Origin of the sequence: Lysinibacillus sp. NPDC056232 (assembly GCF_042267565.1) — a bacterium.
GTDB lineage: Bacteria > Bacillota > Bacilli > Bacillales_A > Planococcaceae > Lysinibacillus.
Map to the genome: position 1 here is coordinate 71,233 of NZ_JBHJTF010000012.1, position 43,569 is coordinate 114,801.

The 43,569-nt window shown below is 38.0% G+C and carries 38 protein-coding genes, 2 pseudogenes and 1 riboswitch; of the genes and pseudogenes, 34 read left to right on the top strand and 6 right to left on the bottom strand.

Annotated elements, in window-relative coordinates:
* Window positions 1-432: 432 nt before the first annotated feature.
* The 8 genes from xseA to ACFCYJ_RS11480 all read left to right on the top strand — a co-directional run bounded on the left by xseA (window position 433) and on the right by ACFCYJ_RS11480 (window position 9,135).
* Window positions 433-1,785, top strand: a complete 1,353-nt coding sequence (gene xseA / locus ACFCYJ_RS11445; RefSeq protein WP_376074099.1) for an exodeoxyribonuclease VII large subunit — start codon at window positions 433-435, stop codon at window positions 1,783-1,785.
* Window positions 1,786-1,787: 2 nt separating this feature from the next.
* On the top strand, window positions 1,788-2,021 hold the full coding sequence (xseB, locus tag ACFCYJ_RS11450) for an exodeoxyribonuclease VII small subunit (RefSeq protein ID WP_376074100.1): 234 nt from the start codon (window positions 1,788-1,790) through the stop codon (window positions 2,019-2,021).
* Between the two features lie 3 nt (window positions 2,022-2,024).
* A complete protein-coding gene (locus ACFCYJ_RS11455) occupies window positions 2,025-2,906 on the top strand; it encodes a polyprenyl synthetase family protein (RefSeq protein WP_376074101.1) in 882 nt (293 codons plus the stop codon).
* A 164-nt stretch (window positions 2,907-3,070) separates the two neighbouring features.
* Window positions 3,071-4,972: a 1-deoxy-D-xylulose-5-phosphate synthase gene (gene dxs, locus ACFCYJ_RS11460; RefSeq protein ID WP_376074102.1), complete on the top strand. Its 1,902-nt coding sequence runs from the start codon at window positions 3,071-3,073 to the stop codon at window positions 4,970-4,972.
* Window positions 4,972-5,790 (top strand): TlyA family RNA methyltransferase, encoded by an 819-nt coding sequence (locus ACFCYJ_RS11465; RefSeq protein ID WP_376074103.1) that lies wholly within the window; start codon window positions 4,972-4,974, stop codon window positions 5,788-5,790. The genes dxs and ACFCYJ_RS11465 overlap by 1 nt, the downstream gene beginning before the upstream one ends.
* 100 nt (window positions 5,791-5,890) lie before the next feature.
* Entirely contained in the window at window positions 5,891-6,340 is a 450-nt protein-coding gene (gene ahrC, locus ACFCYJ_RS11470; protein ID WP_053483721.1) for a transcriptional regulator AhrC/ArgR, read from the top strand.
* A gap of 35 nt (window positions 6,341-6,375) precedes the next feature.
* On the top strand, window positions 6,376-8,067 hold the full coding sequence (gene recN, locus ACFCYJ_RS11475) for a DNA repair protein RecN (protein WP_376074104.1): 1,692 nt from the start codon (window positions 6,376-6,378) through the stop codon (window positions 8,065-8,067).
* 120 nt (window positions 8,068-8,187) lie between these two features.
* Window positions 8,188-9,135 (top strand): SpoIVB peptidase S55 domain-containing protein, encoded by a 948-nt coding sequence (locus ACFCYJ_RS11480; protein ID WP_376074105.1) that lies wholly within the window; start codon window positions 8,188-8,190, stop codon window positions 9,133-9,135.
* Window positions 9,136-9,349: 214 nt separating this feature from the next.
* Here ACFCYJ_RS11480 and ACFCYJ_RS11485 read toward each other — a convergent pair.
* Together ACFCYJ_RS11485 and ACFCYJ_RS11490 are read right to left on the bottom strand one after the other, a co-directional pair.
* Window positions 9,350-10,313 (bottom strand): annotated as a pseudogene (locus ACFCYJ_RS11485) (RNA-guided endonuclease InsQ/TnpB family protein).
* 50 nt (window positions 10,314-10,363) lie between these two features.
* Window positions 10,364-10,490 (bottom strand): annotated as a pseudogene (locus ACFCYJ_RS11490) (IS200/IS605 family transposase); the annotation flags it as partial.
* Between the two features lie 432 nt (window positions 10,491-10,922).
* Between ACFCYJ_RS11490 and spo0A the strand changes: the two are divergent.
* Both spo0A and ACFCYJ_RS11500 read left to right on the top strand, forming a co-directional pair.
* Window positions 10,923-11,714: a sporulation transcription factor Spo0A gene (gene spo0A, locus ACFCYJ_RS11495; RefSeq protein WP_376074106.1), complete on the top strand. Its 792-nt coding sequence runs from the start codon at window positions 10,923-10,925 to the stop codon at window positions 11,712-11,714.
* Window positions 11,715-12,632: 918 nt separating this feature from the next.
* Entirely contained in the window at window positions 12,633-12,791 is a 159-nt protein-coding gene (locus ACFCYJ_RS11500; RefSeq protein ID WP_376074107.1) for a hypothetical protein, read from the top strand.
* Window positions 12,792-13,245: 454 nt separating this feature from the next.
* Here the strand turns inward: ACFCYJ_RS11500 and ACFCYJ_RS11505 are convergent, their stop codons facing one another.
* On the bottom strand, window positions 13,246-13,668 hold the full coding sequence (locus tag ACFCYJ_RS11505; protein WP_376074108.1) for a DUF3139 domain-containing protein: 423 nt from the start codon (window positions 13,666-13,668) through the stop codon (window positions 13,246-13,248).
* Between the two features lie 337 nt (window positions 13,669-14,005).
* On the opposite strand from ACFCYJ_RS11505, the gene ACFCYJ_RS11510 reads away from it, so the two are divergent.
* From ACFCYJ_RS11510 to ACFCYJ_RS11525, 4 genes are all read left to right on the top strand, one after another.
* Window positions 14,006-14,386, top strand: coding sequence for a PH domain-containing protein (locus ACFCYJ_RS11510; RefSeq protein ID WP_376074130.1), 381 nt, complete (start codon window positions 14,006-14,008; stop codon window positions 14,384-14,386).
* 57 nt (window positions 14,387-14,443) lie between these two features.
* A complete protein-coding gene (locus tag ACFCYJ_RS11515) occupies window positions 14,444-14,629 on the top strand; it encodes a hypothetical protein (RefSeq protein WP_376074109.1) in 186 nt (61 codons plus the stop codon).
* 382 nt (window positions 14,630-15,011) lie between these two features.
* Window positions 15,012-16,583, top strand: a complete 1,572-nt coding sequence (locus ACFCYJ_RS11520) for a flagellar assembly protein A (RefSeq protein WP_376074110.1) — start codon at window positions 15,012-15,014, stop codon at window positions 16,581-16,583.
* Window positions 16,576-17,301 carry a glycerophosphodiester phosphodiesterase gene (locus tag ACFCYJ_RS11525; RefSeq protein WP_376074111.1) on the top strand — a complete coding sequence of 242 codons (726 nt, stop codon included), beginning with the start codon at window positions 16,576-16,578 and terminating at the stop codon, window positions 17,299-17,301. The genes ACFCYJ_RS11520 and ACFCYJ_RS11525 overlap by 8 nt, the downstream gene beginning before the upstream one ends.
* 131 nt (window positions 17,302-17,432) lie before the next feature.
* Here ACFCYJ_RS11525 and ACFCYJ_RS11530 read toward each other — a convergent pair whose 3' ends face one another.
* On the bottom strand, window positions 17,433-17,669 hold the full coding sequence (locus ACFCYJ_RS11530; protein WP_079561768.1) for a DUF2627 domain-containing protein: 237 nt from the start codon (window positions 17,667-17,669) through the stop codon (window positions 17,433-17,435).
* A 310-nt stretch (window positions 17,670-17,979) separates the two neighbouring features.
* On the opposite strand from ACFCYJ_RS11530, the gene ACFCYJ_RS11535 reads away from it, so the two are divergent.
* From ACFCYJ_RS11535 to ACFCYJ_RS11580, 10 genes are all read left to right on the top strand, one after another.
* Window positions 17,980-19,074, top strand: coding sequence for a Leu/Phe/Val dehydrogenase (locus tag ACFCYJ_RS11535; RefSeq protein ID WP_376074112.1), 1,095 nt, complete (start codon window positions 17,980-17,982; stop codon window positions 19,072-19,074).
* A gap of 108 nt (window positions 19,075-19,182) precedes the next feature.
* Window positions 19,183-20,610, top strand: coding sequence for a dihydrolipoyl dehydrogenase (gene lpdA / locus ACFCYJ_RS11540; protein WP_376074113.1), 1,428 nt, complete (start codon window positions 19,183-19,185; stop codon window positions 20,608-20,610).
* A gap of 223 nt (window positions 20,611-20,833) precedes the next feature.
* On the top strand, window positions 20,834-21,850 hold the full coding sequence (locus ACFCYJ_RS11545) for a thiamine pyrophosphate-dependent dehydrogenase E1 component subunit alpha (protein ID WP_376074114.1): 1,017 nt from the start codon (window positions 20,834-20,836) through the stop codon (window positions 21,848-21,850).
* Entirely contained in the window at window positions 21,850-22,833 is a 984-nt protein-coding gene (locus ACFCYJ_RS11550) for an alpha-ketoacid dehydrogenase subunit beta (RefSeq protein WP_142507157.1), read from the top strand. The genes ACFCYJ_RS11545 and ACFCYJ_RS11550 overlap by 1 nt, the downstream gene beginning before the upstream one ends.
* Window positions 22,834-23,195: 362 nt before the next feature.
* Window positions 23,196-24,539 (top strand): dihydrolipoamide acetyltransferase family protein, encoded by a 1,344-nt coding sequence (locus tag ACFCYJ_RS11555; protein WP_376074131.1) that lies wholly within the window; start codon window positions 23,196-23,198, stop codon window positions 24,537-24,539.
* A gap of 120 nt (window positions 24,540-24,659) precedes the next feature.
* Window positions 24,660-26,369: a methylmalonyl-CoA mutase family protein gene (locus ACFCYJ_RS11560; RefSeq protein WP_376074115.1), complete on the top strand. Its 1,710-nt coding sequence runs from the start codon at window positions 24,660-24,662 to the stop codon at window positions 26,367-26,369.
* The gene (gene scpA, locus ACFCYJ_RS11565; RefSeq protein ID WP_376074116.1) at window positions 26,366-28,519 is read left to right on the top strand and encodes a methylmalonyl-CoA mutase; all 2,154 of its coding nucleotides are present in this window, start codon (window positions 26,366-26,368) and stop codon (window positions 28,517-28,519) included. Before ACFCYJ_RS11560 ends, scpA begins: the two co-directional genes overlap by 4 nt.
* Complete coding sequence (meaB, locus tag ACFCYJ_RS11570; RefSeq protein WP_376074117.1) at window positions 28,519-29,616, top strand: methylmalonyl Co-A mutase-associated GTPase MeaB; 1,098 nt, start codon at window positions 28,519-28,521, stop codon at window positions 29,614-29,616. The genes scpA and meaB overlap by 1 nt, the downstream gene beginning before the upstream one ends.
* 193 nt (window positions 29,617-29,809) lie before the next feature.
* The gene (locus tag ACFCYJ_RS11575; protein ID WP_079561759.1) at window positions 29,810-30,250 is read left to right on the top strand and encodes a BrxA/BrxB family bacilliredoxin; all 441 of its coding nucleotides are present in this window, start codon (window positions 29,810-29,812) and stop codon (window positions 30,248-30,250) included.
* 226 nt (window positions 30,251-30,476) lie between these two features.
* A complete protein-coding gene (locus ACFCYJ_RS11580; RefSeq protein WP_376074118.1) occupies window positions 30,477-31,454 on the top strand; it encodes an aromatic acid exporter family protein in 978 nt (325 codons plus the stop codon).
* A gap of 20 nt (window positions 31,455-31,474) precedes the next feature.
* On the opposite strand, the gene prli42 is transcribed toward ACFCYJ_RS11580, so the two are convergent.
* Entirely contained in the window at window positions 31,475-31,570 is a 96-nt protein-coding gene (prli42, locus tag ACFCYJ_RS11585) for a stressosome-associated protein Prli42 (RefSeq protein ID WP_323647026.1), read from the bottom strand.
* 125 nt (window positions 31,571-31,695) lie between these two features.
* On the opposite strand from prli42, the gene mce reads away from it, so the two are divergent.
* The 3 genes from mce to ACFCYJ_RS11600 all read left to right on the top strand — a co-directional run bounded on the left by mce (window position 31,696) and on the right by ACFCYJ_RS11600 (window position 34,773).
* Window positions 31,696-32,109 (top strand): methylmalonyl-CoA epimerase, encoded by a 414-nt coding sequence (mce, locus tag ACFCYJ_RS11590; RefSeq protein ID WP_283868549.1) that lies wholly within the window; start codon window positions 31,696-31,698, stop codon window positions 32,107-32,109.
* 5 nt (window positions 32,110-32,114) lie between these two features.
* Entirely contained in the window at window positions 32,115-33,662 is a 1,548-nt protein-coding gene (locus ACFCYJ_RS11595; protein ID WP_376074119.1) for an acyl-CoA carboxylase subunit beta, read from the top strand.
* A 151-nt stretch (window positions 33,663-33,813) separates the two neighbouring features.
* Complete coding sequence (locus ACFCYJ_RS11600; protein WP_376074120.1) at window positions 33,814-34,773, top strand: hypothetical protein; 960 nt, start codon at window positions 33,814-33,816, stop codon at window positions 34,771-34,773.
* A gap of 224 nt (window positions 34,774-34,997) precedes the next feature.
* Here ACFCYJ_RS11600 and ACFCYJ_RS11605 read toward each other — a convergent pair whose 3' ends face one another.
* On the bottom strand, window positions 34,998-35,768 hold the full coding sequence (locus ACFCYJ_RS11605) for a YheC/YheD family protein (RefSeq protein WP_376074121.1): 771 nt from the start codon (window positions 35,766-35,768) through the stop codon (window positions 34,998-35,000).
* 321 nt (window positions 35,769-36,089) lie between these two features.
* On the opposite strand from ACFCYJ_RS11605, the gene aepX reads away from it, so the two are divergent.
* The 7 genes from aepX (at window position 36,090) to ACFCYJ_RS11640 (ending at window position 43,409) form a co-directional block, all read left to right on the top strand.
* Window positions 36,090-36,992: a phosphoenolpyruvate mutase gene (gene aepX / locus ACFCYJ_RS11610; RefSeq protein ID WP_376074122.1), complete on the top strand. Its 903-nt coding sequence runs from the start codon at window positions 36,090-36,092 to the stop codon at window positions 36,990-36,992.
* 4 nt (window positions 36,993-36,996) lie between these two features.
* The gene (gene aepY / locus ACFCYJ_RS11615) at window positions 36,997-38,124 is read left to right on the top strand and encodes a phosphonopyruvate decarboxylase (RefSeq protein ID WP_376074123.1); all 1,128 of its coding nucleotides are present in this window, start codon (window positions 36,997-36,999) and stop codon (window positions 38,122-38,124) included.
* 130 nt (window positions 38,125-38,254) lie between these two features.
* A complete protein-coding gene (locus tag ACFCYJ_RS11620; RefSeq protein ID WP_376074124.1) occupies window positions 38,255-39,352 on the top strand; it encodes a 2-aminoethylphosphonate aminotransferase in 1,098 nt (365 codons plus the stop codon).
* A 668-nt stretch (window positions 39,353-40,020) separates the two neighbouring features.
* Entirely contained in the window at window positions 40,021-41,136 is a 1,116-nt protein-coding gene (locus ACFCYJ_RS11625) for a M20/M25/M40 family metallo-hydrolase (RefSeq protein WP_376074125.1), read from the top strand.
* A 26-nt stretch (window positions 41,137-41,162) separates the two neighbouring features.
* Window positions 41,163-41,651 (top strand): chemotaxis protein CheW, encoded by a 489-nt coding sequence (locus ACFCYJ_RS11630; protein WP_376074126.1) that lies wholly within the window; start codon window positions 41,163-41,165, stop codon window positions 41,649-41,651.
* 321 nt (window positions 41,652-41,972) lie between these two features.
* Window positions 41,973-42,179 (top strand): DUF6366 family protein, encoded by a 207-nt coding sequence (locus ACFCYJ_RS11635; protein WP_376074127.1) that lies wholly within the window; start codon window positions 41,973-41,975, stop codon window positions 42,177-42,179.
* Between the two features lie 208 nt (window positions 42,180-42,387).
* A riboswitch (cyclic di-GMP riboswitch) is annotated at window positions 42,388-42,478 on the top strand.
* Between the two features lie 43 nt (window positions 42,479-42,521).
* Window positions 42,522-43,409, top strand: coding sequence for an amidase (locus tag ACFCYJ_RS11640; RefSeq protein WP_376074128.1), 888 nt, complete (start codon window positions 42,522-42,524; stop codon window positions 43,407-43,409).
* The last annotated feature ends 160 nt before the right edge of the window (window positions 43,410-43,569 follow it).

Genomic DNA, 43,569 nt, shown 5'->3' on the forward strand with positions numbered 1-43,569 from the left:
ACTTTGACGGATCTATCCGTCGCTTCGGATTCTTACCGTTGCTTGGGCGGTTCAATCCGTCGTTCCGGCAGTGCTTACCGTCACTTTGACAGATCTATCCGTCGCTTCAGATTCTTACCGTCGCTCGGGCGGTTCAATCCGTCGTTCCGGCAGTACTTACCGTCACTTTGACAGATCTATCCGTCGCTTCGGCGGTTTTATCCGTCCCCAGGAAAGCGCTCAGTCAGAACGGAAATTAACCCCTCGTTTTGCCGAAAAGACATACTTTATCTAATACGAAATCTTAAGATATGTTATAGTAAGGTTTTCAATTCTATACAAGACAGTCGTTTTTTTAACCGAAACTGCATTTTGACACGTCAGGCGCAATAAAAAATGTTATGATAGGTGTAGTTTTGTGAAAAACTTGATTTTAGTAAAGGAGCCGGAAAAATGTCATCTGCTTCTTATTTAACTGTAAAAGCATTAACAAAATATATTAAACGGAAATTTGATGCTGATCCGCATTTACGTGAAGTCTATGTAAAGGGCGAGCTATCCAATGTCAAGATTCATCAATCAGGGCATATTTACTTTACATTAAAGGATGATGGAGCACGAATTGCGGCTACAATGTTTAAATCAGCAGCCGGAAAGTTGGCGTTTGAACCCAAGGAAGGTATGCAAGTATTTATCCGAGGGGATGTAAACGTTTACGAAGGCTACGGTACATATCAATTATATGTACAGGAAATGCAACCAGATGGAATCGGTAGCTTGTTTGTTGCCTTTAACCAGCTGAAAGAGCAGTTACAAAAAGAAGGGCTTTTTAAACCTGAGTGGAAACAATCAATTCCGAGGTTTCCGGAAAAAATCGGTGTTTTAACGTCGACAACAGGTGCCGCCATTCGAGATATCTGTACAACACTAAAGAGACGCTATCCACTTGCTGAAATTTTTATTTATCCTACCCTTGTACAAGGAGCACAAGCAGCGCCAAATATTGTTCACAATATTGAGCGCGCAAATAGCGATGAGAGTTGCGATGTACTGATTGTTGGACGGGGCGGTGGATCGATTGAGGATTTGTGGGCATTTAATGAGGAAGTTGTCGCACGAGCGATTTTTGGAAGTCGTATCCCTATTATTAGTGCGGTAGGTCATGAAACGGATACGACTATAGCAGATTATGTAGCTGATTTGCGTGCGCCGACACCAACGGCAGCGGCTGAAATGGCTGTACCTGATCAACAGGATTTATTTCAGCGGGTACTTACACAAAAATCACAGCTCCATCAAATAGTAAGAGCGCAACTTATGGCAGAACGACAACGTCTAAATAAGCTACAACAATCTTATCCGTTGTCAATGCCAGAACGTCTATATCGACCTTTCACGGAAAGACTAGCACAGCTTGAGTCGGGATTGCAAAAAGCAATGCAGGTCGATTTGATGAAGAAAACAGCGCAGTTTCAACAATTACGTAGTGCGGTAGAGCAGCACTCACCGAAAAAGGCATTAGCTTTCCATCAACGAGAGCTAGAAGCACACGTCCAACAATTAACTCGTGCTACAACGCATTATGTAACGAAGCAAAAACAACAATTTGAGGCAACCGTCAGAACTTTAGAAGCATTGAATCCGCTTGCCATTTTAACAAGGGGCTTTACGGTAGCTTATAAAGATCATCAAATGTTAAAATCAGCAGCTGATGTAAAGCTACAGGATCAATTAACACTTTCCTTCCATGATGGAAAGGTTATTGCTGATGTGGTAAAGATCTTGCCAAAAAATGAGGGGGAATAATTGTGGCAGAGAAACAACAAAATTTCGCAGAAGCTATGACGGCACTTGAGGAAATTGTCCGCCAGCTAGAGCAAGGTGATGTGCCGCTAGAAAATGCGATTGATTTATATAAACAAGGTATGGAGCTATCACAATTTTGCCATAGCAAGCTGCAACATGCTGAAGAGCAGTTAATTTCTATTGTCCAAGAGACAGGTGAAACTACAGCATTTGATCCGCTAAAGGGAGAGAACTAAGAAATGAACGAGCAATTAAAGCATTTTATTGAAAGCAACATACCACAAGTTGAAGCTGAAATGTTTGCACTAGTTGAGAAAATTGATGCGCCAGCCAATTTAAAAGAATCAATGCTTTATTCATTAAAAGCTGGAGGTAAACGTATTCGCCCTCTTTTCGTATTGGCTGTTCTTGAACTCTATAATCAGAATTTAAAGGATGGTTTAACTGTAGGATCAGTCATTGAAATCATCCATACGTATTCGTTAATCCATGATGATTTACCAAGTATGGATAATGACGATTTCCGTCGAGGAAAGCCAACAAACCATAAAGTTTATGGCGAGGCATTAGCGACACTTGCAGGTGATGCGTTGAATACACTTGCGTTTGGCATTTTAGCACGCATGGATGTATCCGCTGAAAAACGTATTGAACTTGTCAATCTGTTAAGTGTAGCAGCTGGTGCAGAAGGTATGGTTGGGGGTCAAGTACTCGATATAGAAGGTGAAAAGCGTCAGTTGAACTTAGCTGAGCTTGAGCATGTCCATATTAATAAAACGGGCGCTTTACTACGATTTAGTATTGAAGCGGGAGCGGTGTTAGCTGATGTAACGCAAAAAGAGCGCGAAACTTTAAAGGAATATGCGCATCATATCGGCCTTGCCTTCCAAATTCAAGACGATATTTTAGATATTGAGGGAACTACAGAAGAACTAGGTAAAACTGCAGGTAAAGATGTAGCAAGTGATAAAAGCACATACCCAGCTCTTTTAACTTTAGATGGGGCAAAAGAAAAGCTTGCTGAGCATTATCAGCATGCTAATAACGCACTAGATAAATTGTCAGTGGATGCCAGCTTATTACGTGATTTTGCAGCCTATATTGTTCATCGTAAAAACTAGGAGAAAAACGAGGCGTTAAAGGCATAGAGTATGCTAGAATAGGTGAGGGCGTTTGCCAATGTGCAAACAATAAAGTGTTCGTACTTTTAGCATATTGATAACACTGTTATAATGGTGGAAACACAATTACGGTGAATAATTTATTGAAAAGGTGTGTGAGAAAGGTGGATTTAAATCAGATAACTAGTCCAGCCTTTTTAAAAAGCTTAGATAAGAAGGGGCTTGAGCGACTTGCACAAGAAATTCGTACCTTCTTAATCGAAAAATGTTCTGTCACAGGTGGTCATATCGGACCGAATCTAGGTGTTGTGGAGCTAACAATTATGCTCCATAAAATGTTTGACAGTCCACAAGATAAGTTTTTATGGGATGTTGGCCACCAAGCTTACGTGCATAAAATTTTGACAGGTCGTGCAAGTCAATTTGATACATTACGTCAGTTCCAAGGGCTTTGTGGTTTTCCAAAGCGTGTGGAGAGTGAACATGATGAGTGGGAGACAGGTCATAGCTCGACATCTTTGTCAGCAGCCATGGGTATGGCAGCAGCACGTGATATCAAAAGTGAAAAGAACTTCGTGATACCAATTATTGGGGATGGAGCTTTAACTGGTGGTATGGCACTAGAGGCATTAAACCATATCGGCCATGCTAAAACCAATATGATTGTCATTTTAAACGATAATGAAATGTCAATCGCTCCAAACGTCGGAGCGTTACACAATGTTCTGGGACGTCTTCGTACAGCCAAGGAATATTCAAAAGCAAAAGAAGAACTGGAATCCCTCATGAATAAGATTCCTGTGCTAGGCGGTAAGCTTGCTTCAACTGCAGAGCGTGTCAAAGATAGCTTAAAATATTTAGTGGTATCAGGTGTGTTCTTTGAGGAGCTAGGCTTTAAATATCTAGGACCAATTGATGGACATGATTTTGAAGCTCTTGAGACAACATTATCACAAGCTAAAAAAGTAAAAGGCCCAGTGCTCGTTCATGTGATTACGAAAAAGGGCAAAGGTTATAAACCTGCTGAAGATGATACAATTGGTAACTGGCACGGGACAGGTCCTTATAAAATTGAAAACGGTGCATTTGTAAAGTCAGAGGCGAAAGGTCCAGCGTGGAGTAGTTTGGTTGCCGAGACTGTTCGTAAAATTGCCCATGAGGATAAACGAATTGTCACAATTACTCCTGCAATGCCAGTAGGCTCAAAACTACAAGGCATCCAAAAGGATTTCCCAGAGCGTTTCTTTGATGTTGGGATTGCCGAACAACATGCAGCCACGATGGCAGCAGGTCTAGCAACGCAAAAAATGAAGCCATTTTTAGCTATTTACTCAACATTCCTTCAACGTGCCTATGACCAAGTACTACATGATATCGCACGTCCAAACCTTAATGTCTTTATTGGAATTGACCGTGCAGGCTTAGTTGGCGCAGACGGTGAAACACATCAGGGTGTATTTGATATTGCATTCCTTCGTCATATCCCAAATATGACAATTATGATGCCAAAAGATGAAAATGAAGGTCAACATATGGTGAAAACAGCCATTGAATATAATGATGGTCCAATTACGTTACGTTATCCACGTGGTAATGGTATAGGCGTTCCGTTAGATGATGAGCTTATGACGTTACCAATTGGTAGCTGGGAAGTATTACGCGAAGGGAAGGATGCTACAATCTTAACCTTTGGTACGACGATTCCTATGGCAATGGAAGCAGCCAATATTTTAGCGCAGCAAGGTGTAGAGATAGAAGTAGTCAATGCTCGTTTCATTAAACCAATGGATGAGGATATGCTTCACCGTATATTAACAAGCCGTAAACCAATATTGACGATTGAAGAGGCAGTTCTACAAGGTGGTTTTGGTAGTGGTGTATTAGAATTTGCCCATGACCATGGCTATTTAACTGCAATAATCGATCGTATGGGAATCCCTGATCATTTTATTGAGCATGGTAATGTAGATCAGCTTCTCGCTGAAATTCATATGACGGCTGAAGATACAGTGGCACGTTTGCATGTGTTACTTCAACAAAAACAGCAAGTAGGTTTGAAAAAATAATGACAAAACATCCAAAAGAACGTGTAGACATTTTACTTGTAGAGCGTGGGCTATGCGAAACGCGAGAAAAAGCAAAGCGCTCTATTATGGCAGGGCTTGTTTTTTCTAAAGAAATTCGCATCGATAAGGCGGGAGAAAAAATCGCTATAGATGCACCACTACAAGTAAAAGGCTCTGATTTAAAATATGTTAGTCGTGGCGGCTTGAAACTTGAGAAGGCGCTACAAATTTTTGATATGTCTGTAGAGGGGAAGCTAATGCTTGATATTGGCTCCTCTACAGGAGGATTTACCGATTGCGCATTACAGAATGGTGCAAGACATTGCTATGCATTAGATGTTGGTTCCAACCAACTAGCATGGAAAATCCGTTCTGATGAGCGTGTAACTGTAATGGAAAAAACAAATTTCCGTTATACGACAGCGGCAGATTTAACAGAGGGCTTGCCAGATTTTGCAACAATTGATGTTAGTTTTATTTCATTATCGCTTATTTTACCTGTCTTAAAAACAGTGTTAATGCCAGGTGGCGATGTAATGGCACTGGTGAAGCCTCAGTTTGAAGCTGGGAAAGAGAATGTCGGTAAAAAAGGCATTGTTCGTGATAAAAAAGTACATTTAGCAGTTTTAGAAAAGACAGCTGCAATGGCGACAGAGGTTGGCTTTGTCGTGAAGGATGCTTCGTTTTCACCAATTACAGGAGGCGAGGGGAATATTGAATTTTTATTCCATTTAGTGAATCCTATTGGTGATGAAGATATCTCTGCATATACAGCTTTTAATGCACTCGTAGAAGAAGCGCATAGTGCACTAAAATAACACGTGCTCGTTTATAGAGCCGTGTTTTTTCTTGTGCTTTTATGTTTAAAATGGTAGTGTAAATATACAAATATTCAACTATTTATAAGAGGTGACCGATATGAACAAAGGACAGCGACATATACGAATTCGGGATATTATTGCCAATCATGAAATCGAAACACAAGATGATTTAGTCGATTTTTTAAAAGATGCAGGCTATAATGTGACACAAGCAACCGTATCACGTGATATTAAAGAACTTCATCTTGTTAAAGTGCCTTTACAGGATGGACGCTATAAATATAGCTTGCCCGCAGACCAACGATTCAATCCTATACAAAAATTACATCGTGCGTTAGCTGATGCTTTTGTCAGCATTGACGGTGCATCACACTTTTTAGTAATGAAGGCTCTTCCTGGTAATGCCAATGCTATTGCATCACTACTTGACCATTTAGATTGGCCTGAAATTTTAGGGACTATTTCTGGAGACGATACTATTTTAATTATTTGTCGTAATGAAGATGAGCGTGAAAATACTAAAAATCGCTTATTAGACATGCTATAAAATAGCAGGGTAATTTGATACAGAGGTGACATTTTGTGTTAAGAGAGCTTAGTATAAGAAACTTTGCCATCATCGAGGATTTAACCGTTAGTTTTTCAGGTGGTTTAACTGTTTTAACAGGTGAAACAGGGGCAGGGAAATCCATTATTATCGATGCAGTGCATTTACTTGCTGGCGGACGAGGAAATACCGAATTTATTCGTCATGGCGCTAAAAAGGCTGAATTAGGTGGTTTATTTCAAATTTCAAGTTCTGAGCATCCTGTTCATAAGAAACTTGAAGATGCAGGCATTGAAATTGAAGAAGATACCATTATTTTACGCCGTGATTTAAATGATTCTGGAAAAAGTGTTTGTCGAGTAAACGGTAAACTTGTGCCATTATCTGTTTTACGTGATATAGGGGCTAGCCTTATCGATATTCATGGTCAACATGAAAATCAAGAGTTAATGGATGAGAAACAGCATATCTATTTACTTGATCACTTTGCCGAGGAACAACTTACACCAATTCAAGAAGCATACAGTTCTCAATATGATGAATATCGTTCACTAAAAAAAGAATTAGCTTCGATTTCGATTGATGAGCAGTTAATGGCGCAACGTATTGATTTGTATCAGTTCCAAATGAAAGAGCTGGAGGATGCCAATTTAAAGCTTGGCGAGGAAGATGAGCTTCTTGATGAACGTCGTCGTCTAATGAATTTCAATAAGATTTTCGAACGCTCCAGTGCAGCTTATGAAGCAATTCAAGGTGAATCAAAAGGCCTTGATTGGATTGGCAATGCAATGGGTGCTTTAGAGGATGCTGCGACTATTGACGAGCAATTTAAAGAGGCATCAGAATCTGTCACGACTGCATTTTATGCGTTACAGGATGCTGCTTACCAGGTCAAAAATGTATTGGATGAATTAGAATTTGATCCTGCTCGTTTAAATGAGGTTGAGCAACGTTTAGCTTTATTACAAAATTTGAAGCGCAAATATGGCTCAACAGTCGAAGAGATTTTAGCGTATTACGATAAAATTAAAACAGAGCTTAATGAGCTTTTAAATCGAGACGAAATTTTGCAAGTGAAAGAACGAAAAGTGCTGGAAATGGAAGCAGTACTTGATGAGCTTGCTGCAGAACTTTCTACTGTACGGAAGGGTGCTGCACATAATTTAAGTGAAGCTATTATGGCCGAACTGCGTGAATTACATATGGAAAAAGCGAAATTTATTGTTAATTTTGATGAATTACCTTTCTTTGATGCGAACGGAAAAGACCAAGTAATTTTTTATATTTCTACGAATGTAGGCGAGCCGCCAAAATCTTTGCCAAAAATTGCTTCTGGTGGGGAATTATCGCGTATGATGCTTGCGTTAAAGACGATTTTCTCATCCTCAAATGGCATTACATCTATTATTTTTGATGAGGTAGATACAGGTGTAAGTGGTCGAGTAGCGCAAGCAATCGCAGAAAAGATTGCAGCAGTATCCATTAACTCTCAAGTTTTATGTATTTCGCATTTACCGCAAGTGGCTGCGATGGCCGATCATCATTATTTTATTAAAAAAGAAGTCGAGCATGATCGAACATTTACGTCATTGCTGGAAATAGATACAAATGCTCGTATCGAAGAAGTCAGTCGCATGATATCTGGAGCGGAAATTACAGATTTAACATTGCAGCATGCAACAGAGCTCTTAAAAATGGCGAATGAACGAAAAAAACAAATGAGATAGCAAAGAATCCAGAAACAGTTCGTTGTTTCTGGGTTTTTTCTTTTTGCACAAATATTTACCGCTTATAAGAATTCCACAACAACACATAGTAAAAAGACAAAAACAAAAAGGAGGTGTCGTATGTATCGTCGTTGGCGTCAATTTGTCATTTTACCTATGCTCATTGTTTTATTATTCATGCCTGTAAAGGTTTTTGCCGCCAAAAAGCTTATTCCGATGGGCGAAGCAATTGGGATTCAACTTCAGTTATCACATGTGTTTGTAGCGCATGATGTGCTATTAGCTTCCAATCAATGGATGAAGGGAGGCGCTGTTATTGAAAAAATAAATGATATTACTGTAAAAACGCTTGCAGATGCCAAAAAAGCTGTTGCTCGACAAGGACAACAGAAATGGACGATAAAAAATGAAGGAAAAGAAGTGACACTTGAGTTACAGGAGCAAGAAGCTGAACATGTTATTTCCTTTCTAAAAGATGAAACAGATGGAGTAGGAACATTGACATACATTGATCCAGAGACAAAAAATTACGGTGCGTTAGGCCACCAAATCGTTGATTCAACCTTACAAGAAGCCCCTATATTCCATGCTGGCTCCATTTTTTTAGCTTCGATTCAACAAATTCGTAAAAGTATACCTGGCCAACCTGGCTATAAAATATCCTCCATTGAAAAACATCAGGATCGATTAGGGAGTATAGATAAAAATACAGTTTATGGAATCTTCGGCCGTTGGGAAGACGGTTATCAAAAAAGTTTACCTAAAGCAATTGAAATTATGCATGAAAAGGATATAAAAGCAGGAAAAGCAGAAATCTCTACGGCGATCGAGGGCAGTAAAGTGGAAACTTTTTCAATTGAAATTATAAAGGTTGAAAATGAACGCCTTGAATTCATAGTCACTGACAAAAAGCTCATTGAAAAAACAGGTGGTATTTTACAGGGAATGAGTGGCAGTCCTATCATTCAAGACGGTCGTTTTGTAGGTGCGGTTACGCATATGTTTGTGGAGGAGCCGAAAAAAGGAGCGGCCATTACTGTAGCGGAAATGTTAAAAAAATCATCTTAAACGAAGGAGCTGCCAAGAGGTGGCTCCATTCTTTCGTGAAAATATATTATTGTTCATCAAGTATTTCGTTTATTTATGAAGTGATTAGCGATAGTGAACTGCCCCCCACTTAAAACCTAACGATTTTGAAGTGCGGGCTTCTCGACTCATCGTTGCTTTTAGTAGCCAACGAAAACTGACCGAGCTATCCCTCTTGTTCCAAAAGTTCTTTTTGCTACGCTAAGGATAATAACCGCAATCCTTCATGTTTAATGTTGATGGCGGCATTCCAGTCCCTGTCTGCTACAAACCCACAATCACAGTGGAACACACGCTCAGAAAGGGATAGAGATTCCTTTATTTGACCACAATAGGAACAAGTTTTGAAGATGGAAACCACTTGTCTATTTTGATCAACTTTTTCCCTTGCTCCTCTAACTTGAACCTAAGAAATGTTGTAAACATGCCCCATGCATTATCTGCATTTTTACCGAAATGGAGGGCTCGTGACATCCCCTTCATGCTGAGGTCTTCGATCACCACGCAATCATAGCGTTTTTTTCCAAGGATTGACGATAGAAATGTGGGTAATTGGCTGTCTTACCTTCTTCGCTATCGACAAATAAGCCATTCATGGAAAAATCTAATCCAACAACATCTTGTACTTCTTTTTGTATAGGTCGATGTTCATATTCGGTAAGAAAGGAAACATAGTAATTTCCCGTTTTAGTTCGAGATACCGTACAAGACTTGATGTGATGATGAGACGGAATTTTTTGATGTTGTTTTATTTTTACAAGTTTCAGTTTCGGTAATTTGATAGAGCCACCAAAAAGCATAATGTTTCCGTTTACCACATTGGTTGTGTAGGATTGTTTTGCCTTACGATTTTTGAACTTCAAAAATTCAACACGACCAGAATAGAAATTGTTATATGCTTGCTGCAAGTTCAGTTGAGCCTTTGCCAAAGCAAGGCTATCAACTTCTTTAAGCAATGCAAACACCTCTTTATATTTAGCGGGAGTCGGGAATTTTTATCTCTTTAACGCTTCCTTGTCGTCCTTGAACTGCTCAGACATTTCTTTTCGCTCCGAAAGCATTTTGTTGTAGACAAAACGAACACAACCGAAAGTTTTCGCAAGAAGTTTCTCTTGCTCTTGCGTTCGATACAGACGAAACTTATAGGCTTTGTTTGCCATATCGAATCACCTCACTTCATGCCTTATTTTCTTATATAAGCATTGATGACCATATCGTGATTCCATTCGACCAAGAAGATATTGTAATCTTCATTCCAGTCGAACAGACATAACTTTCGCATAATCAGAAATGACATCATCCTTCACTTTTCTACGGTATTTTACGACTAGAACAAGAACACTGAATGATTATGATTATTATTGTACAATTTTTTTGATATAACAATCTTTCATCTATCTAAAGCTAATTATATCATGGCAAAAAAAGAGACAACTGCTACACCTAATCGAAATTCATCTCTCACTTTCACTGATGCTGTCACATCACGTTTAGAGGTGGGAAACTTATTTCGGAGGGAATTTTAAAAAAACTGTAGTTTTATCTCCATTTTTTCACTAAAATAAATTGTATAAGCATTTGACGCTTTGCAAATATTTATCATAACTTGTCGATATTAAAAGAAAGTATCGGACTACATACTCATTTTTGGAAATAGAAAAGGTTTTTAAAACAAAAATGTCGAAAATTCCACAGTGTGCAAAAAAAGCATTGGGGTAGGTAACGCTTTGAGGTGATATTCGAAGCACAGTTCAGAAGGAGGAATTTAAATGACAAAGGTTAAAGTAGCGATTGCAGATGATAATCGTGAGTTATTAAAAACGATGGAGCAGTATTTTCAAGGACATCCTGAAATTGAAATCATTGCAACTGCTTCAAATGGAAAAGTTTGTTTACAAATGCTAGAGGAATTCACACCGGATATTTTATTGCTAGATATTATAATGCCACATCTTGATGGGTTAGCTGTTTTAGAGTCGATTTATCAAAATGAACGAATGTCATCAGTTCAAGTTATAATGTTAACTGCTTTTGGTCAAGAAGATGTGATGAAACAGGCTGTAGACTTAGGTGCATCTTATTTCATGCTAAAGCCATTTGAATTTGATCAATTGGTTCAAAAAATCTTACATTGTGCTGGACAGAAGGCAACACTTCCTAAAAAGTCAAGCGTTTTACAACCGGCGGCACCTCAAAAATTAAATCAACATCAATTAGATAGCACGATTACAGCCATTATTAAAGAAATCGGCGTTCCTGCACATATTAAAGGCTATTCTTATTTGCGAGAAGCTATTCAGATGGTATTCGAAGATATCGAGTTATTAGGCTCTGTGACGAAAATTTTATATCCAGAAATTGCTAAAAAATTCAATACAACGCCATCACGAGTTGAACGTGCGATTCGTCATGCTATTGAAGTCGCATGGAATCGTGGCAATTATGAATCGATTTCGTCGATGTTTGGGTATACAGTACATCATTTAAAATCGAAGCCGACAAATAGCGAATTTATTGCCATGATCGCTGACAAGATTCGTATTGATATGATGGCGAGCTAATCGTTATAGGTTTGGCTTAGCGGAGAATGACCATAAAATTATTATTTATAGCAATTATACTGCATATTTTATAACGCCTTTTTAGACAGTTTACGCCACTGTTTGAGGGGGCGTATTTTTTATGTTTGTTGGATTTTTCTGCAAAAGGTCTTTCGCCTAAAACACAAAATCGTATGAACAAACACTTAGACTAAAGGTATCTCTTAGATAAAGTCGGAATAGATGACGTTAAAAGCGACAAGATAGAGCATATACACGCTTATATTCGTTCTATCGAAGAAAGAGGCAGGTTCGAGATAAGTGCTGCAGAAACGCCTGTAAACTACCCAGAACGACGAGGCGATTTTGGCAAGCTGGTAAGTAAAACGACAATAGCGAATTATATACGTAACATAAATGCATTCTATTCGCAGCAATCATTTGAAGGATTTGAAGAATGTTAAACCGAAGCGAAAAATCAAAGTTATGCTCGAAGATAATGAATGAAAACAGTATATCCGTTCTTTCGACGTTACGAAATTCGATCAGTACTGCGATTGGGTAATAGCTCGATTAATCATTGATACTGTAGCTAGGATAGGTGAATTGTTGGAAGTTGTAGCATCTGATATAGATTTGCGGGGTAATGCGTTGTTATTACGTAAAACAAAGTCGGGAAAACAGCGCTTTGTTTATTATTCGCAGAAAATCAGAATCAACTTAAATCGTGGTTGCTGTTAAAAACGTAGCTAATGATGAAAGAGGAAGATAGTGAAATTAATAATTTGTGATTTGATAGGGCGATCCTTAATGGAGATGTCACAAATTAACAGTATTTGCACCTTTTGTGAAGCGTGTTTTTTGGATGTGTTATAATCAAATTTGTGAAGAAATGTACACTAACGGTGCGGTATCGTTAAATGAGATAGGGGGCGGATTATGGATAACCAATATTTCGTAGGTTGGGGTACATTGGCGTTGATAAATGCTGCCCTTGCACAAGGGAAAAATAGAACGGGGTTAAATTGGTTTTTACTTTCTCTTGTATTAGGCCCATTTGCAACACTAATTTTGTTATTTGTTGAAAAGAGACAGTAACACTACATATGCACAATAATTGATATAAGTTAATAAAGTGAGAAACGTGGTAATGTAGATTCTCGCTTATTCAGCAATTGGGGTGTTAAATAAACGTATATAGATCAGCTTATTTTTTCTTCAATAATGTCATAACTTATAATTAACTAAATACGAACATGTGAATTTGACACGCCTACATTTATTGGTTTCCTTGAAAATCAAAAAGTGAAAGGGTGTCTTTTTTGCGAAATTACTTAAAGCAGGAACTCAGTATCACTGATGCCTAATCGTTATTGAATAGCTATGTGGTGGGGATAGAGGTAGCGTGAAAAAGGACTTGTGTGTAATTTTACGCACAAGTCCTAGTGGTTATTGATTCTATTGTTGAAAAGGAGATAATAGTCCTTGTTAACGTATTAATTTTTTGTCAGCTTATCCCTTTAGGGGTGGGAGTCTCAACTTGGACTTATCATTATAAATCTCTATTATCTAAAGAATTTTTACATTCTTTCTCACTATATTTTGTCTCACCCTCAAATATTTCAGTAACACCATCTAATGAAAGTCTGTCTTTTTCACAAAATTGCTGAACTTGTTTTCCTTTTTTAGTTATTCCATAATAATAGGTTGTATTCGGCTCATCTTTAAAAATAACCATATAATGTCCATGAAAAAAATCTTTATTTATTAAGTACTTTGGCTGAACATAATGTGATTCTTCAATTTTTTCGTCTGTATATCCCTTCTCTTCCAAATATTCTGGAACATACTTATTAGCGATGTATTTTGTATATGGATTACCATTGTTTAGCACATAAATAAAACCCATTGGAATAGCAATGACAATAACAGCAATTAGGATACTAATTGTAATATATATCTTTTTTTTATTCATTTTACGTCACCCTTCTTTATTGTTGCTTCCTTCTTAACAATAATCATTTTTTACGCACAAGTCCTTGATTGATGTGTGATAGGCTTTGTTTTGCTTATTGAAAAATGGAATACTCCCTATTATTCCGAGTAAAATTGAAGCTACAAACCATTTGCTCAAATTTATCCACTAAAACATCTCTTGTAGTGTAATTTTACACTATTTTAGTATTTAGTCAATTGGAAATTGCTGCTTATTCGAAGTTATAAATAGGATCGTTTAACGGAGTTGTGTTGAATTTATGGAAAAAACATCTCATATTTTAAATGGAGGATGGACATTTGGAGGGGGAGTTAAGATGGGATTATTTGATGGTATAATAGGTAATGCTAGTGAAGTTAATCTAGAAAAATTACGGGAAGAAGTTAAAGATTTATTAACACCTAATGAAATAATTAAGAATGCCTATAAAATTATAAGAGACACGTTTATTTTTACGGATAAAAGACTTATCTTAATCGATAAACAAGGAGTCACTGGAAAGAAAACACAATATCATTCAATTCCGTATAAGAGTATTCTTCATTTTTCAGTTGAAACGGCGGGAACATTTGATCTTGATGCAGAGTTAAAAATTTGGGTTTCCGGTAGTGAATTACCGATACAAAAAAATTTTAATAAATCAACTAACATATATAAAATTCAAAGTGTGTTAGCGGAACATGTATTAGGAAAGTAATAAATTAAACGATCAACAATGCTGTTGATCGTTTATAACTTAATGGGGTGATAACATATGAAAAGCGTAAACATACAGCTTGACGAAAAAAACTCGTTAGAAATAACACAAATAGAAGATAATTTATTTGAAGTGCGGCTTGGAATGAATGGAAGCATTAGCGTTTACTATATGACACGTGAGCAGCTCCTAAATTTTGATCAATTAGGTGCGCACCTTCACATTGAGGCTATTCTAGAGTAGGGCTAGTAACCATCATTCAACTTTATTCGAACGTCTGTATAAACGGTTTCCAGGGCATGTTTATTTAGTATTGAAGGCCTAAGTATGATTATGAAAATTATGACAGATATATTATCAATTATTTAGGTTAGTTAAAAATTAAGTAAATTTCCTGATTATTAACAGTGAAATGTATACAATGTGGACAGTGAAATTTTGAAGACTGAGTAAAACCTTGCTTTTATATAGTATAAATCGACTAATAATGATGTGAAAATGAAAATGGTGGATGTATATATTGCTTATAAAGTACGTGTATCTTCTTTCTGAGTAGTGACAATTGTCTCTAAACAAATGTAAATAGATTGTATATACTTACAGTTAGAGGGAAGGAGGAGGTAGCTTGATTCTAGTTCGAAATGATAAATTCGAAATAACGGAAGAAAATGGCAAGGTATATATGTTTACTTACAGTGCCGGTTTTCCATTAAAAGAATTTGATAGTATTTTACGAAGTCATCCCCGACTTAAGTTGTCGAATTTTTCAATATTAAAAAATGTCTTAGCAACTGAAAGCACAAGCCCTGTTGAAATTGGACGCTGGCTTCCTAATGTTGAAGCTGAAGTTGCACGAGATAAAATGTCTGCCTCAATATTTGTCTATGAACCACATGATTATATTCTAAAGAATAAAGAGAAATTAACGGAACAAATTCTGGAAACTATCGAAAACGAAGGAATTGTTCATGGAATATTAAATTTTGATATTTCTAAGATTGAGACAGGAAAAGCATTTTTAATTGCTCAAGGTACACAACCAGTAGCAGGGACAGATGCACAAATTACATACTTACCTAAACCAGAGAGAAAGCCAGTAATTCGCGAAGATGGCAAAGCTGATTATTATGACATGAACTTTATTTCTGAAATATCCGAAGGTTCGTGGCTAGGCGAGAAAATACCTGCGACATTAGGTAAAACAGGGGAAAATGTACTAGGTGAAATGATGGCTGCAGTACCGGGTCGTGATTCTTCTATACGATATGATAAAAAATCGGCTTATGAGGTGGAAGAGGATGGGAAGACTGTCATCCGTTCAAAAATAGCTGGTGTATTAGATGATGTCAAAGGCATGATTGGTGTTAATAGACATTTGCCAATTCATGGGGACGTTGGCGTTGAAACAGGGAATCTCGAATTTAATGGCTCTTTAAGCATTAGAGGAACAGTTACATCAGGCTATACAGTCATTGCTACTGGAGATATTTCCATCGAGGGTGCTGAAGGTGTAAGCGGTGCCAAACTGATTAAATCCATTGAAGGTGACGTTTATATTCGTGGAGGGATTTTTGGTTTAGGCTCAACTATTGTAGAGGCAGGCGGCAATATTTTCGTTAAGCATGTCAATGAGGCAAATCTAGTTGCAGCTGACAGTATCCATATAGGATTTTATTCATTGGGATCCCAGCTAACTGCCCATTCTATCTTTGTGGACGAACGAAAAGGAAAAATTATTGGAGGCCGTGCAGTAGCAAAAAATACAATCGTTACTGCCATTTCAGGAAATCGTTTAGAGCGTCGAACGGATTTAATCATCGAAAGCGTCAATAAACAGGAAAGCTATTCTATTATGCAAGAGAAGGCGGGAAAGCTTAAGCAACTGCAATCGGAAATCTCTGAGTACGAGGGGAAAATAAAAAACTTATTGCCACTCCTAAACCAAATGTCTAAGGAGCAAATAGCTACATTTGAGGGTACGAAACAAATTTTAGCAAAATTGAAAGCGGATGCAGTGACCATTGATCGTGAGGTTAAGCTAATAATGGATGAAATGCGTCATGCTGGAAAAGAGGAAATTACTGTTACGAAGGAAGCTTATCCTGGTACCTATATTCAAATTGGCAAAAAATCATCCTTATTAAGTAAGGTGAAAAAGGGTAAATTTCTTATTGAGTTTGGTGAGTTAAATGCTTAGTGAATCTTTTATTCCTGTATTTGCCCATCGTGGAGCTTCAGCGTATGCACTTGAAAATACCTTGAAGTCTTTTGAAAAGGCATTAGACCTTGGGGCAGATGGAATTGAATTAGATATCCAGCTTTCAAAAGAGGGCATTCCAGTAGTGTTTCATGATCCACAGCTGTCAAGATTGGTTGGTATCAATAAGCTTGTGAACGAATGTACGAAAGAGGAGCTAGTAAGCTTTAAACTTGGGAAGCCGTGGAGACGATTATTTTCAACGTATAAAATTCCGACGTTTGAAGTTGTTTTAGCATGGGCAAATTCTCAACAGTTTCCCCTTAATATCGAATTAAAATCAACAATCCTTGATAATAAAAGCGCACTTATTCAAATGCTTCATGGGCTTACTTTGCCTACTGGCAGTCATTTTTCATCGTTTCACTATGAGCTTCTAGAGATTGTGAAACAATATAAGCCAGACTATGAAACAGCACTTATAGCAACGAAAAAATTAAAATGGGATTTGCTTAGTGATTACAAAGCAATTGATAGTGTTCATATGCATAAAAAGTATTATAAACCAAGATATTTAGAGGCTTGTGTAGCGAGTGATAAAGCATGTCGTTTTTATGCAATTGATGGAAATGAAACATTTTTAACGAATCCGCATCCTTCTGTAATTGGTTGGATTACTGATTTTCCGGATAAAGTAATTGAGAGACAACAACGTTAATCAATTTCACCTTGGCGAAGTCGTTGCTGAAGCTTCGCTTTCGCACAAATAAACATGTGTTGTTTACGTTTTGAATGACTATAAAAATAGCTATCCAATAAGTCTGTTGAGACTTAATAGGATAGCTATTTTTATTTTTTTTGGAAGCGCGGAGCCACTTTTCCATTTTTTCGATCGCGGTGAAGTAAAAATCCTGCGAAAAAGCCAAAGCCTATAACAAAGAGAATAATGCCAACGACAAATTGTAGCCATAAAAATGGGAAAGGTGAGATGAGCTTACCAAATAATGTATCACGCATAAATTTAATGCCACCTGCAGCCATAAGACCTGGAATAAGCATTACTATAAATGCAGCAAAACGAGCCATGCATGTCCCTCCTTATTCCTAAGTTTAATTGTACCTGTGGAGATTGGAATGTCAAGAAACGTTATAAAACTATGGAACTGATTTACCCAACAACAAGTAAGACATAACATAGCGATTGTAACAGAATTTTTAGAAAATTCTTACTTAAACAAGGAAATGTAATAATAGTTGCTAATTTGTGAAATTGTCAGTATTGTAAAATTAAATGGAGCAATATTATCCATTGTTAAACAATTTTTCGAACTTTAATTATACTGAATTGGGATGGGCATTTGAGAATGCACTTTCCAAAGCAAAGGGGCGAGTTTTCATGGAAATCTTCAAGTATATGGAAAAGTATGATTATGAACAATTGGTATTTTGCCAAGATGAAGCATCGGGGTTAAAAGCGATTATCGCTATCCATGACACAACACTTGGACCAGCATTAGGCGGGGCACGTATGTGGACATATGCATCAGAAGAAAATGCGATAGAGGATGCATTGCGTTTAGCACGAGGGATGACTTATAAAAATGCTGCAGCTGGTTTAAACCTTGGCGGTGGAAAAACGGTTATTATCGGTGACCCATTTAAAGATAAAAATGAAGAAATGTTCCGTGCACTAGGACGTTTTATCCAAGGGCTTAATGGTCGCTATATTACGGCAGAAGATGTAGGTACAACAGTGACAGATATGGATTTAATGCATGAGGAGACAAATTATGTAACGGGAATTTCCCCTGCTTTTGGTTCATCAGGAAATCCTTCGCCAGTAACTGCTTACGGAGTTTACCTTGGGATGAAAGCAGCTGCAAAAGAAGCGTTTGGCTCTGACTCATTAGAGGGGCGTACTATTTCTGTACAAGGTCTAGGAAATGTTGCCTACAAGCTTTGCGAGTATTTACATAATGAGGGTGCAAAACTTGTTGTTACAGACATTAATCAAGCGGCAATTGATCGAGTTGTAAATGATTTTGGGGCGACTGCTGTAGCACCGGAGGAAATCTATTCACAGGAAGTTGATATTTTCTCACCTTGTGCATTAGGGGCGATTTTAAATGATGAAACGATTCCGCAACTAAAAGCAAAGGTTATCGCAGGTTCTGCCAATAACCAACTACAAGATTCTCGACATGGTGATTATTTACATGAATTAGGGATCGTTTATACACCTGATTATGTGATTAATGCAGGTGGAGTAATAAATGTAGCTGATGAATTATATGGATATAACCGTGAACGTGCAATGAAGCGTGTCGAAGGAATTTATGATAGCATCGAAAAAATCTTCGCGATTTCTAAACGTGATGGTATACCGACATATGTTGCAGCTAATCGTTTAGCAGAAGAACGTATCGCTCGAGTATCAAAGTCTCGTAGCCAATTTTTAAAAAATGAAAAAAATATTTTACACGGTCGTTAAGAACCGCTTATTCGTTGAAAGAAGTCGCATTGTCGACTTCTTCTAACTTTATCGTAAATTAATAGATTAAATGAATGTTTAGTATTTTTCTCACAAGGGGGAATCCATATGGCTCAAAACTATGATGTTGTCATTTTAGGTGGAGGTACAGGGGGCTATGTTGCTGCAATCCGAGCTGCACAGTTGGGCTTAAAAACAGCTATTGTCGAACGTGAACGACTAGGTGGAACATGCTTGCATAAAGGCTGTATACCAAGTAAAGCCTTACTTCGAAGTGCAGAAGTGTATCGTATGGCAAATAAAACAGCTGCTGAATATGGTGTTGGTATTGAAGGAGTTACATTGCAATTCGACAAAGTGCAAGACAGGAAGCAAGCTATTGTTGAGCAATTGAGCCAAGGTGTGAATACACTGATGAAAAAGGGGAAAATAGACGTTTATCAGGGAATAGGGCGAATTTTAGGTCCATCCATTTTCTCACCGATGCCTGGAACTATTTCAGTTGAAATGAGTAATGGCGATGAAAATGAAATGCTAGTTCCAACAAATGTGGTGATTGCCACAGGATCGAAGCCAAGAGGAATGGCAGGACTAACGGTTGACGGTAAATATGTGATGAACTCTGATCATGCATTGGAAATGGAAGAACTGCCAAAGTCATTGTTAATTGTTGGTGGAGGAGTTATTGGAATTGAATGGGCCTCGATGCTTTGTGATTTTGGGGTTTACGTAACGGTCATTGAATATGGGTCATCTATTTTACCTGCAGAGGATGCGGATATTGTAAAAGAAGTAACCAAACAACTTGAAAAAAGAGGCGTCCGAATTGTGACGAACGCTCGCTTAGATTCGGGAACCTTTAAAGTTGAAAATGATAACGTTTACATTTCTGCAAAAATTAATGATCAGGATGAATTATTTGAGGCTGATAAATTATTGCTTTGTGTTGGACGCGAAGCAAATACACAAGGTATTGGCTTAGAAAATACAGAAATAGAAGTTGAAAATGGGTTTATCAAAGTCAATGATTCGTATCAAACAAAGGAATCACATATGTATGCCATAGGGGATGTTATCGGTGGCTTACAATTAGCTCATGTTGCTTCACACGAAGGGGTATCTGCGATTGAGCATATTGCAACGGGAAAAACAGAGGGACTCGATGTTCTAAATGTTCCGAAATGCGTTTATTCTTACCCTGAGGTCGCAAGTATTGGCTTAACAGAAAGTGCTGCACGAGAGCAAGGTTATTCATTGAAGATTGGTAAGTTTCCGTTCAAGGCGATTGGAAAAGCACTAGTTAATGGAGAGACAGATGGTTTTGTGAAAATTGTTGCCGATGAAGAAACGAATGATATTTTGGGTATTCATATGGTAGGTCCACATGTGACAGATTTAATTGGAGAAGCATCACTTGCTAAATTATTGGATGCAACGCCTTGGGAAATAAGCCAGGCTATTCATCCACATCCGTCACTGAATGAGGTGTTAGCGGAATCAGCGTTAGCAGTGGATCATCGCGCCATTCATTTATAAGGTTCATAGTTTCGTAACTAAAGTCTAGGATCAAAACAAAAATTTGTTCTTGATTAAAAGGTAGATTGGTATAAAAGCGCATAAAGGGGAAGGTGACGTTTGTGGAAAACGTCCTTCTGTGCAATCAAGTACATATTTTAGTGAAGAGCCCTAAATGCTTTAGTTATCTATATCTAGAAAGTGCTTTTGTAGCGAAAGCGAAACGTTCGAAAGGGGTGTTCGTATGCAAGGTGTTCAAATTAAGCATGAGGATTTAGGTTTAAAAAATGAAGATGTACTTGCAATATTCGAAACGATGTTAATGGCGAGAAGACTAGATGAACGTATGTGGTTATTAAACCGTTCTGGTAAAATTCCATTTGTTATTTCATGCCAGGGGCAGGAGGCAGCACAAGTAGGGGCAGCCTTTGCTCTTGATAATAATAGAGATTATATTGCACCTTACTATCGTGATATGGGTGTTGTTTTACATTTTGGTATGACACCAAGAGAATTGATGTTATCAGCATTTGCAAAAGCAGAGGATCCAACTTCGGGTGGGCGTCAAATGCCAGGTCATTTTGGACATAAGAAACATCGTATTCTAACAGGTTCTTCACCGGTTACTACACAGGTTCCACATGCGGTGGGAGTAGCTCTAGCAGGTCGTCTACAAAAAGAAGATTTTCTTACTTTTGTTACGCTTGGTGAAGGCTCTTCTAACCAGGGTGATTTTCATGAAGGTGCGAATTTCGCAGGAGTGCATAAGCTGCCAGTTATTATAATGGTAGAAAATAATCAATATGCAATTTCTGTACCAGTTGAACGTCAATTAGGCTGTGCGAAAGTATCAGATCGCGGTATTGGCTATGGTATGCCAGGTGTTACAGTTGATGGAAAATGTCCGTTGCAAGTCTATAAGGTTGTGAAAGAAGCGGCTGATCGTGCTCGTAGAGGTGAAGGTCCAAGTTTAATAGAGACAGTGACTTATCGCTTAACGGCTCATTCTTCGGATGATGATGATCGTCAATATCGCACTGCCGAGGATATAGCAGAAGGAAAGGCGAAGGATCCCGTTCTGTTATTTGAAAAGTATCTAATAGATGCTGGAGTTATGACAGAACAACTACGTGCTGAAATAGAAGAGCGTGTCATGGCCGAAGTAAATGATGCAACAGATTATGCAGAAGCTGCTCCGTATGCAGCACCAGAGCATGCTTTGAAATATGTATATGCACCAGTGGACGGAGGTGACGTGTAATGGCAGTGATGTCTTATATTGATGCGATTACATTAGCGATGAAGGAAGAGATGGAACGTGATGAGCGTGTTTTCATTTTAGGAGAGGACGTTGGTCGTAAGGGCGGGGTTTTCAAAGCGACAGCAGGTCTTTACGAGCAATTTGGTGAACATCGGGTACTTGACACGCCTCTTGCAGAAAGTGCTATTGCAGGTGTTGGTATTGGTGCTGCGATGTATGGAATGCGTCCAATTGCCGAGATGCAATTCGCTGACTTCATCATGCCTGCCGTTAACCAAATCGTTTCTGAGGCAGCAAAAATCCGCTATCGTTCAAATAATGACTGGTCTTGCCCGATGGTTATACGTGCACCATTTGGTGGGGGTATTCACGGAGCGCTCTACCATTCGCAGTCTGTTGAGGCGCTTTTTGCAGGAACACCAGGGTTGAAAATTGTTATACCTTCAACGCCATACGATGCAAAAGGCTTATTAAAAGCAGCAATCCGCGATGAAGATCCCGTGCTGTTTTTTGAGCATAAGCGTGCATATCGTCTTATTAAAGGGGAGGTCCCAGTAGACGATTACACATTACCGATTGGTAAGGCAGATGTTAAGCGGGAAGGAGAAGATGTTACTGTTATTACGTATGGTTTAGCTGTCCATTTTGCATTACAAGCTGCAGAGCGTCTAGCAGCAGATGGTATTTCAGCGCATATTCTTGACCTACGCACGGTATATCCACTTGATAAAGAAGCAATCATTGAGGCGGCAAGTAAAACAGGTAAAGTTTTACTAGTTACTGAGGATAATAAAGAAGGTAGCATTATGAGTGAGGTTGCAGCAATCATTGCAGAGCATTGTTTATTTGAACTTGATGCACCAATTCAACGCCTTGCAGGACCTGATGTTCCGGCTATGCCGTATGCACCGACAATGGAAAAATATTTTATGATCAACCCTGATAAAGTAGAGCGTGCGATGCGAGAACTTGCCGCATTCTAATTTAAAAGGATCTATTTCTGATATCCACTCATGTGGTAAATAGAAGCTTTTAAAAGTTAAAATAAATGTGATTGTTTATCTATGCGTCATAGCCTAAAGCTTATAAATGTCACAGGTATTTTAAGGCTCTTCATCAAAAGTTCGGAATGACATTTTTTAAAACGTTATGTCATGTATATAAGTTGATTGGAGTGAAGGCTGGGCGACTCCTTAGGGATTACCGGCTCATCGGACGCCCTCAGGAAAGCGCCCAGTCGCAACGGAAATCAACCCGCACTTTATGATGATGAGTATATTATAAATATGATAGTAATTTGATAGATGCAATTACACCTAGGCATAATTGATGGGGGGAATAGATGATGGCTATTCAAAATATTACAATGCCACAGCTCGGCGAAAGTGTAACAGAAGGTACAATTGAAAAATGGCTTGTCAAGCCAGGTGATACAGTAAAAAAATATGATCCACTAGCAGAAGTTGTAACAGATAAAGTAAATGCAGAAATCCCGTCTTCTTTTGAAGGAGTCATAGCAGAGCTACTTGCAGAGGAAGGGCAAACGTTACCGGTTGGTGCAGTCGTTTGTTCTGTTGAAATAGCAGGTGACAGTGAGTTACCTCCTCCGCCTCCACCGAAAAAATCAGCGGTAAGTACGGCAATTTTAAATGCAGGTGTACAAAAGAAACAGGAAACACAGCAGCCAACTACTGCTATTAAAGCATCACAAAAAACAGTTCGCCAGGATAAAGTACGTTATTCACCAGCTGTTCTTCGACTTGCACAAGAGTATGAAATTGCCCTTGATCAAATCACAGGTACTGGTGAAGGTGGACGTATTACAAGAAAAGACCTAATGAAACTGATTGAAACAGGGAATGTGCCAAGTCCTTTAGTGGAAACTTCACCTGTAGTCGATGCAAACGTACCACAATCAGCACCAGTTACAGCACCTGCATCACAGGTGAATACTAAAGCCGCCACACCTACACAACCAATGCAAGCAGGCGATATTGAAATTCCAGTAACGAAGGTGCGCCGTGCTATCGCTAATAATATGGTACGAAGCGTTCATGAAGTGCCACATGCATGGATGATGATGGAAGTGGATGTTACAGATTTAGTCGCATATCGTGATAGTATGAAAACAGAATTTAAGCAAAAAGAAGGGTTTAATATTACGTATTTTGCTTTCTTTGTAAAAGCTGTTGCTCAAGCTCTAAAGGAATTCCCGATGATGAACTCCATGTGGGCAGAGGATAAAATTATACAAAAGCATGACATCAATATTTCCATTGCAGTCGCAACAGAGGATGCATTATTCGTTCCTGTTATAAAACACGCTGATGAAAAATCGATTAAAGGCATTGCGAAGGAAATTAATGAGCTTGCAGTGAAAGTTCGTGCCGGAAAACTGTCGATGGATGATATACAAGGTGGTACATTTACGGTCAATAATACGGGTGCATTCGGCTCTGTTCAGTCGATGGGCATCATTAATTACCCGCAAGCGGCGATCCTTCAAGTGGAAAGTATTGTAAAAAAACCGGTTATTCTACCTGGTGGAATGTTCGCTGCACGAGATATTGTGAATTTATGTTTATCTTTAGATCATCGTGTTCTTGATGGACTTGTCTGTGGTAAATTCCTAAATAGAGTGAAAGAAATACTCGAAAATACAAATAAATCTTCAACGTCAGTCTACTGATGACTTGTCGGAAGCCTGTTATATAACGGTTTCCGATTTTTTTTTGCTTTCCGAGTCGCAATTTGTCATGTAGAATAACAAATAGAAACTACTAAGGGGGGAAGCTGATTAAGCGTCCGCATGTCAAACAACATGAAAAATATTGAATTTGAAATGCCGTCCTATTCAGAATGGCAAGATGCAGCAATCAAGGCTTTAAAAGGGAAACCATTCGAGTCTCTTTTAACGAAAACGAGTGAAGGTATTACATTAGAACCTCTTTACACCCAAGAAAGTTTAGTAGCAAAACTTGGTGAAGAACTTGATAAACAAGTTGCTACAATCCGTTCCCTACAAAATAACGAAGCATTTCGAGTGGCACAGCAAATATATGCTGAAACAAGCGAGGCATTTTTCGCACAGCTTGATGATAGCTTAGCTCGAGGCAATGAAGTAGTAACAATTGATAGCCATGTGAATTTTGAATGGACTGAAGAAGTAGTGGCACAATTAGCGACTTATTTCTCTGAATATTCGTTTAAAATGTCGGTTGAAAATTCAAAGGACCCATTATTAGCAGTATTCGACAAAATAGCAGTTGATCAGCGAGAAGCTGTAAAAGGTTTCATCGTATCGAAATATCCTATCTCCATCTCTTTAAATGATTTCCCGAGCGTGCGCTCAATCGGTGCGGACACAACGGTTTATCATAATGAAGGAGCAAACGCAGTACAAGAGTTAGCATATGCACTTGCATTAGCCGCAAAATACGCAAATCAAGAAGAAAGCTTTGAAGCGTTCGCGAAGAAATTTTATGTATCATTTGCAGTGGACACACAGTTCTTTACAGAGATTGCTAAACTCCGTGCTTTTAAAGTACTTTGGAAAGCGTTCTCATCCGCTTATGGAGTAACTAATGGCGTAAAAGTTCCAACTATTGCCGAAACATCGTTAAGAAGCTTCTCGAAGCTGGATGTTTATGTAAACTTATTACGTTCTGCGAATGAAGCTCTTTCTGGTTTAATTGGTGGTGCGGATGTCTTTACAGTTCACCCTCATGATGCATTAACGAAACCAACAGATCAATCGGTTCGTATTGCACGAAATGTATCTTTAATCTTAAAAGAAGAAACAAATGTTTTAAAAGTGATAGACCCAGCTGGTGGCTCTTACTTTATTGAGTCATTAACAGCAGATTTTGTGAAAGAAGCTTGGGCATTATTCTTAGAAATTGAAGCAGCTGGAGGCATCGACGCTTACACTGTATCTGGAAAGCTTATGGAGGAACTAGAAAAATCCTATCAAGCTCGTATCAAAGCGGTACAAACGCGTAAGCAATCATTAATCGGTACAAATATTTATGCCAATCCAGCTGATGTGCTTGAAAGCGCAACAAACCCAGCGTTTGCAGACATTAAACGCATTGCTAAACCTTTTGAACAATTACGTGCGGAAATGACAGCAGAAAATGTGAAAACAGGAATCTTAGCATTAGGTACACTAAAAAATTCAAAACCACGTGCTGATTTCGTATCAGGTTTCTTAAATACTGTAGGTCTAGTACCAGAAAAAAGTGAACCGATTGCTACAGCTGAAGAAGCATTAGCTTGGTTAAATGCTACAGAAGCAACATACGTGGTCATTGCAGGTAATGATGACGATACAAAAGAATTGGTACCAGCCATTTTAGCTGGCAAACCAGCAAACGTAATTGTTGACGTTGCAGGTAAATTTAAAGACGAAGAAGAAGCTTGGTTAGCAAATGGCTTAAACGGCTTTATTTTCGCAGGACAGAACATCATCGAAAAATTAAATTCAGTGTTCGCTAGCATGAAGGAGGTCCAACGATGAGCAAGCCAAATTTTAGTGCAGTTGAAATCGAAAAAGTTTTAGCATCAAAAGCACCTCAAGCGTCAGAAGAAAAATTCATGACAAATGAAGGTATTGAAATAAAAGATGTATACACAAAAGAAGATATTAAAGAGGCTAAACATTTAAATGATGTGGCTGGTATTGCGCCAAATACGCGCGGTCCATACCCTACTATGTATGTAGCTCGACCTTGGACTGTTCGCCAATATGCTGGTTTCTCAACAGCTGAAGAATCAAATGCATTCTACAAACGTAATCTAGCAATGGGTCAAAAAGGACTTTCTGTTGCCTTTGACTTAGCAACTCACCGTGGCTATGACTCAGACCATCCTCGTGTAACAGGGGATGTTGGTAAAGCTGGAGTAGCGATTGACTCTGTAGAAGATATGAAAATCTTATTTGATCAAATTCCTTTGGATCAAATGTCAGTTTCTATGACAATGAATGGTGCTGTATTGCCAGTTCTTGCGTTCTATATCGTTGCTGCTGAAGAGCAGGGCGTTACACCAGACCAATTAGCGGGTACGATTCAGAACGATATTTTAAAAGAATACATGGTTCGTAACACATATATTTATCCACCGGCAATGTCAATGAAAATTATTGCAGATATTTTTGAATATACAGCGAAATATATGCCGAAATTTAACTCTATTTCGATTTCTGGTTACCATATTCAAGAAGCTGGAGCAACAAATGATATCGAGCTTGCTTATACATTAGCAGATGGTCTTGAATATGTTCGTACGGGGCTAAAAGCTGGAATCGATATTGATGCCTTTGCACCGCGTTTATCATTCTTCTGGGCAATCGGTATGAACTATTACATGGAAGTTGCAAAAATGCGTGCTGCACGCCGAATTTGGGCACAAATGATGTCAACGTTTAATCCGAAAAATCCTAAGACATTAGCACTTCGTACACATTCACAAACATCTGGTTGGTCTTTAACAGAGCAAGATCCATTTAACAATGTGACACGTACATTAATCGAAGCGAATGCGTCTTCAATGGGGCATACACAATCTCTGCATACAAATGCACTTGATGAAGCGATTGCGCTACCAACAGATTTCTCTGCACGTATTGCACGTAATACACAGCTGTTCCTACAAGAAGAAACGGCAATGACAAAAGTAATTGATCCATGGGGCGGTTCGTACTATGTGGAAAAATTAACAGATGAGATTACAAAATCTGCATGGGCATTAATTGAAGAAATCGAAGAGCTTGGCGGTATGGCGAAAGCGATTGAAACAGGTCTTCCAAAAATGAAAGTCGAGGAAGCTGCGGCAAAACGTCAAGCGAAAATCGACTCTAAAACAGAAACGATCGTTGGTGTAAACAAATATCGTTTAGATAAAGAAGAACCTATCGACATTCTAGATATTGATAATACATTAGTTCGTCAAAAGCAAATTGAACGTTTAGAAGCCATGAAGGCGGCGCGTGATGAAGCAGAAGTACAAAAGCATCTAGCTCGATTAACGAAAGCGGCGCAAGATGGTGAAGAAAACTTATTAGCAATAGCAGTTGATGCAGCGCGTGCTCGTGCTTCTTTAGGTGAAATTTCTGATGCAATCGAAGTTGTTTCAGGTCGCCATAAGGCAGTAATTCGTTCAATCTCTGGCGTTTACTCTGCAAACTTCTCAGATGAAGAGCAAATTGCTGAAATGAAACAAATGACAGAGGAATTCCTTGAAAATGAAGGTCGTCGCCCACGTATTTTAGTAGCGAAAATGGGACAAGATGGACATGACCGTGGTGCGAAGGTTGTGGCAACAGGATATGCTGACTTAGGCTTTGACGTAGATATTTCACCATTATTTATGACGCCTGCTGAAGCAGCTCAAATGGCTGTGGAAAACGATGTTCATGTCATTGGTGTATCTTCATTAGCTGCTGGTCATAAAACACTAGTGCCTGAATTAGTAGCAGAGCTAGAAAAACTGGGCCGCGAAGATATCATTATTATTGTTGGAGGCGTTATTCCAGCACAAGATTATGACTTCCTTTATGAAGCTGGCGCAGTAGCGATATTTGGACCTGGTACAGTTATTCCTGTATCGGCACAAAAGATTATTGAAGAGATCTACAAACGTTTAGGCTATGAGGAAGTGTCTGAATAATGGACAAAAACAAAGGGATGCCTGAAAGTGCGCTATTTGTTATGGACGGAGTAGAGGCAACTCACGACGGAATGCAATATGGTACACCGAAAAAATTCCGAAAGAAAAAAGCGGGCAATTTAAACATACAGGGGCTTGCACGAGAAGTACGTGCAAGCTCTCGTACACACTTGTCAAAAGCCATTACACTCATTGAAAGTTCAAATGCAACACATAAAGTGCAAGCACAAGAACTCCTACAAGAGCTTCTACCACATACAGGAAACAGTGTCCGTATTGGAATAACAGGCGTTCCTGGTGCGGGAAAGAGTTCGTTCATTGAGGCTTTCGGAACGATGCTTTGTGAGATGGGGAAAAAAGTGGCAGTCCTTGCGATTGATCCAAGCTCTTCTTTATCGGGAGGAAGTATTTTAGGCGATAAAACTCGAATGGAGGAGCTCGTGAGAAAGCCTAATGCATTCGTTCGTCCCTCTCCATCAGCTGGTACCCTAGGGGGTGTTCATAAAAAGACACGTGAAACGATGCTTGTTTGTGAAGCGGCTGGCTATGATGTCATTTTAATAGAAACAGTTGGTGTTGGACAAAGTGAAACGTATGTCCGTGGTATGGTTGATTTCTTCTTGCTGTTAGTTTTAACAGGTGCCGGAGACGAGCTACAAGGCATGAAGAAGGGCATTATGGAGCTAGCGGATGCCATCGTTGTTCATAAGGCTGATGGTGATAATGTTCGTCTGGCTAAAAAGACGGTATCCGAGTACAAGCAAATTTTACATTTCTTACAGCCTGCAACTCCAGGTTGGATGTCCACAGCAATGCCGGTAAGCTCGTGGGAAAAACGTGGTTTCGACAAAGTCTGGAATACAATAGGGGAGTTCAGACAAATCGTTGAGGCCAATAATTACTGGTCAATCAGACGTCAAAATCAGACAAGAGATTGGTTCCAATCGATGATTACCGACCAGTTAATCGATATGTTTTATGGTAATCCAGAACGTAAAGCACAGGTGCAACTTTTAGAACGTCAAATTTTAAATGGACAGTTGACAGTTACACAAGGTGTAGATCGTTTATTTAGCGATGAACCATCGCAGAAATAATATCATCTAATATGTGAGCAAGTAGGTGCACAAATTCGTCACTAACTGCTATGATAGGAGATGTATGAGCGTCGAATATCTAAAGCTAGTAAGCTTACCTTCTTTCAGCTGAAAGAAGGTAAAGCCTTCGGACGCAATTATGCCGAAGCATAATTGATGATGATGACGCGAACTTGAAAGGAGCTATCGCTATATGAATATGGATTACGATTTATTTATGCAAGAAATTTTAAAAACAGCACGTGCAGAAATTGAGGCTGCTGGTTATGAGCAGCTTCGCACACCAGAAGCTGTTGAAGAGGCGTTTGCTCGTCCAGGTACAACATTAGTCATGGTAAACTCAGTATGCGGCTGTGCAGGAGGTATCGCACGTCCATCAGCGGCACAATGCGTACATTACGATAAACGTCCAGACCATCTTGTAACGGTGTTTGCTGGTCAAGACAAAGAAGCAACTGCAGCTGCTCGCTATCTCTTCGGTGAAGATCATTTACCATCTTCCCCATCATTTGTGTTATTAAAAGATGGACAAGTAGTAGCAGAAGTTGGACGCTATGAAATTGAAGGTCATGACCCAATGTCAGTAGTAACAAACCTACAAGCAAACTTTGAGGAATACTGCGACGAACTTTAATTTATTCAATTAAAGAAAAGCTATTCATTTAGCAGAAAACTCCGCAGGCTATAAAATGTCTGCGGAGTCTTACTACTAAAAAATTCTCCAAATTAGCATCGCTTTCTCCACTGATTTCAGTAGAATTGCATTTAGAATTTTTGTAATATTGGCTAAACGATTAGCTTATAGTTTTCTTTGAATTGAATAAAATAAGTAGAGTACTAAAAGATAGGAGGCAGTCGACTTGAAGAAGTTTTCAATCGGCTATCGTACATTAAAAACGGCATTTGGCGCAGCAATCGCTATTGCCATTGCCCAATACTTTCAATTAGCTTCTTATGCATCTGCTGGTATTCTAACAATATTATGTGTCCAGCCAACGAAGAAAAAATCTCTTCATGCTGCTTATACACGATTTGTCGCAAGTATTATCGCAATGTTTTATGCATTTTTGAGCTTTGAGCTATTTTCCTATCATCCGCTTACATTAGCAGGTATGCTGATCATTTTTATACCAACAATTGTGTCATTAAAGGTAGCAGATGGCTTTGTCTCTAGTGCCGTTATTATCATGCATATTTATGCTGCTAAAAGCTTTTCATTGGCACTTGTTTATAATGAATTCGCATTAATGGCAATTGGTTATGGTACGGGAATAGCTATAAATATGTATATGCCAGACATTCAAAAGGAATTAAATTACTACCGAGTTAAAATTGAGGAACTTTACAGTAAGATATTTTTAGAAATTGCCAACTATTTAAGAGAAGGCGATACTTTGTGGGATGGGCAGGAAATTATTGAAGCGATTAAAGCATTAAATAGTGCAAAATCCCTAGCGTTTAAAGATGTTGAAAATCATTTTACGAGACGAGAAAATGACTACTACGTGTATTTTGATATGCGTGAACAGCAGCTAGAAATTATTGATAGGGTTTTGCCAAAAATAACGGCGCTTCCTGTTATAGTACAAGAGGCTGTGATCGTTGCTGACTTTTTACAAGACCTCGGTGAACATGTTCATTCAGGAAATACGGCTAGTCATTTTAGAGAGAAATTAGAGCAGGTAAAGATAGATTTCGCCCAGTTACCTTTACCGAAAAATCATGAGCAATTTTTAGCACAAGCGGCACTTTATCAATTTATTGAGGAAATGGATCGATATTTAGAAATTAAGCAGTCTTTTAAGGGGTTAAAGGTAAAGAAAAAGCGCCCGCAGTAATGCGGACGCCTAGCTTTTCATTACACTATCATCGATAAACCAAATGCTAGAGTTGAAATTACCATGATTGCGACCATCGTATAAACTACGATTTTTTGAAATTTTTTATTACTCATATGCTCGTTCGCTCCTTCTTTTCTTATAAATAGTTTATCAAATCTGAAAAATTTCTCAAGTAGTAGAGTTTTGACGAAAAAGTCTGTAAAATAGATTATGTACCATAACAGAAGGAGATGTCACCATGGAGAAAGTAGATCATATTGGGATTGCAGTCCGCGATCTAGATGAACGCATTACATATTATACAGAAACTTTAGGCTTAAAGCTGCTAAAAGTGGAAGAAGTAGAATCTCAACAGGTTCGTGTTGCATTCATAGATGCGGGTAATGTGAAAATTGAGTTATTAGAACCGATGAGTGAAAAAAGTACTATTCACGGATATATCGAAAAACGTGGGGAAGGTATTCACCATGTAGCTTTCGGTGTAACAGGAATTCGTGAGCGTATGGCTGAACTTCGTGAAAAAGGCGTACGTCTTTTATCCGAAGAGCCAGGACCAGGTGCTGGTGGTGCAGAGGTTGCTTTCATGCACCCGAAATCATCTTTCGGTGTGTTATATGAATTATGCGATAAAAGTGGAAAAGGGGATAAGTGATCAGTATGGATATGTTCGACAAAATTAATGACTTGTATGACCGTAAGACAGTAATTGAACTTGGTGGCGGCTATGAGCGCATCGAGAAGCAGCATGATAAAGGCAAATTAACTGCTCGTGAGCGTATTGAATTATTAGTAGACGAAGGTACATTTTTCGAGATCAACCCATTCATTACACACCGTACAGTGGACTTCGGCATGGACAAGATGGAAGGCCCTGGTGATGGCGTAGTTACAGGTTTCGGTAAAATCAACGGACGTCCGGTATACTTATTCTCTCAAGATTTCACAGTATTTGGTGGAGCACTTGGTGAAATGCACGCAAAAAAAATGGCAACAGTAATGGATCTGGCTGCAAAAAATGGTACACCATTTATCGGTATTAATGATTCGGGTGGTGCTCGTATTCAAGAGGGTGTACTTTCACTTGATGGTTATGGTCATATTTTCTATCGTAATGCAATCTACTCTGGGGTAATTCCGCAAATCTCAGTGATCATGGGACCATGTGCTGGTGGGGCGGTATATTCTCCAGCAATTACAGACTTCATTCTAATGGTTGATAAAACATCTCAAATGTTTATTACAGGACCTAAAGTTATCGAAACGGTAACAGGTGAAAAAATCTCTGCTGAAGATTTAGGTGGTTCTAAAGTAAACAACGCTGTAAGTGGTAACGCACACTTCCGCGCACCATCTGAAGAAGCAGCGATTGATCAAATTAAGAAACTATTAAGCTACTTACCACAAAATAATAAAGAAAAAGCTCCGCGTCAGGCACGTCCAGAGGGTGATGACTATCGTCCAGAAATCGTGGATGCTGTACCAATCGAAACAACTCGTCCTTATGATGTGCGTAAAGTAGTCGAGCAAATCGTCGACGAAGGCTCATTTATGGAAGTTCATTCAGAATTTGCGAAAAACGTAGTAGTTGGTTTTGCGCGTATTGCTGGTGAATCAGTTGGTCTTGTATGTAACCAACCTAAAGTATTAGCTGGTGGGTTAGATATTGATTCTTCAGACAAGGCTGCTCGTTTCATTCGTACTTGTGATGCTTACAATATACCAATCATCACATTTGAAGACGTTTCTGGTTTCTTCCCAGGTGTTAAACAAGAGCATGGTGGTATCATCCGTCACGGAGCGAAAATCCTTTATGCATACTCAGAAGCAACTGTACCAAAAATTACAGTAATTCTGCGTAAAGCATACGGCGGTGCGTACGTTGCGCTTAACTCTAAATCAATTGGGGCTGATTTAGTATTTGCTTGGCCAAACGCAGAAATTGCTGTTATGGGTGCGGCAGGTGCAGCTAATATTATCTTCGCGCGTGAAATTGCCAAATCAGAAGATCCAGAAGCAACACGTGCAGCGAAAATTGAAGAATATAAAGAAAAATTCGCAAACCCATACGTTGCGGCATCTCGCGGTATGGTAGACGATGTTATCGATCCACGTGATACGCGTATTAAGCTAATTCAAGGGCTAGATATGTTATCAAACAAACACGAAACACGTCCAGAGAAAAAGCACGGAAACATTCCTCTATAAAAATTGTACATGCCTAGTATCCTTTGGGATTACTAGGCTTTTCTTAGTGATTTTTACGAACTTTAGATAATAAAAGATCTATTAAAAATAACAGATAATTGAAACATATCCTGTTTTCATCCGTACATATATGTAAGAGGAGTTGAGATGAATGGAATGGAAACAATTACAAAAAGAGCAAGAAATGATTCATGCACAATTAAGAACAGCTAGTAGGTTAAGTGAACAAAAGGATTTAATTGAAAGGCAAATCGAGCGTGCACAACAGGAAATTTACAAACATTCTAAAGCACTCAATCAAATTCGTTTGAAACTCGATAAGTTAGAAGGTTTTTCTTTTATGAATACGATTCGTACGTGGACAGGGCAACAAGATGAGCTACGTGCAGAAAAAATTGATGAAGCAGCTATTCTTGAATTAAAAATAAATGAAGCAAAGAAGATGGAAGTTGATTTGACAGATGATTTACGGCAAATAAACACTAAACTTGCTCAAATTAACGAACAAGAGTTGCAAGAAATTTTAAAGCAATTAAATGCTAAAAAGAAAGGCTATTTACAAATACATGAGCCTGAACAGGCAAAAAGGCTTGAACAATTAGCGCATGAAGAAATGTTAACGAAACAACTTATTATAGAGATAGAGGAAGCAGAAGAAGCTGGTGAAGCAGCACTTACTAAGCTTGGACAAGCTGCAGAGTCCTTGCATTCTGCAAGTGGTTACTCAGCGTGGGATACGTTTTTTGGTGGGGGTCTCATTGCTACACATTTAAAGCATGATGCACTTGATGAGTCCGAAAATTATCTTCATAATGCTCAAATTGCATTACAGCGCTTCCAAAACGAACTACTGGATGTACAAGATATGTCAACGAAATCGTTAGCAGTTGAAACAGATGGATTTGTAAAATTTGCGGACTATTTCTTTGATGATATTTTTTCAGCTTGGTCTGTCCATTCTAAAATATCTACTGCAAGAGAGCAGGTTTCTCGTGTACAAGATGATGTACATAATACGATCTTGCGTCTACAGGATAAACATAATAAGGCAGATGGCTATTTGCAGTCTCTACATAAAGAAAAAGAAGCGGTCTTTCAAAATGAGATGTAAAGTAACCTGTGAAAAGAATTCCCCTCTTTTCACAGGTTTTTTCTTCGTTGTAGCCTACCCAACCATAATCCATTTTTTCTTAAAGGTAAATTCTTAATCGTTCACAAGTAACAGATGCAATTAAGTTTCTTCCTTCCTATAAATATAGTATGGAAAGTAATTGTTTGATGTATGTCTATTGAATAGAAATATGCTGGTGACTAACATGAAAAATAACTACATTTTCAAACTTCGCCTTCATTTTGCATTTTCCTAATCTCAACAATTTTCTTCCATATCGCCCTATCAATTTTGGCAAAACTACGTATGCTTGGCGTTGTATTTACTTCAAATAATAGAGGTTTTCCTTTATGATTTATTCCAAAATCAATGCCATATTCTCTACAAGGAAAGTGGGATGCTATTACTTCAGATGCTAAAATTGAATCTTTTATTAGAGAGTCTATTGTTTTATCTTTCTCTGTATTATCCATCATCATATAAACTGATAATAATTCATCAATCGGTATTACTTGAGAACCCCGATTTGAATTGACAATCCCATGATCCTCAGTTGCAATTCTTCCGTACATTCCACCAATTATCCATTTTCCCTTTAGATTTTGAACATGAACACGAATGGATATTGAATCCCCATTAGGGGTTAGACTCATGACCCCCTCCTGTATAATATAATTTCCGCTTAATCTACCATGGTTCTCATATGGATGTAGAACTTGATGGAAATCCTCAATTGCTGCCACGCACTTATTTATTTCTTCACCTTGCATAGTAAATCCGTTAAAACAATAGTGTCCATCTTTTCTTTTGTAGACTTTATAAATTGCTCTTCCTTGTCCAGTGCTATTATGTTTCACATAAACATACTCATACCTATTTAATAAATAGATTAGGTTTTCTAGACTGTAAAGTGTTGATTCTGGAATGCAGTTAGTTGTTAAAGGATTTTGTTTTAAAAGTAAGAATTGTTCCCATTTTCCAAGTACATTTTTCAATAAACGCACCTCATTTAGTAAGATATTTTTATTTCTTTTGAATTAATAGTGTAGTCCTCTCCTCATATGGCGGTTACTGTATTGTATGTAAATAGATTTATCATGCATGGGTGAGTGAGACTTGGTAACGCGATTAATCTCCTCCATTTTCCTGTTAGAGTCCCATAATAAATTTACTACACTAGATAAGTAGCGTTATGATTGTTCTCTATACATTCATTTTTTGATTTCAAAAGTATTAGTTTCTAATGTAACTGCCCTACAAATCTTTACTTTTAGCCATATGATAATATGACATGTCGAGTAAGGAGAGGGAAGATATTGAAAAAAACAACGAAATTAAAAGAAATAATATATTCAGATAAACTTGAATTTTTAATGGAAGCCCATAACGGTCTTTCCGCAAAAATTGTAGAGGAAGTCGGTTTTAAAGGGATTTGGGCGAGTGGTCTATCGATATCAGGATCATTGGGTGTAAGAGATAATAATGAAGCATCATGGACGCAGGTATTAGATATACTTGAATTTATGAGTGATACGACAACAATTCCCATCCTATTAGATGGGGATACAGGATATGGGAATTTTAATAATGCTCGGAGGTTAGTAAGAAAACTAGAGCAATTGAATATTGCTGGAGTCTGTATCGAGGATAAAATTTTTCCAAAAACGAACTCGTTTATTAATGGAGAAACACAACCTCTCGCATCGATTGAAGAATTTTGCGGGAAAATAAAAGCAATGAAAGATACTCAAGAGGATGAAGACTTTATGGTTGTAGCTAGAGTCGAGGCTTTTATTACAGGCTTGGGATTAGATGAAGCCCTTAAACGTGCGGAAGCCTACAGGAAGGCAGGCGCCGATGCAATTCTTGTGCATAGTAAAAAGTCAGATTTTAAAGAAATTGAAGCATTTATGAAAGAATGGAGTGGAAGGCATCCAGTGGTTATTGTGCCAACAAAATATTATACAACCCCAACTAATGAATTCAGAAAAGTAGGAATAAGTACTGCAATCTGGGCTAACCATAACTTAAGAGCATCGATCACTGCTATGCAGAACATCTCCAAACAAATCCTAAAAGATGAAAGTCTCATTCAAGTAGAAAAATCGATCGTAAGTGTGCAAGAGATTTTTAGACTCCAGAATGCTGAGGAGCTTCAAAAAGCGGAAATAAAATATTTGCCATCAACTAATAACCAATCACAACCCGGAACGGAGTGATGGTATGTTAAATACAAACGAATTTGGAAATGAACTTAAAAGACTTGGTTTTGATTTTTACAGTGGGGTCCCATGTTCATTTTTAAAGAATCTTATTAACTATTCCATAAATGAGTGTGAATATATTGCTGCAGCCAACGAAGGTGATGCTGTAGCCATTGCTTCAGGAGCATACCTTGGGGGAAGGAAATCAGTTGTTTTAATGCAAAACTCCGGTCTAACCAATTGTATTTCTCCTTTGACTTCCTTAAACTACCCCTTCCAAATACCTATACTTGGATTTGTTAGTCTACGTGGAGAACCCGGATTGAATGATGAACCGCAGCATGAATTAATGGGACAAATTACGACACAACTATTAGATCTCATGCAAATAAAATGGCAGTTCTTATCTCCTGATGAAAGTGAGGCAAAGAGACAGCTTGAAGAAGCTAACAAGTGGATTGAAGCAAATCAACCATTCTTTTTTGTAGTGAAAAAAGAAACATTTAAAAGTGAGAAATTGAAGATAGAGCAACGTCTTAATCATAAAAATATGAAAAAAAGTGAAAAAACTGACTTAGATGAACTGCCAAGTCGTTTTGACACTTTAAAAGCGATAAATGGACTCAAAGATATGAAAACAGTATTAGTGGCCACAACTGGTAAAACAGGAAGGGAACTATATGAGGTCGAGGATTCTGATAATAATCTATATATGGTTGGTTCCATGGGTTGTGTCGGTTCTTTAGGCTTAGGCTTAGCCTATACGCGAAAAGATATAGATGTAGTTGTTATTGATGGAGATGGTTCCCTCCTTATGCGAATGGGGAGCTTATCTACAAATGGCTACTATCAACCTGAAAATATGCTCCACATTCTTCTAGATAATCAAGTTCACGATTCAACTGGAGGACAAAATACTGTTTCTCACAATGTTAATTTTGTCAATATTGCTGCAGATTGCGGTTATGAAAAGTCATACTATATCCATAATTTACATGAACTTGAAATGTGTATTCAAGAATGGAAAATGACAAAAGGGCTGACTTTTATTTATTTGAAAATCTCAAAGGGATCTAAACAAAATCTAGGACGCCCAAAAGTTACTCCAAGTGAAGTTAAAACTCGTCTACAGAGATTTATTAAATAATTGTTCTGAAAATGAATATTAGCAGGTTGATCTTGCCTATAAGAAGCCTCTTTACCGTACTAAAACTTAGTTGCGGGGAGATAATCCGAACCGCGTATAGAAATGTAATAAAATTAAAGGGAGGAGTACCGTGAAGAATATTAAAAGAAATATATTACTGAATCCCGGACCTGCTACTACAACAGATACGGTTAAATACGCACAAGTGGTACCTGATATTTGCCCTCGTGAAGATGACTTCAGCCAATTATTGCAATTTGTTACTTCTGAAATTACTAGTTTAGTTTCAGAAGAGAATCAATATACAACTGTTTTATTCGGTGGTTCAGGTACTGCTGCTGTGGAGTCAATCTTGAGTTCAGTAATGACTGATGGGGTTTTAGTAATTATTAATAACGGAGCCTATGGAAAAAGAATGTGTGAAATTGCAGAAGCTTATCAGCTGGATTGGATTGAGTTTGTAAGTCCACCCGATCAACCGATTAAATTAGATCAGTTACATTCATTCATTCAAACAATTCCACGAAAAGTTTCTTTTCTAGCTGTTGTGCATAATGAAACAACAACGGGATTATTAAACGATATAGAATCGATTGGCTCCATTTGTGAAGAAAATGAGATTAATATGATGGTAGATGCAATGAGTTCGTTTGCGGCTATTCCTATTAATATGAGTAAAATGAAAATAAGTTATTTGGCGGCTAGTTCCAATAAAAACCTTCAAGGAATGGCAGGAGTCTCTTTTGTTATAGCTAAAAAAAGCGAACTAGAAAAAGGAAAAACAAAAAAGTCGACAAATTATTACTTGAATCTTTATTCTCAATATTACCATTTCATCGAGACGGGTCAGATGCGTTTTACTCCGCCTATACAAACTATCTATGCGCTAAAACAGGCGATTGTAGAATTAAAAGCAGAAGGAATGAAAGAAAGATATGAACGATATTCTCAATGTTGGGAAACCTTAATAGAAGGCCTCTCTAGACTTGGTTTAAGATATCTCGTCCCTGTTGAGCACCATTCAAAAATTATTACAGCGATAGTAGAGCCCGAAAGTGAAAAGTATAATTTTAAAGAAATGCATGATTATTTTTATGCTAATGGAATAACGATATATCCTGGAAAACTTTATCAATTAAATTCTTTTAGAGTAGCCAACATTGGTGATATTAGCAAAGATGATATCGAGCACTTTTTAACTTTATTAGAAAAATATCTTCAAACCTGAATTATTCACGGAACAGTGGAAAACCTACAACTTATGTAGGTGATATTAATTAATTTTGTTAATGCTTTTCCTTGTTCAACTAAATGGGGTGCTTTAGTTGAAGATTCATATTCCGGAATAATCAATCTTTATTATAAAAAAGATTAACGATAAACAGGTAAAACCTCGTATTTTGATCAAACTTTGTTCAAAATCCGAGGCTTATTTTTATCCCAAAATTGAGGATTGTCAATTTTAATCAATCTTTTTTCAAAAGTTACAGAGGCTGGGCGAATCCTTGGGGGTCAGCAATAGAGGAACGAAGGCTAAAACCATCACATCCTGTGATAACGCCTTCGTGACCAACCTCGTGTTGCTGTCGCTACGTTAACACTCCGCTTTCGCACAAAAAACATCTGTCGCTGTCGCTATGCTTTCGCGCAGAAAAAATTTGTTGGTCCGGCGCCCCCAGGAAAGCGCTCAGTCGGAACGGAAATCAACCCACGTTTTGCCGAAGAGCTATTTATCTAAACGAAGCATCAGTATAATTACGCTAAGAAATAATTGCTATTCCTTCATAAAATAGCGTAGTTCATGTTAGCGAATTATTTCAACTCTTTAAACGTTGTGCTAAAATAAAACGTATACTATAACGTGGAAAACCACGTAAACTAAGGGAGTCCTACAACATGACAAGTCGTTTAGTAGAAGAGTTTTTTGAGCTCGTACAAATCGATTCAGAAACAAAACATGAACAAGTGATTGCGCCGATTTTAATCGACAAACTAACAGCGCTTGGTTTTACAGTAGAACAAGATGATGCACATACTCGAAACGGGCATGGAGCAGGTAATATACTTGCTACACTAAAGGGTTCATTAGATATCGAACCAATTTATTTTACTTCTCACATGGATACAGTTGTCCCAGGTAAAGGGATTAAACCATCTCTACGTGAAGATGGTTATATCGTTTCAGATGGTACAACTATTTTAGGTGCTGATGACAAAGCTGGTCTTGCTACATTGTTTGAAATGGCTAAACGCTTAAAAGAGCAAAACATTGAACATGGTGATATTGAATTTATTATTACAGCTGGCGAGGAAAGTGGACTCGTTGGCGCTAAAGAGTTAGATCCATCTAAAATTAAAGCAAAGTATGGCTTTGCAGTAGACAGTGATGGAAAAGTTGGAGGAATTGTCACAGCAGCTCCATTCCAAGCGAAGATTTCCGTTAAAATAATTGGGAAAACAGCGCATGCTGGTGTTGCTCCAGAAAAAGGAATTTCTGCGATTACAGTTGCTTCCAAATGTATCGCAAAAATGAAGCTAGGTCGATTAGATGAAGAAACAACAGCAAATATTGGTCGCTTTGAGGGTGGTCAGGCAACAAACATTGTGTGTGATGAAGTAACGATTCTTGCAGAAGCTCGTTCAATCGACAAAGCGAAGCTAGATGCACAGACTAAGCATATGCAGGAGACGTTTGAGCAAGTCGCTGCTTCGTTAGGTGCAAAGGCTGAAGTTGAAGTGAAGCTAATGTATCCTGGATTCCGTGTAACAGAATCAGATAAAGTTGTTCAAGTGGCAATGGCAGCTGTACACAACATCGATCGTACACCAAAGCTTGGTATCTCAGGCGGAGGTTCCGATGCTAATGTTATTGCGGGCTTTGGCATCCCTACAGTAAATCTTTCTGTTGGGTACGAGGACATTCATACAACAAATGAAAAAATCCCAGTAGAAGAATTAGAGAAATTAGCAGATTTACTTGTTGAAATCGTCAAAGAGTCTGCGAAAAAATAACAACAAAAATCGAAGGATGTGAAAGCATGGAAAGTGTAAAGGCAGTAGTTTTTGCTTGTGGTACAGAGGAATATGCAGTGCCTGTGGAACAGGCGATTTCGATTGAAAAGTTAGAGCAAGTAACACCGATTCCTCACTTACCTAATTATCTTCTGGGTTTCACAAGAATTCGTGGCGAGCTCGTGCCTGTACTTGATTTTGAGCGTATTCTTTATAATCGTTCCTCTAATGCTGCAACAGCACGGATTATTGTGTTAAACACGGATGTTGTAAATTATGGATTACTTGTAACAGAAGCTCGTGAAATTCTTGATTTTGATGAGACGGTTTTAAAGCAGATGGGACTTGTCAATTATTCAAAAACTCGCTACTTTACAGCTGTGGCAAATCTTGAAAATCGTATGATCACATACGTGGACCCGAAAATACTTGTGAATTCATTAGAAGGTATACGTGAAATAATTAATTATTTGCACAAAATGCTTGAAAATGAAAAAGAAAACGTAGAGGCTTGAGTTTTTTATAATTAAGAATTAATTCAATACAATAATTTACACATCATAGTTGATGTTTTAGGCAGAATTACAAATTTGTGATTCTGTCTTTCTTTTTCCAAGTAGTAAAAGGATAATGAATACTCGATGTTGAATTTTAAGCCTATAACCACAATGTGTGGTTGATTTCCGTTCCGGCTAGGTGTTTTCCTAGGGCGTCCGATGAGCCGCTTCGACTCCGGACGCAATTATGCCAAGGCATAATTGATTTAAGCATAATTATGAATATATCTATCTATAGTATAAATAAGTAAATAAATATTTTAGGGAGGTATTTGTCACATGGATTCAAAGAAAAAGGAAACACCAGAAGAAAAAAGGGAGCGTTTAAGACAAAGTGAATTAAAAAACAATCCTACGGGTTCTCTAAATGATGGAGTAAATAGAGGAAACAGTGGGAATTTAAATGGTATGGGCTGGAAAGAGACGCTAGTATTAATTTTAGTGTTATTTATAGGATACATTACATACAAATTAATCTTCAGTTAAAGGAATTTTGACTTCCAATTTTTTGCATTTTATATTCCTAATTGCTACACCAATAGCTTCACCTAGATAATTACTTCTACGTTTTTATTCTGATATAGTAAAAATAACCTGTGTTCCTATTATTTTATTTGAAAAATTGTTAACAAAATTATGCGTTTTACCTACAGACATCTCCATTCTAACGTCGTATTATGTAAGGGAAGAAAACTACTGTAAAAGGCAAACTTCACCGAAAGGGAAGGACGCAAAGCCGTGAGTCTAAACACTATTTTTTAGTGCATGATCGTCAGGTTGCCAGGTTCGTTCTATGAGCCTCGGCAAATAGAATGGAGATGTGATTATATGGTAAGTCGTTCACTATCAAAAGCAATTATTGTTTTTATAGTAACAATTGTTAGTACGCTAGGATTATCAATGGGAAAGGTAGACGCAAAGGCCATGCAAGAAAAGGCAACTTGGTTATGGGATACGGCAAAGATTGTCGAAGATGAATCAGGGGTACTCTCATTTCTAGAAAACAAACAAGTTAATAAATTATATTTACAAATTAATAGTGATATAGCAAGTAACTATTACAAAAGTTTTATCAATAAAGCTACATCAAAAGGTATAAAAGTATATGCGTTGGATGGTTCTGCAAGCTGGGTATCAGCAGAAGGTTATAAAATGCAGGATCAGCTGTTTGATTGGTTACATACATATAATGATAATGCAGCAGCAACAGAGCGATTTTCTGGAGTTCATCTCGATGTAGAGCCTTACTTAAATAGTGGTTGGAGCTCGAACCAAGTAAAAACGATTGAATTCTATCAAGCGCTCCTTACTAGAGCGAAAGGGGATACTGATCAATTACAATTGCCTTTGGAAGTTGATATGCCATTTTGGTTTGACGAAGTTTCATACAATAACCAATTTGGTCAAGGTTTATTAGCTGACTGGGTCATTGACCAAGTGGAAAGTGTTTCAATAATGGCATATCGTGATACTGCTAAAGACATTATTAAAATAGTAGAACATGAAATAAACTATGCAAAAAAAGTAAATAAATCAATTGTTATTGGTGTAGAAACAGGAGCCTCTGATGAAGGGGAAAATATTACCTTCTTTGATGATGGAGAAGCCTATATGAATAAACAGTTAGCACAAGTTCATAAACAGTATGCCAATAAAACAAGCTATAATGGTTTTGCCATTCATCATGTTGATAGTTGGATGAATATGAAGCCGTAACAAAAATCCTCTCCAGTTAGTCGAATATAGGGTAAAAAGTATAATAAAATAAAACAGTATCTTATATTTAGAGAATTTAAGTTTGATTATATATAATCAAACTTTATAATCAAACTTTTATTTGCATATAAAAATACATCCATTAAATCTTTATTGAGAT

Bases quoted from the DNA above. Each gene is read 5' to 3' on its own strand.
- xseA (WP_376074099.1), top strand. From the start codon at position 433: ATGTCATCTGCTTCTTATTTAACTGTAAAAGCATTAACAAAATATATT.
- ACFCYJ_RS11455 (WP_376074101.1), top strand. From the start codon at position 2,025: ATGAACGAGCAATTAAAGCATTTTATTGAAAGCAACATACCACAAGTT.
- ACFCYJ_RS11465 (WP_376074103.1), top strand. From the start codon at position 4,972: ATGACAAAACATCCAAAAGAACGTGTAGACATTTTACTTGTAGAGCGT.
- ahrC (WP_053483721.1), top strand. From the start codon at position 5,891: ATGAACAAAGGACAGCGACATATACGAATTCGGGATATTATTGCCAAT.
- ACFCYJ_RS11480 (WP_376074105.1), top strand. From the start codon at position 8,188: ATGTATCGTCGTTGGCGTCAATTTGTCATTTTACCTATGCTCATTGTT.
- spo0A (WP_376074106.1), top strand. From the start codon at position 10,923: ATGACAAAGGTTAAAGTAGCGATTGCAGATGATAATCGTGAGTTATTA.
- ACFCYJ_RS11500 (WP_376074107.1), top strand. From the start codon at position 12,633: ATGGATAACCAATATTTCGTAGGTTGGGGTACATTGGCGTTGATAAAT.
- ACFCYJ_RS11505 (WP_376074108.1), bottom strand. From the start codon at position 13,668: ATGAATAAAAAAAAGATATATATTACAATTAGTATCCTAATTGCTGTT.
- ACFCYJ_RS11510 (WP_376074130.1), top strand. From the start codon at position 14,006: ATGGGATTATTTGATGGTATAATAGGTAATGCTAGTGAAGTTAATCTA.
- ACFCYJ_RS11515 (WP_376074109.1), top strand. From the start codon at position 14,444: ATGAAAAGCGTAAACATACAGCTTGACGAAAAAAACTCGTTAGAAATA.
- ACFCYJ_RS11525 (WP_376074111.1), top strand. From the start codon at position 16,576: ATGCTTAGTGAATCTTTTATTCCTGTATTTGCCCATCGTGGAGCTTCA.
- ACFCYJ_RS11530 (WP_079561768.1), bottom strand. From the start codon at position 17,669: ATGGCTCGTTTTGCTGCATTTATAGTAATGCTTATTCCAGGTCTTATG.
- ACFCYJ_RS11535 (WP_376074112.1), top strand. From the start codon at position 17,980: ATGGAAATCTTCAAGTATATGGAAAAGTATGATTATGAACAATTGGTA.
- lpdA (WP_376074113.1), top strand. From the start codon at position 19,183: ATGGCTCAAAACTATGATGTTGTCATTTTAGGTGGAGGTACAGGGGGC.
- ACFCYJ_RS11545 (WP_376074114.1), top strand. From the start codon at position 20,834: ATGCAAGGTGTTCAAATTAAGCATGAGGATTTAGGTTTAAAAAATGAA.
- ACFCYJ_RS11550 (WP_142507157.1), top strand. From the start codon at position 21,850: ATGGCAGTGATGTCTTATATTGATGCGATTACATTAGCGATGAAGGAA.
- ACFCYJ_RS11555 (WP_376074131.1), top strand. From the start codon at position 23,196: ATGGCTATTCAAAATATTACAATGCCACAGCTCGGCGAAAGTGTAACA.
- ACFCYJ_RS11560 (WP_376074115.1), top strand. From the start codon at position 24,660: ATGTCAAACAACATGAAAAATATTGAATTTGAAATGCCGTCCTATTCA.
- scpA (WP_376074116.1), top strand. From the start codon at position 26,366: ATGAGCAAGCCAAATTTTAGTGCAGTTGAAATCGAAAAAGTTTTAGCA.
- meaB (WP_376074117.1), top strand. From the start codon at position 28,519: ATGGACAAAAACAAAGGGATGCCTGAAAGTGCGCTATTTGTTATGGAC.
- ACFCYJ_RS11575 (WP_079561759.1), top strand. From the start codon at position 29,810: ATGAATATGGATTACGATTTATTTATGCAAGAAATTTTAAAAACAGCA.
- prli42 (WP_323647026.1), bottom strand. From the start codon at position 31,570: ATGAGTAATAAAAAATTTCAAAAAATCGTAGTTTATACGATGGTCGCA.
- mce (WP_283868549.1), top strand. From the start codon at position 31,696: ATGGAGAAAGTAGATCATATTGGGATTGCAGTCCGCGATCTAGATGAA.
- ACFCYJ_RS11595 (WP_376074119.1), top strand. From the start codon at position 32,115: ATGGATATGTTCGACAAAATTAATGACTTGTATGACCGTAAGACAGTA.
- ACFCYJ_RS11600 (WP_376074120.1), top strand. From the start codon at position 33,814: ATGGAATGGAAACAATTACAAAAAGAGCAAGAAATGATTCATGCACAA.
- aepY (WP_376074123.1), top strand. From the start codon at position 36,997: ATGTTAAATACAAACGAATTTGGAAATGAACTTAAAAGACTTGGTTTT.
- ACFCYJ_RS11625 (WP_376074125.1), top strand. From the start codon at position 40,021: ATGACAAGTCGTTTAGTAGAAGAGTTTTTTGAGCTCGTACAAATCGAT.
- ACFCYJ_RS11630 (WP_376074126.1), top strand. From the start codon at position 41,163: ATGGAAAGTGTAAAGGCAGTAGTTTTTGCTTGTGGTACAGAGGAATAT.
- ACFCYJ_RS11635 (WP_376074127.1), top strand. From the start codon at position 41,973: ATGGATTCAAAGAAAAAGGAAACACCAGAAGAAAAAAGGGAGCGTTTA.
- ACFCYJ_RS11640 (WP_376074128.1), top strand. From the start codon at position 42,522: ATGGTAAGTCGTTCACTATCAAAAGCAATTATTGTTTTTATAGTAACA.